51 protein-coding genes (1 of these 51 running past the window's edge) are annotated in these 57671 nt (G+C 73.4%); 9 read left to right on the forward strand and 42 right to left on the reverse strand.

Going from position 1 to position 57671, the window contains the following annotated elements; genetic code table 11:
• The 6 genes from HCJ94_RS17940 to pyrR all read right to left on the reverse strand — a co-directional run.
• A partial coding sequence (locus tag HCJ94_RS17940) for a quinone-dependent dihydroorotate dehydrogenase (protein WP_168002181.1) occupies positions 1 to 997 on the reverse strand: 997 nt, incomplete at its 3' end.
• Between the two features lie 94 nt (positions 998 to 1091).
• Positions 1092 to 4439 (reverse strand): carbamoyl-phosphate synthase large subunit, encoded by a 3348-nt coding sequence (carB, locus tag HCJ94_RS17945; protein ID WP_168002182.1) that lies wholly within the window; start codon positions 4437 to 4439, stop codon positions 1092 to 1094.
• Positions 4439 to 5575: a glutamine-hydrolyzing carbamoyl-phosphate synthase small subunit gene (gene carA, locus HCJ94_RS17950; RefSeq protein WP_168002183.1), complete on the reverse strand. Its 1137-nt coding sequence runs from the start codon at positions 5573 to 5575 to the stop codon at positions 4439 to 4441. Before carA ends, carB begins: the two co-directional genes overlap by 1 nt.
• Positions 5572 to 6849 (reverse strand): dihydroorotase, encoded by a 1278-nt coding sequence (locus HCJ94_RS17955; protein WP_168002184.1) that lies wholly within the window; start codon positions 6847 to 6849, stop codon positions 5572 to 5574. Before HCJ94_RS17955 ends, carA begins: the two co-directional genes overlap by 4 nt.
• The gene (locus tag HCJ94_RS17960) at positions 6846 to 7772 is read right to left on the reverse strand and encodes an aspartate carbamoyltransferase catalytic subunit (RefSeq protein WP_168002185.1); all 927 of its coding nucleotides are present in this window, start codon (positions 7770 to 7772) and stop codon (positions 6846 to 6848) included. Before HCJ94_RS17960 ends, HCJ94_RS17955 begins: the two co-directional genes overlap by 4 nt.
• Before the next feature lie 58 nt (positions 7773 to 7830).
• Positions 7831 to 8412 (reverse strand): bifunctional pyr operon transcriptional regulator/uracil phosphoribosyltransferase PyrR, encoded by a 582-nt coding sequence (gene pyrR, locus HCJ94_RS17965; RefSeq protein ID WP_168002186.1) that lies wholly within the window; start codon positions 8410 to 8412, stop codon positions 7831 to 7833.
• Positions 8413 to 8696: 284 nt separating this feature from the next.
• On the opposite strand from pyrR, the gene bldD reads away from it, so the two are divergent.
• Positions 8697 to 9185 carry a transcriptional regulator BldD gene (gene bldD, locus HCJ94_RS17970; RefSeq protein WP_013285505.1) on the forward strand — a complete coding sequence of 163 codons (489 nt, stop codon included), beginning with the start codon at positions 8697 to 8699 and terminating at the stop codon, positions 9183 to 9185.
• Between the two features lie 121 nt (positions 9186 to 9306).
• Here bldD and nusB read toward each other — a convergent pair whose 3' ends face one another.
• The 4 genes from nusB to aroB all read right to left on the reverse strand — a co-directional run bounded on the left by nusB (position 9307) and on the right by aroB (position 11889).
• A complete protein-coding gene (gene nusB, locus HCJ94_RS17975; protein WP_205801481.1) occupies positions 9307 to 9717 on the reverse strand; it encodes a transcription antitermination factor NusB in 411 nt (136 codons plus the stop codon).
• Positions 9718 to 9740: 23 nt separating this feature from the next.
• The gene (gene efp / locus HCJ94_RS17980; protein ID WP_168002188.1) at positions 9741 to 10298 is read right to left on the reverse strand and encodes an elongation factor P; all 558 of its coding nucleotides are present in this window, start codon (positions 10296 to 10298) and stop codon (positions 9741 to 9743) included.
• An 86-nt stretch (positions 10299 to 10384) separates the two neighbouring features.
• Positions 10385 to 10816, reverse strand: a complete 432-nt coding sequence (gene aroQ, locus HCJ94_RS17985; protein WP_168002189.1) for a type II 3-dehydroquinate dehydratase — start codon at positions 10814 to 10816, stop codon at positions 10385 to 10387.
• A complete protein-coding gene (aroB, locus tag HCJ94_RS17990) occupies positions 10813 to 11889 on the reverse strand; it encodes a 3-dehydroquinate synthase (protein ID WP_168002190.1) in 1077 nt (358 codons plus the stop codon). The genes aroQ and aroB overlap by 4 nt, the downstream gene beginning before the upstream one ends.
• 141 nt (positions 11890 to 12030) lie before the next feature.
• Between aroB and HCJ94_RS17995 the strand changes: the two genes are divergently transcribed.
• Positions 12031 to 12555, forward strand: a complete 525-nt coding sequence (locus HCJ94_RS17995) for a DUF2243 domain-containing protein (RefSeq protein WP_168002191.1) — start codon at positions 12031 to 12033, stop codon at positions 12553 to 12555.
• The gene (locus tag HCJ94_RS18000; protein WP_240944316.1) at positions 12552 to 12800 is read left to right on the forward strand and encodes a hypothetical protein; all 249 of its coding nucleotides are present in this window, start codon (positions 12552 to 12554) and stop codon (positions 12798 to 12800) included. Before HCJ94_RS17995 ends, HCJ94_RS18000 begins: the two co-directional genes overlap by 4 nt.
• On the opposite strand, the gene HCJ94_RS18005 is transcribed toward HCJ94_RS18000, so the two are convergent.
• Positions 12790 to 13293: a shikimate kinase gene (locus tag HCJ94_RS18005; protein ID WP_168002192.1), complete on the reverse strand. Its 504-nt coding sequence runs from the start codon at positions 13291 to 13293 to the stop codon at positions 12790 to 12792. The two genes, HCJ94_RS18000 and HCJ94_RS18005, sit on opposite strands and share 11 nt — an antisense overlap.
• Positions 13293 to 14471, reverse strand: coding sequence for a chorismate synthase (aroC, locus tag HCJ94_RS18010; protein ID WP_168002284.1), 1179 nt, complete (start codon positions 14469 to 14471; stop codon positions 13293 to 13295). Before aroC ends, HCJ94_RS18005 begins: the two co-directional genes overlap by 1 nt.
• Before the next feature lie 129 nt (positions 14472 to 14600).
• On the opposite strand from aroC, the gene HCJ94_RS18015 reads away from it, so the two are divergent.
• Positions 14601 to 15884: a cation:proton antiporter gene (locus HCJ94_RS18015; RefSeq protein ID WP_309227328.1), complete on the forward strand. Its 1284-nt coding sequence runs from the start codon at positions 14601 to 14603 to the stop codon at positions 15882 to 15884.
• Between the two features lie 12 nt (positions 15885 to 15896).
• On the opposite strand, the gene HCJ94_RS18020 is transcribed toward HCJ94_RS18015, so the two are convergent.
• The 20 genes from HCJ94_RS18020 to HCJ94_RS18115 form a co-directional block, all read right to left on the reverse strand.
• Positions 15897 to 16553 (reverse strand): class I SAM-dependent methyltransferase, encoded by a 657-nt coding sequence (locus HCJ94_RS18020; RefSeq protein WP_168002193.1) that lies wholly within the window; start codon positions 16551 to 16553, stop codon positions 15897 to 15899.
• Positions 16554 to 16626: 73 nt separating this feature from the next.
• Positions 16627 to 17547, reverse strand: coding sequence for a glycosyltransferase family 2 protein (locus HCJ94_RS18025; RefSeq protein WP_168002194.1), 921 nt, complete (start codon positions 17545 to 17547; stop codon positions 16627 to 16629).
• On the reverse strand, positions 17544 to 18107 hold the full coding sequence (locus HCJ94_RS18030; protein WP_240944319.1) for a glycosyltransferase: 564 nt from the start codon (positions 18105 to 18107) through the stop codon (positions 17544 to 17546). Before HCJ94_RS18030 ends, HCJ94_RS18025 begins: the two co-directional genes overlap by 4 nt.
• 157 nt (positions 18108 to 18264) lie before the next feature.
• A complete protein-coding gene (locus HCJ94_RS18035) occupies positions 18265 to 18747 on the reverse strand; it encodes a UDP-N-acetylglucosamine--LPS N-acetylglucosamine transferase (protein WP_309227329.1) in 483 nt (160 codons plus the stop codon).
• A gap of 222 nt (positions 18748 to 18969) precedes the next feature.
• Positions 18970 to 20232, reverse strand: coding sequence for a hypothetical protein (locus HCJ94_RS18040; RefSeq protein WP_168002196.1), 1263 nt, complete (start codon positions 20230 to 20232; stop codon positions 18970 to 18972).
• Positions 20229 to 21122 carry a sulfotransferase domain-containing protein gene (locus tag HCJ94_RS18045; RefSeq protein ID WP_168002287.1) on the reverse strand — a complete coding sequence of 298 codons (894 nt, stop codon included), beginning with the start codon at positions 21120 to 21122 and terminating at the stop codon, positions 20229 to 20231. Before HCJ94_RS18045 ends, HCJ94_RS18040 begins: the two co-directional genes overlap by 4 nt.
• Before the next feature lie 22 nt (positions 21123 to 21144).
• Positions 21145 to 22710: a lipopolysaccharide biosynthesis protein gene (locus HCJ94_RS18050; protein WP_168002288.1), complete on the reverse strand. Its 1566-nt coding sequence runs from the start codon at positions 22708 to 22710 to the stop codon at positions 21145 to 21147.
• A 56-nt stretch (positions 22711 to 22766) separates the two neighbouring features.
• Entirely contained in the window at positions 22767 to 24119 is a 1353-nt protein-coding gene (locus HCJ94_RS18055; protein WP_168002289.1) for an O-antigen ligase family protein, read from the reverse strand.
• A gap of 2 nt (positions 24120 to 24121) precedes the next feature.
• Positions 24122 to 25735: a lipopolysaccharide biosynthesis protein gene (locus HCJ94_RS18060; protein WP_168002197.1), complete on the reverse strand. Its 1614-nt coding sequence runs from the start codon at positions 25733 to 25735 to the stop codon at positions 24122 to 24124.
• A gap of 153 nt (positions 25736 to 25888) precedes the next feature.
• On the reverse strand, positions 25889 to 27832 hold the full coding sequence (locus HCJ94_RS18065) for a delta-60 repeat domain-containing protein (protein ID WP_168002290.1): 1944 nt from the start codon (positions 27830 to 27832) through the stop codon (positions 25889 to 25891).
• 212 nt (positions 27833 to 28044) lie between these two features.
• Positions 28045 to 29739: a glycoside hydrolase gene (locus HCJ94_RS18070; RefSeq protein ID WP_168002198.1), complete on the reverse strand. Its 1695-nt coding sequence runs from the start codon at positions 29737 to 29739 to the stop codon at positions 28045 to 28047.
• 150 nt (positions 29740 to 29889) lie between these two features.
• The gene (locus HCJ94_RS18075; RefSeq protein ID WP_168002199.1) at positions 29890 to 30714 is read right to left on the reverse strand and encodes a shikimate dehydrogenase; all 825 of its coding nucleotides are present in this window, start codon (positions 30712 to 30714) and stop codon (positions 29890 to 29892) included.
• The gene (gene mltG, locus HCJ94_RS18080) at positions 30714 to 31916 is read right to left on the reverse strand and encodes an endolytic transglycosylase MltG (protein WP_168002200.1); all 1203 of its coding nucleotides are present in this window, start codon (positions 31914 to 31916) and stop codon (positions 30714 to 30716) included. Before mltG ends, HCJ94_RS18075 begins: the two co-directional genes overlap by 1 nt.
• On the reverse strand, positions 31913 to 32374 hold the full coding sequence (gene ruvX, locus HCJ94_RS18085; protein WP_168002201.1) for a Holliday junction resolvase RuvX: 462 nt from the start codon (positions 32372 to 32374) through the stop codon (positions 31913 to 31915). Before ruvX ends, mltG begins: the two co-directional genes overlap by 4 nt.
• A 72-nt stretch (positions 32375 to 32446) precedes the next feature.
• A complete protein-coding gene (alaS, locus tag HCJ94_RS18090; RefSeq protein WP_168002202.1) occupies positions 32447 to 35125 on the reverse strand; it encodes an alanine--tRNA ligase in 2679 nt (892 codons plus the stop codon).
• The gene (locus tag HCJ94_RS18095) at positions 35122 to 35427 is read right to left on the reverse strand and encodes a hypothetical protein (protein WP_168002203.1); all 306 of its coding nucleotides are present in this window, start codon (positions 35425 to 35427) and stop codon (positions 35122 to 35124) included. The genes alaS and HCJ94_RS18095 overlap by 4 nt, the downstream gene beginning before the upstream one ends.
• Positions 35428 to 35462: 35 nt before the next feature.
• Entirely contained in the window at positions 35463 to 35924 is a 462-nt protein-coding gene (locus HCJ94_RS18100) for a DUF948 domain-containing protein (protein WP_168002204.1), read from the reverse strand.
• A 151-nt stretch (positions 35925 to 36075) separates the two neighbouring features.
• A complete protein-coding gene (locus HCJ94_RS18105; protein ID WP_168002291.1) occupies positions 36076 to 36699 on the reverse strand; it encodes a hypothetical protein in 624 nt (207 codons plus the stop codon).
• 2594 nt (positions 36700 to 39293) lie between these two features.
• On the reverse strand, positions 39294 to 40799 hold the full coding sequence (locus HCJ94_RS18110) for a replication-associated recombination protein A (RefSeq protein WP_168002205.1): 1506 nt from the start codon (positions 40797 to 40799) through the stop codon (positions 39294 to 39296).
• 76 nt (positions 40800 to 40875) lie between these two features.
• On the reverse strand, positions 40876 to 41085 hold the full coding sequence (locus HCJ94_RS18115; RefSeq protein WP_168002206.1) for a hypothetical protein: 210 nt from the start codon (positions 41083 to 41085) through the stop codon (positions 40876 to 40878).
• Positions 41086 to 41249: 164 nt separating this feature from the next.
• On the opposite strand from HCJ94_RS18115, the gene HCJ94_RS18120 reads away from it, so the two are divergent.
• On the forward strand, positions 41250 to 41990 hold the full coding sequence (locus HCJ94_RS18120; RefSeq protein WP_168002207.1) for a GNAT family N-acetyltransferase: 741 nt from the start codon (positions 41250 to 41252) through the stop codon (positions 41988 to 41990).
• Positions 41991 to 42229: 239 nt separating this feature from the next.
• On the opposite strand, the gene HCJ94_RS18125 is transcribed toward HCJ94_RS18120, so the two are convergent.
• From HCJ94_RS18125 to HCJ94_RS18145, 5 genes are all read right to left on the reverse strand, one after another.
• On the reverse strand, positions 42230 to 43603 hold the full coding sequence (locus HCJ94_RS18125; RefSeq protein WP_168002208.1) for an MFS transporter: 1374 nt from the start codon (positions 43601 to 43603) through the stop codon (positions 42230 to 42232).
• Positions 43600 to 44196: a winged helix-turn-helix domain-containing protein gene (locus tag HCJ94_RS18130; RefSeq protein WP_168002209.1), complete on the reverse strand. Its 597-nt coding sequence runs from the start codon at positions 44194 to 44196 to the stop codon at positions 43600 to 43602. The genes HCJ94_RS18125 and HCJ94_RS18130 overlap by 4 nt, the downstream gene beginning before the upstream one ends.
• Positions 44197 to 44266: 70 nt before the next feature.
• A complete protein-coding gene (locus HCJ94_RS18135) occupies positions 44267 to 45079 on the reverse strand; it encodes an SDR family oxidoreductase (RefSeq protein WP_168002210.1) in 813 nt (270 codons plus the stop codon).
• 118 nt (positions 45080 to 45197) lie between these two features.
• Positions 45198 to 47003, reverse strand: coding sequence for an aspartate--tRNA ligase (gene aspS / locus HCJ94_RS18140; protein ID WP_168002211.1), 1806 nt, complete (start codon positions 47001 to 47003; stop codon positions 45198 to 45200).
• Between the two features lie 177 nt (positions 47004 to 47180).
• Entirely contained in the window at positions 47181 to 48236 is a 1056-nt protein-coding gene (locus HCJ94_RS18145) for a S1 family peptidase (protein WP_168002212.1), read from the reverse strand.
• 248 nt (positions 48237 to 48484) lie between these two features.
• On the opposite strand from HCJ94_RS18145, the gene HCJ94_RS18150 reads away from it, so the two are divergent.
• On the forward strand, positions 48485 to 49315 hold the full coding sequence (locus HCJ94_RS18150) for an SGNH/GDSL hydrolase family protein (RefSeq protein ID WP_168002213.1): 831 nt from the start codon (positions 48485 to 48487) through the stop codon (positions 49313 to 49315).
• A 78-nt stretch (positions 49316 to 49393) separates the two neighbouring features.
• On the opposite strand, the gene HCJ94_RS18155 is transcribed toward HCJ94_RS18150, so the two are convergent.
• Positions 49394 to 49870 (reverse strand): winged helix-turn-helix transcriptional regulator, encoded by a 477-nt coding sequence (locus tag HCJ94_RS18155; RefSeq protein ID WP_168002214.1) that lies wholly within the window; start codon positions 49868 to 49870, stop codon positions 49394 to 49396.
• 56 nt (positions 49871 to 49926) lie between these two features.
• Between HCJ94_RS18155 and HCJ94_RS18160 the strand changes: the two genes are divergently transcribed.
• Entirely contained in the window at positions 49927 to 50439 is a 513-nt protein-coding gene (locus HCJ94_RS18160; RefSeq protein ID WP_168002215.1) for a PaaI family thioesterase, read from the forward strand.
• A 108-nt stretch (positions 50440 to 50547) separates the two neighbouring features.
• On the opposite strand, the gene HCJ94_RS18165 is transcribed toward HCJ94_RS18160, so the two are convergent.
• From HCJ94_RS18165 to HCJ94_RS18175, 3 genes are all read right to left on the reverse strand, one after another.
• Positions 50548 to 51483: an acyl-ACP desaturase gene (locus tag HCJ94_RS18165; protein ID WP_168002216.1), complete on the reverse strand. Its 936-nt coding sequence runs from the start codon at positions 51481 to 51483 to the stop codon at positions 50548 to 50550.
• Positions 51484 to 51573: 90 nt separating this feature from the next.
• Positions 51574 to 52896, reverse strand: coding sequence for a histidine--tRNA ligase (hisS, locus tag HCJ94_RS18170; protein ID WP_168002217.1), 1323 nt, complete (start codon positions 52894 to 52896; stop codon positions 51574 to 51576).
• A 54-nt stretch (positions 52897 to 52950) separates the two neighbouring features.
• Entirely contained in the window at positions 52951 to 53670 is a 720-nt protein-coding gene (locus HCJ94_RS18175; protein WP_168002218.1) for an MBL fold metallo-hydrolase, read from the reverse strand.
• Positions 53671 to 53928: 258 nt separating this feature from the next.
• Between HCJ94_RS18175 and HCJ94_RS18180 the strand changes: the two genes are divergently transcribed.
• Together HCJ94_RS18180 and HCJ94_RS18185 are read left to right on the forward strand one after the other, a co-directional pair.
• Positions 53929 to 54819, forward strand: coding sequence for a peptidylprolyl isomerase (locus tag HCJ94_RS18180; RefSeq protein WP_168002219.1), 891 nt, complete (start codon positions 53929 to 53931; stop codon positions 54817 to 54819).
• Positions 54820 to 54919: 100 nt separating this feature from the next.
• Positions 54920 to 55684: a peptidylprolyl isomerase gene (locus HCJ94_RS18185; protein ID WP_168002292.1), complete on the forward strand. Its 765-nt coding sequence runs from the start codon at positions 54920 to 54922 to the stop codon at positions 55682 to 55684.
• A gap of 123 nt (positions 55685 to 55807) precedes the next feature.
• On the opposite strand, the gene HCJ94_RS18190 is transcribed toward HCJ94_RS18185, so the two are convergent.
• Positions 55808 to 57671: the 3' portion of a RelA/SpoT family protein gene (locus tag HCJ94_RS18190; protein WP_309227335.1), read on the reverse strand. 590 nt of this gene lie beyond the right edge of the window; only the last 1864 of its 2454 coding nucleotides appear in the window; its start codon lies beyond the right edge, outside the window; the stop codon is at positions 55808 to 55810.

The following is a 57671-nucleotide window of genomic DNA, read 5'->3' on the forward strand; positions in this document are numbered from 1 at the left end:
GGGCGGCGGCGCGGACCAGGGCTGGCCCCCGGTAGATGAAGCCGGTGTAGAGCTGGACCAGGGACGCGCCGGCGTCGAACATCCGGGCGGCGTCGTCCGGGTCGACGATGCCGCCGACACCGACGATCGGCAGCCGGCCCCCGGTCTCCCGGTGCACGAACGCGACGACCTCGCGGGCGCGGGCGGCGAGGGGGCGGCCGGACAGCCCGCCGGTCTCGGCGCCGCGCGCCCGGTCGGCCGGAGCGAGCCCGTCGCGGGCGAGCGTGGTGTTCGTCGCGATCACGCCGGCCGCGCCCCGGGCCAGGCACACCTCCAGCAGCTCGGCGATCGCCGGCTCGGTGAGGTCCGGTGCGATCTTCACCAGGACCGGCTTCTCCCCCACCAGGGCGGCCAGCAGCGCGTCGAGGTGCGCCCGGTCCTGCAACGACCGCAGGCCCGGGGTGTTCGGGGACGAGACGTTGACCGCGAAGTAGTCACCGTGGTCGCGCAGCGCGCGGTACGACGCCCGGTAGTCCTCGACCGCCTCGTCCAGCGGGGTGACCTTGGACTTGCCGAGCGAGATGCCCAGCGGCGCCCCGATCGGGCGGGGCAGCGCCGCCAGCCGGGCCGCGAGGGCCTCGGCGCCGGCGTTGTTGAAGCCCATCCGGTTCACCACGGCCTCGCTGTCGCGCAGCCGGAACAGCCGCGGCCGGGGGTTGCCCGGCTGCGCGTGCGCGGTGACGGTGCCGACCTCGACGAACCCGAAGCCCAGCGCCGGCCACGCCGGCAGTGCCGCGCCGTCCTTGTCCATCCCGGCGGCCAGCCCGACCGGATTGGGGAACTCCACACCGAAGACGGTCCGGGGCGCCCGCACGGCGTACCGCGCCCGCAGGACCGCCAGCGCGGCCGGCGACCGCGAGAGCGCGGCGAGCCGCCGCAGGGTCCACTCGTGCGCCGCCTCCGCGTCCCCGCCCCCCACGCGGAACAGAACAGGCCGCACCACGCGCTCGAACATCACCGCCCGCCCCCCGCCGTGTTGATCATGACGGTGGCGGGTGGATCGGAGATCGACCCACCCGTCAGCCTCATGATCGACGCGGGTCGGCAGGGGGTCACCGGCGGGCTCGCAGGGACGCGTGGAGGTCCTGGAGGGGGCGGACCTGCATGTCGCCCCTGATGCGCGCCTCGATGCCCATGACCGCTGCCGCCGCGCCGGGGACCGTGGTGATGCAGGGGATGTCGGCCGTCACCGCGGCGCTGCGGATCTCGTACCCGTCGGAGCGGGCGCTGGCGCCGGAGCCCTGCGGGGTGTTGACCACGAGCGCCACGTCGCCGCCGAGGATCATCGACACCGCGTCCTCGCCCTCGCCCGACTCGTAGTGCTTGCGGATCTGCTCGCAGGCGATGCCGTGCCGGCGCAGCACCTCGGCGGTGCCGGCCGTGGCGACGATCTCGAAGCCCAGGTCGGCGAGGCGCTTGATCGGGAAGATCATGCCACGCTTGTCCCGGTTGGCGACCGAGACGAAGATCCGGCCGCCGGTCGGCAGGGAGCCGTACGCGGCGGACTGCGACTTGGCGAAGGCATGCCCGAAGGCGGTGTCGATACCCATCACCTCGCCGGTGGACTTCATCTCCGGGCCGAGCAGCGAGTCGATGCCCTTGCCGGTGGGGGTGCGGAACCGCTTGAACGGCAGCACCGCCTCCTTGACCGCGATCGGCGCGTCCGGCGGGAGGGTGCCGCCGTCCCCGTCGGCCGGGAGCAGGCCCTCGGCGCGCAGCTCGGCGATGGTGGCGCCGAGCGCGATCCGGGCCGCCGCCTTCGCGAGCGGCACCGCCGTGGCCTTGGAGACGAACGGGACGGTCCGCGAGGCGCGCGGGTTCGCCTCCAGGACCCAGAGCTGGTCGTCCTTGAGGGCGTACTGCACGTTGAGCAGGCCCCGGACGCCGATGCCCCGGGCGATCGACTCGGTGTAGCGGCGGACCTGGGCGACGTGCGACCCGGCGAGGGTGATCGGCGGCAGCGCGCAGGACGAGTCGCCGGAGTGGATGCCGGCCTCCTCGATGTGCTCCATCACGCCGCCGAGGTAGACCTCGCCGTCGGCGTCGCAGAGCGCGTCCACGTCGATCTCGATGGCGTCGTCGAGGAAGCGGTCGACCAGCACCGGGTGGTCCGGGGAGATGTCGGTGGCCCGGCCGATGTAGTCGCGCAGGGTGGTGTCGTCGTAGACGATCTCCATGCCCCGCCCGCCGAGTACGTACGACGGGCGGACCAGCACCGGGTAGCCGATCTCCTCGGCGATCGCCTTGGCGTCGTCGTACGAGGTGGCGGTGCCGTGCGCCGGGGCGCGCAGGCCGGCCCGGGCCAGCAGCGACCCGAACGCGCCCCGCTCCTCCGCGAGGTGGATCGACTCCGGGGAGGTGCCGACCACCGGCACGCCGGCGTCCTTGAGCCGCTGCGCCAGGCCCAGCGGGGTCTGCCCACCGAGCTGCACGATCACCCCGACCACGCCCGGGCCGCCGGCCGCCCTGCCGGAGGAGTCCTCGGCGTGCCACACCTCCAGGACGTCCTCGAAGGTCAGCGGCTCGAAGTAGAGCCGGTCGGCGGTGTCGTAGTCGGTGGAGACGGTCTCCGGGTTGCAGTTGACCATCACGGTCTCGAAGCCGACGTCCCGCAGCGCCATCACCGCGTGCACGCAGGAGTAGTCGAACTCGATGCCCTGCCCGATCCGGTTCGGACCCGAGCCGAGGATCAGCACCTTGGGCCGGTCCGACCCGCGTACCTCGGTCTCTGAGTCGTACGACGAGTAGTGGTACGGGGTGGTCGCCTCGAACTCGGCGGCGCAGGTGTCCACCGTCTTGTAGACCGGGCGGACGTCGAGGCGGTGCCGCAGCGTCCGGACGCCGTCCTCGGCGGCCAGCTCGGGGCGCAGCGCGGCGAGCTGCCGGTCGGACAGCCCGGCCCGCTTCGCGCGGCGCAGCAGGTCGGCGTCGAGCACCGGCGCGTCCACGATCTCGGCCCGCAGCTCGACGAGGCCGGCGATCTGGTCCAGGAACCACGGGTCCATGCCGCCGGAGGCGGCGGCGACCTCGGCGATCGACGCGCCCAGCCGCAGCGCCCGCTCGACGGTGTAGAGCCGCCCGTCGTGCGGCATGCGCAGCGCGGCGAGAGTGTTCTCCTTGGTGGCGCCGGCCGGGTCGGGCAGCGTCCAGAAACCGGCCGCCTTCGTCTCCATCGAGCGCATCGCCTTGTTGAGCGCCTCGGTGAAGTTACGGCCCAGGCTCATCGCCTCGCCGACGGACTTCATCGTGGTGGTCAGCTCGGGGTCCGCGCCGGGGAACTTCTCGAACGCGAACCGGGGGATCTTCACCACCACGTAGTCCAGGGTCGGCTCGAACGCCGCCGGGGTCTTGAGGGTGATGTCGTTGGGGATCTCGTCGAGGGTGTAGCCGATGGCGAGCTTCGCGGCGATCTTCGCGATCGGGAAGCCGGTCGCCTTCGACGCGAGCGCCGACGAGCGGGACACCCGGGGGTTCATCTCGATCACGACGATCCGGCCGTCGGCCGGGTTGACCGCGAACTGGATGTTGCAGCCGCCGGTGTCCACCCCGACCTCGCGCAGCACCGCGATGCCGAGGTCCCGCAGGCGCTGGTACTCCCGGTCGGTCAGCGTCATGGCCGGGGCCACGGTCACGCTGTCGCCGGTGTGCACGCCCATCGGGTCGACGTTCTCGATCGAGCAGACGACCACCACGTTGTCGTGGCGGTCGCGCATCAGTTCGAGCTCGTACTCCTTCCAGCCGAGCACGCTCTCCTCGATGAGCACCTCGTGCACCGGGCTGGCGGTCAGGCCGGCGCCGGCGATGCGCTCCAGGTCCTCGTCGGTGTGCGCCATGCCGGAGCCGAGGCCACCCATCGTGAACGACGGCCGGATCACCACCGGCAGGCCCAGCTCGCCGACGGTCTCGCGGACCTCGTCCATCGAGTGGCAGACCCGGGAGCGGGGCACCAGGGCGGACGGGTCCTCGACGCCGATCCGCACGCCTGCCTTCGCGACGATGTCCTTGAACAGCTGCCGGTCCTCACCGCGCCGGATGGCGTCGATGTTCGCGCCGATCAGCTCCACGTCGTACTTCTCCAGCACGCCGGCCTCGTGCAGGGCGACGGCCGTGTTGAGCGCGGTCTGGCCACCCAGGGTGGGCAGCACCGCGTCCGGGCGCTCCTTCGCGATGACCAGCTCGACGAACTCGGGGGTGATCGGCTCGACGTACGTGGCGTCGGCGAACTCCGGGTCCGTCATGATCGTCGCCGGGTTCGAGTTGACCAGGCTGACCCGGATCCCCTCGCTGCGCAGCACCCGGCACGCCTGGGTGCCCGAGTAGTCGAACTCGCAGGCCTGCCCGATGACGATCGGCCCGGAGCCGATCACCAGGATGTGCTTCAGATCGGTCCGCTTGGGCATTACTTCCCGCCTTCGATGAGTTCGACGAAACGGTCGAAGAGGTAGTCCGCGTCGTGGGGGCCGGCCGCCGCCTCCGGGTGGTACTGGACGGTGAAGGCGGGCACGTCCTTGGCCCGCAGCCCCTCGACCACGTTGTCATTCAGGCAGACGTGGCTGACCTCCACACCGCCGAACTCGGTGTCGATCACCTGGTTGGGCACCACGGCACCGGGCTCGGCGCCGGGGAACTGCACCGCGAAGCCGTGGTTGTGGCTGGTCACCTCGACCTTGCCGGTCGCCCGGTCCAGCACCGGCTGGTTGATCCCGCGGTGGCCGTAGCCGAGCTTGTACGTGCCGAAGCCGAGCGCCCGGCCGAGGATCTGGCTGCCGAAGCAGATGCCGAACAGCGGCACCTTGCGGGTCAGCACCTCGCGGGCCAGCGCGACCGGCCCGTCCGCGGTGGCCGGGTCACCCGGGCCGGGCGAGAAGAACACCGCGTCGGCGCCGGTGGCGAGCAGGTCGTCGATCGTCGAGTGGGCCGGCAGCACGTGGGTGGTGACGCCGCGGGCGGCGAGCCGCCGCGGCACGTTGCGCTTGATGCCCAGGTCGAGGGCGGCGACGGTGAACCGGTGCTCCCCCACCGCCTCGACCACGTACGGCTTCGGGGTGGTCACCTCGGCGGAGAGGTCCGCGCCGACCATCTGCGGCGACTGGCGGACCCGGGCCAGCAGCGCCCTCGGGTCGGTCTCGACGCTGGACACACCCACCCGCATGGCGCCGCGCTCGCGCAGGTGGCGGGTCAACGCCCGGGTGTCGACCCCGCTGATGCCGACCACGCCCTCAGCGGCGAGCCGGTCCTCCAGGCCGCCGGTGGCGCGCCAGTTCGAGCCGATCCGGGCGGGGTCGCGGACGACGTACCCGGCGACCCAGATCCGGCCGGACTCGTCGTCCTCGCCGTTGACCCCGGTGTTGCCGATGTGCGGCGCGGTCTGCACCACCACCTGCCGGTGGTAGGACGGGTCGGTCAGGGTCTCCTGGTAGCCGGTCATGCCGGTGTTGAAGACCGCCTCGCCGAAGGTCTCCCCGACGCTGCCGTACGCCTCGCCGTGAAAGGTCCGCCCGTCCTCCAGGACGAGAATCGCGGAACGCCTCTTCACTTCACTGCCTTTCCGTCCAGGACCGTCGGCTCGCCGCGCAGAAAGGTCGCCACGATGCGACCCGGCAGCGTCATGCGGGCGTACGGGGTGTTTCGGCTGCGGCTGGCCAGTTCCGCGGGCTCGATCGTGCGGCGGACGGCCGGGTCCACCAGGGTCAGGTTGGCCGGTACGCCCGGCGCGGGGTCGTGGCCGTGGTCGGCCAGGCCGGCGATGCGCGCCGGGGCGCGGGACATCCGCTCGGCGATGAGGTCCCACTGCGGGCCGAGCACGTCCAGCGCGATCGACAGCGCCGTCTCCAGCCCGAGCATGCCCGGCCGGGCGTACGCCCACTCGCACTCCTTGTCCTCCACCGCGTGCGGGGCGTGGTCGGTGGCGATGACGTCGATCACGCCCTCGGCCAGCGCGGCACGCAGCGCGGCGATGTCGGAGTCGGTGCGCAGCGGCGGGTTGACCTTGTAGACCGGGTCGTAGGTGGCCGCCTTCTCGTCGGTGAGCAGCAGATGGTGCGGGGTCACCTCGGCGGTGACCCGGACACCCCGGGCCTTGGCCTGGCGCAGCACCTCGACACTGCCGGCGGTGGAGACGTGGCAGATGTGCAGGCGGCTGCCGACGTGCTCGGCGAGCAGCACGTCCCGGGCGATGATCGCCTCCTCGGCGACCGCCGGCCAGCCGGTCAGGCCGAGGCGGGTGGACACCTCCCCCTCGTGCATCTGGGCGCCCTCGGTCAGGCGGGGCTCCTCGGCGTGCTGGGCGATGATCCCGTCGAACGCCTTGACGTACTCCAGCGCCCGGCGCATGAGCCGGGGGTCGGCGACGCAGTGCCCGTCGTCGGAGAAGATCCGCACCCGGGCGGCGGAGTCGGCCATCGCGCCCAGTTCGGCGAGGTGCTCGCCGGCCAGGCCGACGGTGACCGCGCCGATCGGCTGCACGTCGACCAGCCCGGCCTCCCGGCCCAGCCGCCAGACCTGCTCGACGACGCCGGCGGTGTCGGCGACCGGCGACGTGTTCGCCATCGCGCACACCGCCGTGTAGCCGCCGAGCGCCGCGGCCCGGGAGCCCGACTCGACGGTCTCGGCGTCCTCCCGGCCCGGCTCGCGCAGGTGGGTGTGCAGGTCGACCAGGCCGGGCAGGGCGACCAGGCCGGTGCCGTCGACCGCGGTGGCGTCCGGCGCCGCGAGGCCCGTGCCGGTCCCGGCCACGACGCCGTCGCGGATCAGCAGGTCGGTCGGCGCGCCGCCGACGACGCTCACGTTGGTGATCAGGTACGCGCTCACCGGTTGTTCCCTCCGAGCAGCAGGTAGAGGACGGCCATCCGGACGGAGACGCCGTTGGCGACCTGTTCGACGATGGTGGAGCGGGGCGAGTCGGCGACCTCGGGCGTGATCTCCATGCCCCGGTTCATCGGGCCGGGGTGCATGACGATCGCGTGCTCGGGCAGCCGGCGCATGCGCGGGCCGTCGAGGCCGTAGCGGCGCGCGTACTCGCGGGCGGACGGGAAGTAGGAGTCGTTCATGCGCTCGCGCTGCACCCGCAGCATCATCACCACGTCCGACTGGGGCAGCACCGCGTCCAGGTCGTACGAGACGTCGGTGCCGGGCGCGAGCGCCTGCGCGATGTCCACCGGGATGAGCGTCGGCGGGCCGACCAGGGTGACCTTCGCGCCGAGCGTGGACAGCAGCAGGACGTTGGAGCGGGCCACCCGGCTGTGCAGCACGTCCCCGACCACCGCGACCGAGAGGCCGGCGATCCGGCCCAGCCGGGAGCGCATCGTGTACGCGTCGAGCAGCGCCTGGGTCGGGTGTTCGTGGGTGCCGTCGCCGGCGTTGACCACCGAGCCGTCCACCCAGTCGGCGAGCCGGTGCGGGGCGCCCGAGGCGGGGTGCCGGACCACCACGGCGTCGGCGCCCATCGCCTGGAGGGTGAGCGCGGTGTCCTTGAGGCTCTCCCCCTTGGCGACGCTGGAGCCCTTGGCCGAGAAGTTGATCACGTCGGCGCTGAGTCGCTTGGCGGCGGCCTCGAAGGAGATCCGGGTACGGGTGGAGTCCTCGTAGAAGAGGTTCACCACCGTCCGGCCACGCAGCGCCGGCAGCTTCTTGACCTCGCGGCCGGCCACCGTCGCCATCTCGGCGGCGGTGTCCAGGATCCGGGTGGCGGTGGCGGCGTCCAGGTCGGCGCCGGAGAGCAGGTGGCGGATCATGCGCTGAGCCCCCTTTCGTTCGCGACTGCGGGGCTCCGCGTCGCTGCGCTCCTCGCGCTCACCGGTCACCTCCGTACAACTTGACCTCGTCGGCGCCGTCGGTCTCCGCGAGGGTGACCTTCACGCTCTCGGCCAGCGAGGTCGGGATGTTCTTGCCGACGTAGTCGGCGCGGATCGGCAGTTCGCGGTGACCGCGGTCGACCAGGACGGCGAGCTGGACCGACGCCGGGCGGCCGACGTCGTTCAGCGCGTCCAGCGCCGCGCGCACGGTGCGGCCGGAGAAGAGGACGTCGTCGACGAGGACGACCCGCTTGCCGTCGATGCCGCCGGCCGGCAGCTCGGTCGGCCCGATCGCGCGGGTGGCGTGCCGGCGCAGGTCGTCGCGGTAGAGGGTGATGTCGAGCACGCCGACCGGGACGTCGACGCCCTCGAAGGCGCTGATCCGGGCGGCGAGCCGCCGGGCGAGGGGTGCGCCCCGGGTGGGGATGCCGAGCAGGACGGTCTGCTGGGCGCCCTGGGTCTTCTCCAGGATCTGATGGGCGATGCGGTCGACCACGCGCTGCACGTCGGCGCTGGTGAGGATCACCTTCACCGAGGGTTGCGGCGCGGTCGACGACCGGGCAGCCGGTGGGTAGGCCACGGCGGACCTCCTTCCCCGCCTCACGGGACGGGTCGTTAAAGGACGTCGGATGACCGGCGCGGACCGCGGGCGGACCGGCCGGGGGCTTCGGGCCACGTTACCAGTGGTCACCGCACGGACCGTCGCCACCCGCTGACCTCGCGGTCAGGGCGGCGAAATGGGGACAACTCCCCCAGCGCCCCAACGGGAAGGTCACGGGCACTTGACCGGCTGTCGCAATCCCCGTACCGTCACGCTCCGTAGCGATCGACGGGAGAACCCCGAGCAGCACTGGGAGTGTCCGAATGCCCTCTGAGTACGCCAAGTCGCTGGGCGCCCGCCTGCGCTCCATCCGCCAGCAGCAGGGCCTGTCCCTGCAGGGCGTGGAGGAGAAGTCGAACGGGCGGTGGAAGGCCGTGGTGGTCGGCTCCTACGAGCGCGGCGACCGGGCCGTCACCGTGTCCCGTCTCGCCGAACTGGCCGACTTCTACCGCGTTCCCGTCTCCGAGCTGCTGCCCGACGGCAGCGGCGTCCGTCACGAGCCCACCAGCAAGATCGTGCTGGACCTCGAGCGGCTCTACGACGAGGCCAGCGAGGACCTCGCCTACGTCGCCCGGTACGCCCGCGCGATCCAGCAGCAGCGGGGTGACTACAACGGCCGCGTCCTGTCGATCCGCGCCGACGACCTGCGCGCCCTGGCGATCGTCTACGACGCCTCGCCGTCCGGCCTGATCGAGCGGCTGACCGAGCACGGCGTGCTCGTCGCCGACCCGCGGGCGTTCTTCGCCTCCTGAGCACCGACGACAGGAAAGGCCCGTGCCGTCCGGCACGGGCCTTTCGTCGTTCCTGTCGCTTTACGCGGTTCCGGTGTCCCGGTTCAGCGGCGGCCGGACCGCCCACGCCGTGGCGGCGCGCTCAACGGGTGGCGTACTCGGCGATGCGCCCGAGGATGCCGTTGAGGAAACGCGGCGAGTCGTCGGTCGACATCTGCCGGGCCAGTTCCACCGCCTCGCTGATCGCCACCGCGTCGTCGACCTCGTCGACGTAGAGCAGCTCGTACACCGCGACCCGGGCGAGGTTGCGGTCCACCGCCGGCATCCGCTCCAGCGTCCAGCCCTCGGCGTAGCTGGCGATCAGCTCGTCGATCCGGTCGAGGTGGCCGGCGACCCCCTCGACCAGGCTGACCGTGTACCCCAGATGCTCGGGACGCGGCTTCTCGATCCGCTCGACGTAGCCGGCGAGCACCTCGACCGGTGGGCGGTCCCGCAGATCGGCCTCGAAGAGCACGTCCAGCGCCCGCTTGCGCGCCTTGCGGCGCGCGGGCATCTGCTGCTTGGGACCCTCGGCCATCAGGCCCGGCCGAGGTAACGGCCGTCGCGGGTGTCGACCTTGATCTTCTCGCCGGTGGTGATGAAGAGCGGCACCTGCACGGTCGCGCCGGTCTCGACGGTGGCCGGCTTGTTGCCGCCGGTCGAGCGGTCGCCCTGGAGGCCGGGCTCGGTGTAGGTGACCTCGAGCACGACGCTGGTCGGCAGCTCGATGTACAGCGGGACCCCCTCGTGGGTGGCGACGATCACCTCGGCCTCGGGCAGCAGGTAGTTGGCCGCCTCGCCGACCGTGCCGCCGGGCACGGTGATCTGGTCGAACGTCTCCAGGTCCATGAAGACGTAGTCCTCGCCGTCGGCGTACAGGTACTGCATCGTGCGCTTGTCGACGGTCGCGGTCTCGACCTTGGTGCCCGCGTTGAAGGTCTTGTCGACCACCTTGCCGGACAGCACGTTCTTGAGCGTGGTACGCACGAACGCACCACCCTTTCCGGGCTTGACGTGCTGGAACTCGACGACGGCCCACAGCTCACCGTCGAGGTTGAGTACCAGGCCGTTCTTCAGGTCGTTGGTGGTGGCCATTTCCTGCCTTGATCATCAATTGGCGGACAGACCTGGCAAGTCTACTAGGCGGCTGCGCGCCGTAGCCCGGCGGCGACGGGAGGCGGTCAGGGACGCCGCGTGGCCAGGTGGTGCAGTGCCAGGCGGTAACCGTCCACCCCCAGGCCGCAGATCACCCCGGTCGCCACGGCGGAGACCACCGAGTGGTGCCGGAACGGCTCCCGCGCGTGGATGTTGGAGATGTGCACCTCGACCAGCGGGCCGCGCAGCATCGCGCAGGCGTCCCGGACCGCGATCGAGTAGTGCGACCAGGCGGCCGGGTTGAGGACCACGGCGGCGCCCTCGTCGGCCGCCTCGTGCAGCCAGCCGAGCAACTCGTGCTCGGCGTCGGTCTGCCGCACCACCACCTCCAGCCCGAGGTCCCGACCGGTCCGCTCGCACAGCTCCACCAGGTCGGCGTACGTGGTGGCGCCGTAGACCTCCGGCTGCCGGGTGCCCAGGCGGCCCAGGTTGGGGCCGTTCAGCACGTAGACCCTCACGCGGCCACCTCGCGGTAGGCGGCGGCCAGCAGCTCGTCGTCGGGCCCCTCCAGGATCGCCGGGCGGGCCAGCCCGTCCAGCACCACGAAACGCAGCCGGTTCCCGCGGGCCTTCTTGTCCACCCGCATGGTGGCCAGCAGCCGGGGCCACGCGTCGGCGGCGTAGCCGGTGGGCAGGCCGAGCGCGGCCACGGTGGTGCGGTGCCGCCGCGCGGTGGCGTCGTCGAGGCGGCCGGCGAGCCGGGCCAGCGCCGCGGCGTACACCAGGCCGACGGCGACCGCGTGGCCGTGCCGCCAGCGGTAGCCCTCGACCTTCTCGATCGCGTGGGCCAGCGTGTGGCCGTAGTTGAGCACCTCGCGGACACCGGACTCGCGGAGGTCCCCGGAGACCACGTCGGCCTTGACCCGGATCGCCCGTTCGATCAGCTCCCGCACCACCGGGCCGGCGGGGTCGGTGGCCGCCGCCGGATCCCGCTCGACCAGGTCGAGGATCACCGGGTCGGCGATGAAGCCGCACTTGACCACCTCGGCCATCCCGGCCGCCAGGTCGACCGCCGGTAGACCGTCCAGCGTCGTGAGGTCGGCCAGCACGCCGACCGGCGGGTGGAACGCGCCGACCAGGTTCTTGCCCGCGGCCGTGTTGACGCCGGTCTTGCCACCGACCGCCGCGTCCACCATGCCGAGCAGGGACGTCGCCACCGGCACCCACCGCACGCCGCGCAGCCAGCAGGCCGCCACGAAGCCGGCCAGGTCGGTGACCGCGCCGCCGCCGACGCCGACCACGGCGTCGTTCCGGGTGAAGCCCGCCTCGCCCAACTGGTCCCAGCAGGCCGCCGCGACGTCGATGTCCTTGCCGGCCTCGGCGTCGGGCACCTCCACCGGCAGCGGGATCACGCCCGCGGCGCGGAGCCGGTCGTCGACCGCCTTGGCCAGGTAGGTCAGCGGCGGGGCGTACAGCACCGCCACGCGGGTCGCTCCGGGCAGCAGGGCGGGCAGCTCGCCGAGCAGGTCACGGCCCACCAGCACGTCGTACGGCCGCTCGCCGCCCACCGGGATCCGGGTCACGTCGTCCATCGCGCGCAGCCTAGCCGAGGCGGGGGTCCGGACGCGGCCAGTGTCCACTCCGTGACCAGGCCCCGGGACGGACGTTTCACCGGTGTCACCCGGGGGACGGGGTGCGGGAGGAACGACCACCGGGCGCGGAGGGTGCGACACATGGCCAGATCGACCGTCGACGGGGCGGACATCCGGGTACCGGCGACGATCCTCGGCGTGGGCCTGGGCGGATTCGTCGACGGCATCCTGCTGCACCAGATCCTCCAGTGGCACCACATGCTCAGCAGCACCGACACCGACAACGCGGGGATCCCGGCGTACCCGGTCGACACCGTGCCCGGCCTGCGCATGAACACCCTCTGGGACGGCTTCTTCCACGCGGTCACCTGGGTGGCCGTGCTGACCGGCCTGGCGTTGCTCTACACACGGGTCACCCGGTCCCGGGGCCGGCCGTGGCGCTCCCCCGCGCTCTGGGGCTGGGCGCTGGTCGGCTGGGGCCTGTTCAACCTGGTCGAGGGGATCGTCGACCATCACCTGCTCGGCATCCACCACGTCCACGGCGGGCCGCACCAGCTCTGGTGGGACCTCGGCTTCCTGGCGCTCGGCGCGGCCCTGGTGGTCGCCGGCTGGGCCGTCCAGCGGCGGGCCGCGCCGGTCGACCTCCGCGACACCGGGCAGCGGTGAATCTCCACCACGCCGGGCACCCGGCCGACGGCTTCCCGTCGGCATGCCACGCCGTCCTCGCCCAACTCCTCCACGCCGGCGTCCTGGTCGACGTGCCGGCAACGGCGGGCGAGCTGCGGGCCGGCGCGACGGTCATGTACTACGGCGCGGACCTGGCCGAGATCCTGCTCGCCCTCGCCCTGCTCGTCACCTGGCGGCCCGAGCGGGCCGCCGGCAGGCCGGAACCGGCCGGCGTCAGCCCTTGAGCAGCGCGGCGATCTCCCCCGCGATCTCCTCCGGGTCCCGCCCGTCGGTGACCACGGTCGCGGTGGCGACCTCCGCGTACAGGGGCCGGCGCTGCTCCATAAGGTGTTTGAGGGTGGCCCGCGGGTTGATCGCGAGCAGCGGACGGCCGGTGCCGAGGCCCACCCGCTTGACCGCGTCGGGCAGCTCGACGGAGAGGTGCACGACCGGGTGCCCGACCAGCGCGGCCCGGGTCTCCTCGGCGAGGACCGCGCCGCCGCCGAGGGCGAGCACGCCGGAGCAGGAGGCCAGCGCCGCCGCCACCGCCGCCCGTTCGAGCGTACGGAAGTGCGCCTCCCCCTCGTCCACGAAGATGTCCGGGATCGGCTTGCCCGCCATCGTCTCGATGTCGAGGTCGGTGTCGCGGAACTCCACCCCGAGGAGGGCGGCGAGGGTCTGCCCCACGGTCGTCTTGCCGCAGCCCGGCGCGCCGACGAGGACGCAGACGGGCGCCATCAGCGGATCACCAGCGCGTCGAGGTAGCCGGCGAGGTTGCGACGCATCTCGGTGACCGAGTCGCCGCCGAACTTCTCCACCGCCGCCTCGGCGAGCACCAGCGCCACCATCGCCTCGGCGACGACCGCCGCGGCGGGTACGGCGCACACGTCCGAGCGCTGGTTGATCGCGGTGGCCGGCTCGCCGGTGGTGACGTCGACCGTCGACAGGGCCCGGTTCAGCGAGGAGATCGGCTTCATCGCGGCCTTCACCCGCAACGGCTCGCCGGTGGTGATGCCGCCCTCCAGGCCGCCGGCCCGGTCGGTGACCCGCCGGACACCGGTGGCGGTCGGGATGATCTCGTCGTGCGCCTCGGAACCCCGGGAGCGCGCCTGCTGCCAGCCGTCGCCGATCTCCACGCCCTTGATCGCCTGGATGGACATCAGCGCCGTGGCGAGCCGGGCGTCGAGCTTGCGGTCCCACTGCACGTGGCTGCCCAGGCCGGGTGGCACCCCGTACGCCAGGACCTCGACGACGCCCCCGAGGGTGTCGGCGGCCTTCTTGGCGGCGTCGACCTCGGCGACCATCCGGCCGCTCGCCTCCGGGTCGAGGCAGCGCAGCGGGTCCGCGTCGATCCGCGCGGCGTCGGCCGGGGTGGGCCGCAGGCCGGGCTTCGCGGCCACCGGCCCCAGCTCCACCACGTGCGAGACGATCTCGACGCCGAGCGCCTGCCGGACCAGCGCCTTCGCCACGGTGCCGACGGCGACCCGCGCGGCGGTCTCCCGGGCGCTGGCCCGCTCCAGGATCGGGCGGGCGTCGGTGTGCCCGTACTTCTGCATGCCGGCGAGGTCGGCGTGGCCCGGACGCGGGCGGGTGAGCGGGGCGTTGCGGGCCTGCCGGGCAAGCTCCTCCGGGTCGACCGGGTCGGCGGCCATGACGGTGCGCCACTTCGGCCACTCCGAGTTGCCCACCCGGATCGCGACCGGGCTGCCCAGCGTGACGCCGTGCCGCAGGCCGCCGATGATCTCGACCTCGTCCTGCTCGAAGGACATCCGGGCGCCCCGGCCGTAGCCGAGGCGGCGCCGGGCCAGCTCACCGGCGATGTCCCCGGTGGTCACCTCGACACCGGCCGGTACGCCCTCCAGGAGCGCGACGAGGGCGGGACCGTGCGATTCACCTGCAGTCAACCAGCGCAACACAGCGGCCAGTGTGTCACGGCCGGTGGCCACTCCCGTACGGTGGCCGGCCCGTCCCGCCCTGCGGACGCGGCCGTCCGCCGGGTGGCCGGGACGACGCCGGTGGCCCGAAACTCGTACGATCATGGCGGCGTGCCGGCAAGTCTGGTCGGCGGAGGATTCGTCGACCCGGAGGCACCGGTGCTGCTGTTCACGTTCGCGGCGGTTCTGCTGCTCGCCGTGCTGCTGTCCAGCCTGGCTCACCGGAGCATCCTCTCCACGGCGGTGCTCTTCCTGGCCGCCGGTTTCGTGCTCGGCCCGGACACCACGGGCGTGCTGGAGATCACGGCTGACAGCGAGATCGTCGCCACGCTCGCCGAGCTGGCGCTGTTCACCGTGCTGTTCACCGACGGGATGCGGGTCGGCTTCGCCGACCTGCGGTCCGCGTGGCGGCTGCCCGGGCGGGCACTCGGCTGGGGCCTGCCGCTGACCCTGCTGATCACCGCGCTACTGGCGCACTACGTGGCCGGGCTGGACTGGCCGGAGGCACTGCTGATCGGGGCGGTCCTCGCTCCCACCGACCCGGTCTTCGCCGCCGCGCTGGTCGGCAACGAGCGGGTGCCCGGCCGGCTGCGGCACCTGCTCAACGTCGAGTCCGGCATCAACGACGGCCTCGCGCTGCCCTTCGTCATCCTCTTCCTCGCCGTCGCGTCCGGCTCCGGGGACCTGCACCTCGACGAGCTGGGCCTGGAGCTGCTGCTCGGCCTGGTGATCGGGGTGGCGATCCCGTGGCTGGCGCTGCGGCTGGAGAAGTTGCGGTTCTTCTCCGCCTCCACCCAGTACGAGCCGCTCAACGGCGTGGCGATCGGCCTGCTGGTGCTCGCCCTGGGCCAGGTCACCCACGCCAACCTGTTCCTGGCCGCGTTCGCCGCCGGCATCACCGTGGCCACCTTCGGCGAGCGGCAGCGGGAGAGCTTCGAGCACTTCGGCGAGCTGATCGCCGAGCTGTTCAAGCTCGCCGCCCTGCTGGTCTTCGGCGCGCTGATCTCGGTGGAGTTCCTCGGCGAGATCCACTGGACCGGCTGGATCTTCGCGGTCCTCGCCATCGTGGTGGCCCGCCCGGTCGCGCTGGGAGTGTCGTTCCTCGGCTCGCACCTGACCCGCACCGAGCAGTTCGCCGCCATGTGGTTCGGCCCGAAGGGCTTCGCGTCGGTCGTCTACGGCCTGCTCGTGCTCCAGGCCGGCATCGCCGCCGGCGACGAGGTGTTCCACCTGGTGGCGCTGACCGTGGTGCTGTCGATCCTGGCGCACTCCTCCACCGACGTGGTGATCGCCCGGGTCTTCGACCCGGCGACGACACCGCACTGGTACGAGAGGCTGCGGGCGGCCTCCGCGGAGCGGCGGAACGGCCGCCGGGACGGGAACGGGCAGTCCTGACGACGGCGGCGGTCAGGCCGTACGGACCGCGATCAGCGACTTGGTGAGGCCCAGCAGGCGCTCGTTGCGGATGGTGGCGTCCGGGAACAGGTACCGCATCTCGGCCCGGCCCACCAGTTCCGTGGTCAGGACCTGCCGCATCGCCGCCTCGTAGGACTTGCCCGGCGTGTACGCCAGCGGCCATTTGCGCGCGACCACCACGCGGGCCGACACCGGCAGGAACTGCATGCCGGGCGCGACCCAGTGGGGCTCGATCGGGAAGTACCGGTACGGCGTCTGCACCCAGTACGCGGGCGCCAGCTCGCGGATCGCCTCGGCCATCCGCCGGCGGCGCTCGTGCCCGCCCACGTGCTCCAGCACGCTGTTGCTGAAGACGAGGTCGTACCGGCGGCTCAGAATGCTCTTCGGCAGCTCGCACGCGTCGGCGTGGTCCGCCTCGGCCCAGTCCGGCAGCTCCGTGGGCAACGGCTCCAGGTTGACGACGTGCACGTGGGCCGGACGGACCGGCACCCGGGCCCAACTCTCCACCCGCCCGCCGAGGTCGAGCACGCTCATCTCGGCGAGGTTCGGGAAGGTGTCCGACAGCCAGGCCGCACGCCGCGCCCGCCGCTTCGCGCCGAGCGAGGTCGGCGAGTCGACCAGACGGAACCTGAGCGAGTGAAGTGCCATTGACCGGAATCCTTGTCTGCTGTGTCGGGGGTGGCCGCTCCCGCGGCCCGGAGGAGAGGACGGGCGTGGGGGCTCAGATGCCCCGGCCCCGCTTGTGCAGGGTGCGCAGCACGGCGTCGGCCCGGACCACCCGGCCGGCCACCGCCAGCGCGAGGTACGCGCGCGGCTCGCGTGGGTTGCGCCGGATGGTCCGCCGCGCCCAGCGCAGCGCCCCCTGACGGTCACCGGAAGCCGCCCGGGCGAAGGCGATCTGCCCGGCGACCCGTGCCTCGCCGGCCGGCTGGGTGCCGAACTCCGGGTAGCGCTCCAGCAGCCACTGCAACGCCTCGGAGATGGTGTCCCAGCGCTGCGCGAAGTACGAGCGCTTGTGCCAGCGCACCAGCACGTACGGGGTGTGCAGGTTGACCAGCGGCGCGCTGCGGGCCGCACGCAGCAGGAACTCGTAATCCTCCGCGTAGCTGCCCGGGATCTCCTCGTCGACCAGCCCGAAGCCGTCCCGCAGCGCGGCGGCGCGGATCACGAACGTCGACGGGTGCAGCTCGGTCATCCGGTCCCGCAGCAGGTCGGCGAGGGTGACCCGGTCGCGCGGCAGCGACCGGTCGACGGTGTGCCCGTCGTAGCTCACCCGGATGCCGCAGGAGACGAACTCGGCGCCCGGCACGGCGGCGAGTGCATCGACCTGGGAGCGCAGCTTGCCGGGCAGCCACTCGTCGTCGTCGTCGCAGAACGCGATCAGCTCACCGGTGGCGGCGAGGGTGCCGGTGTTGCGGGCGCCGGCCAGGCCGGGGGTCCGCTCGTTGCGGACCACCCGCACCGGGCGGCCGGGCCGGGACAGCTCGGTCAGCGTCGGGTCCGGCTCGGAGCGGTCGTACACGACGACCACCTCGACCTCGCCCGGGTAGTCCTGGTCGAGGATGGCGCGGACCGCGGATCGCAGCAGCTCCGGCCGGTCCCGGGTGGGCACCACCGCACTGACGCTCGGGTGTCCGGTCATCGTCGCGCTCCGTTCCGGTGCGGCCGTACCCACGGCCGCCACCACGTCCGCCGGCCACTGGACGCGGCCACCAACGTCTCCACGATCTCCCCGACCCGCGCCACCGCGGTCTCCTGGGCCCGGGCCGAGTCGGGGTCGGCGCGGACGGTGAACCGGCCCGGGTCGGCGAGCCCGGCGGCGAGCGCCTCGACCAGCGCCTCGCGGGTCTCGCACAGCACCACCATGTTGGCCGCGCCGAGCCGGCGCGCGAAGAGCAGCTGGTGGTCGTCGACGTGCTCGCCGTGGGCCGGGTCCCGCGGGACCACGATCGGCAGGCGCCCGTGCCGGCGGGCCTCCAGGATGGTGGCCGGCCCGCCGTGGCAGACCACGAGGTCGGCGCCGGACATCGCCGTCTGGAGCTCGTGGTGCCCGAGGAAGGGCACCGCGCCGGGGAGGCCGGGGGCAGGGGTGTGTCCGTGCTGGACGGTGAGGGCCACCCGGTCGGCGACCGCCGGCGCCCAGCCCTCCAGCCACCCGACCAGCCGGTCGAACGGGTGCTTGTCGGTGCCGACGGCGACCAGGACGGTGGTCTGGGCCGAGCCGGCGCGATCCCGCTGGCGGGGGACGCGCGTCGCGGCCTCCGGCCGCACCGGCGGCGCGGCCGCCTCGCAGTCCCCGCTCACCGGGCCCGCCTTTCGTTCGCGACTGCGGGGCTCCGCTCCGCCGCACTCCTCGCGCTCACAGGAGCGTCCCCACGACAGTCGCCTCCGGGTACTGCCGGCGCTGCTCCTCCCACTGCACGAGCATCGCGGACAGGAACGGCCGGCAGAGGCGGGCGGTCAGCGTCGGGGTGTCGATCCGGTCGTACACCTCGATGTAGACGGTCGGGATCCGCCGCAGCCACGCGAGCACCACGAACGGCACCGCGACGCCGGCGCCGGTGGTCACCACGGCGGCGACCTTTCGCCGGCGCAGCACCCGCGCCGCGAGCACCGCGTTGCGGAGCAGGTTGGGCACGTTACGGGTGGTCGGGTGGTGGGCCGGGACCACGTCCTCGCCAGTGAGCAGCGAGACCGCCTCCGGTGTGTCGAAGGTGACCCAGACGCGGCGCCAGCGCTCGTACCAGGAACGCAGGGCGAGCAGTTGGGCGAGGTGCCCGCCACTCGATCCCACCAGCAGCAGGACAGGAGGACCGTCGCGATCCTCGATGTTCCTCTCCACGCGACTCCCCACGTCCGCTTGGAATTCCGACCGACGCCACGCGAAAGCAGATCATGTTTCGCGGACGGGTTGTATAGGGCGACCGGATACTCAGTGAGTCTCCGCCGGCCACGGGCGCTGCCCGTTGAGCCATCCCGCGCCATCAACGATCGTCACTACTTGCACCCCTATCATCACACTCCGGAGTGGACCCGGCGTCAATACCCCGGCGAGACCTGCGGTTCACCCGTTATGTCGCATGTCGGCCACGTCCAACAGCGCGGGATGCAAGGCGGAATTCCATCCCGCACCGGCGTCGGCGAGGCGCCACGTCCGCAGCCACATCTCCAGCAGGTACGAGTCGGCCACCAGCCGGCGCCCGGCCGGTTCCAGGCCCAGCGCGTCGCCGTACCGGTCGAGCTGCACGTCCACCGCGCCGGCCGCGACGGCGGCCGGCTCGCCGCGCAGCACCAGGGCGCGCTGGAACGCGTCGTGCGCCAGGTCGAAGCCGAGCGGCACGTCCGGGCCGCTGTGCTCCCAGTCCCAGGCGACCAGCCGGCCGGCGTGCCGGCCCAGGTTCCACGGCACCCAGTCGCCGTGCCAGTGGCCGAACTCGACGGCCGTCCCACCATGCCGGCGGGCGAGCGCGGCCACCGCGGCGACCGCCCGCGCGCCCTCCGGCGTCGCGGCGGCCGCCCGCTCCGCCGTCGCGGTGAGCCGGTCCAGGAACGTCGACCCGGCCAGCGGACGCGGCGGAGCCGGCGGGCGGCCCCGACGGGCCACCGCGAGCACCGCGGCCACCTCCGGCGGGTCGGTGACCGGCACTCCGCGCACGTCGGACGGCAGCGGCTCGACCAGCGCCACGACCTGCCCGGCCCAGGCGGTCTCGGCGAGCAACCGGGGGGCCACCGGGTGGCCCGGCACCCCGGCCAGCACCGGCAGCTCACGCAGGGCCGCCGCCTCGGCCGTCACCAGCGCGCGAGTGGCGCCGTTCCAGCCGATCTTGGCGTAACCGAGCGGCCGGCCGTCCGCGCCGAACAGCTGCAGGGTCGGCTTGTGGTTCGGATCCGGCGGGCGTACGCCGCACGCCGCGTACGCCGGCGCGCCGCCGAGGAGGGCGGCGAGCCGGTGCGCGAGCAGCGCCTCGTCGGCGGCCACCCCGTCGGGCAGCGACACGGTCAGCGTCGGGAACCGGGCCACCTCGATCCCGCGCAGGCGGGCGATCCCGCCGAGGACCGCCCGGACCGCCCGCACCTTCGGCGGTCGCAGCGCGTTGTACGCCAGCAGCGACGCGGCCGTGGCCCGGGGCGCGCCCAGCGGGAGCAGGAAGCGGGCCCGCTCCAGCGACGGGACGACCGCGTACCGCGTCACCACCCGGTGACCGGCCGGCGGACGGCCGCCCACGGTGAGCGCGACCCGTTCGTCGCCGAAGACCGCACGGGTCACCCAGCCCAACCCGTCGGTGCGCGTACGCGGGTCGTCCGGCGTGGTCGCCGACGCGGTCACGCGGCCCGGTCCGGCCAGTCGAGGTCCATCCCGAGCCGCTGCCGCAGCGCGTCGTTGTACGGGCGGTAGTACGCGGTCAGTTCCGCCCGCAGCGCGGGTTCCAGCGGCGACGAGCGGCGGTCGTTGTAGACCTTGAAGTTCGGCAGGTCGTGCGCGGGCAGCCCGAGGAAGTCCAGCGTCCGGCGGTACGTCGTCCGGGCGTCCCGGTAGAGGTCCTCACTGGGCAGGAAGAGGAACTGCTCCCGGTCGAAGCGCTCCAGCCACGGCTCCAGGTGCTCCAGGTAGCGGCCCCGGGCCCGGTACGAGTACCAGTCGTACGCCTCGCTGACGGACTCCGGCTCGGCGATCAGTCGCTCCCGCTCCCCCGCGGTGCGCTCGTCCTCGGCGGCGAGGGCGTCGGCGAAGTCCAGCGGCTCGACGCCGTGCGTGCGCCGCTCCTTCCAGTGCGAGTACGCCCGTTCCACGGGGTCTCGGAGCAGCACGATCAGCTTCACCGACGGCATCAGCGCGGCGACCCGCTGCGCGGCGAGCGGATGGAACATGTACAGCGGCGCGGCCTCGCCCACCCGCGCCGGGTGCCCGTGCCGCCGCCGCAGTGCCTCCCGCTGGCGGCGGGTGGGGAAGTGCGACCGGTACCAGGCCTCGCCGCGCCGCCAGTTCTCCTCGAAGTAGTGGGCGGACTTCATGTTCCAGGCGGGGAAGAGACGGGGCACCAGCGGATGCTGGATCAGGTAGTTCCACAGCGACGTGGTGCCGCCCCGCTTGGTGCCGATGATGAGGAAATCCGGTAACGGCCGCTGGTCGGCGGTCCGGATCCCGTAGTCCTTGAGGGTCTCCCTGACCCGGTTCGACACCTGGGTCGGTACGAGCTGTTTCACGCGGTCACGGATGTACGGGGGCACGACGCGCACCTCACCTGCCCTTCGCTTCCCGGGCCGGATCGGGGATGTTCGGGGTCCCCCGCTCCCGCCCTCGCACCTGCACCATGATCGCCCGGATGCCGTGCCGCACCCGGGGCAACGTCAGCAAGCCGACGCAACCGACGGCCAGCACTCCGACCGCCACCGTCAGGCCGGCGATGCCCCGGCCACCGACCAGCACCCCGGCGCCGGCGGCCGTCCCCACGCCGGTCACGGTCGCCGCGGCGGCCCGGAGGATTCCCCTGTCGACCAGTGGCTGCCCCACCACCGCCCGTGCGAAGCCCACGGCGGTCAGGTTCTCGGTGACGATGCCGGCGGCCCAGCCGAGGGCGGCGCCGGTCGCTCCGTAGGTGGGGATCAGCATCGTGCTCAGGGTGACGGTCACGGTCAGCCCGGCCACGGTGGCCGCCAGGTGCAGCCCGCTCCGCCCGCCCATCAGCAGCAGGCTCTGCACGTTCCCCACTCCGGTGTTGACCAGCATGGCCAGCGCGAGCACCGTCATCGCGGTGGCACCGGCGGTGAACCCCGAACCGAAGAGTTCGAGGAACGCCAACCCGAAGACGGCGAGCAGCAGGTAGACCGGCCAGGAGAGCACCAGCCCCCAGGCGGTCAGCTGTCGGTGCACGGCGGCGGCGGCACCCTGCTCACCCCGGCTGAGCAGGCGCGACAGCTGAGGCGAGACGGCGACCCGCAGGCCGTGGAGCGCGAGCTGCCCGGCGAGGATGTAGCGGCCCACGGCACCGAACACCCCGGCGTCGGACGGGCCGGCCAGCACCGACGTGAGCAGGACACCGACCCACATGCTGCCCGCGTCGATCGCGGCGGACGCCGCCCTGGGCAGCGCGAACCGCCAGAACGTCGACCAGTCCCCCCGGTCCGGCCGCAGAACGGCGCCCTGCCGGACCCCCAGCGGACCGGCGACCAGGGCCAGACAGACCAGCACGACGATGCCCGCCGGGACGAGCCAGGCCGCCATGCCGGCCAGCAGCCCCCCGCCGACCAGGACCGCCGCGCCGACCAGCAGCGGCCGGGCCACCGGCAGGAGGATGGACTGCACGAGGACGTACGCCCGGATCGACCGGGCACAGCGCAGCGCCGCGAGCAGCAGCGTCATCAGGACGACCACGGGCACCGCCGCGAAGGTCATCGCCAGCAGCGCTCCACCGTCGGTCCGGGAGTCGTCCAGCAACCGGGGCGCCAGCGCGTCGGAGGCCACCATCCCGACAGCGCCCACCACGAGCCCGGCCGCCAGCGGCGGGAGCAGTGCCACCGGCAGCACCCGGGCGGCGTCACCGCGGGGGCCCATGCGCCGCCGTGGCAACGTCCAGATCAGTCCGGTCTCGGCGCCCAGGGTGCACAGGGCGGCGGCGACCGTCACCACGCCGATCGCGGCGAAGAGCAGACCCGAGCCGGCGGTGCCGAAGCCCCGGGTGATGACGACCGCCAGGACGAACCCGAACAGGCCGTTGGCGGCCGCGCCGGCCAGCCCGGCGACCCCGCTGCGAGCACTGCGTTGGATCTCCGCCCGGCCGTCGGCCCCGGTGGCGGAGCCCGGCAGGCCGGGGCCGGACGGGGTTTCCGGACGGGGGCCGGTGGTCCCGTGGGCCGTGGTGCTCACGCCGGTGCCACCTCCCGCTCGCCCCGGCGGGGTCGCCAGCGCGCCGCCGCCTCCCGCTCGGTCAGTGCCAACGCCACGCCGATGCCGAAGAAGGCGACTGCGAGGTTCGGGCTCGCCATGCCGTAGAACGGGATCTGCACCAGGCACACCACCGGGACCGCCGCCAGCCACTGCCCGGCGGCGGACCGCGCTCGGGCGCAGATGACGGCGACGACGACGAACCAGGCGACGAAGCAGAGCAGCGCGGGCACACCGTGGCTGAACAGCACCATCCACAGCTGACCCTGCGTGCCCACCGGCACGTCGGCGGATACGGTGTCCGCGCTGACCGGAGCGCCGTAGCCGAGCCACGGCGACTCCTTGATCCGCCGGAGCACCTCCGCGTACAGGGAGAAGCGGTCGGCGTTCGTGTCGCTGGACTCGACCCGGTTGGCGATCAGCTCGGCGACCGGGATGAAGAGGGTGGCGAGCCCGCCGACCACTATGACGCCGACGACGGAGAGACCCACCCGCACGTTGCCGCGCAGTGCGGCCCGGACGCCGAGTACGGCGAGGCCGGCGCCGAGGCTGGCGAACATCACCCGGTTGAGAGTGAGGAAGGCCGGCGCCAGCGACAGCGGCAGCGACACCAGCAACGCCCAGCGGAGCAGTCCCCGGCGACGCAGCATCGTGAACGCGACCACGCAGGGCAACGTCATCGCGAAGGCGCTGCCGTAGTTGTTGGTGTAGGGGTAGGGCGCCGCCGGCCGATAGATCGGGTTGAGCGACCGGGCGCTGTATTCCGCGGTGGTGATGTGGACCAGGTCCTGGATGTACGAGTTGCTGGCGAGCCCGCCCGGGAGCAGCACCTCCACCGGCGTGGTCAGGGCCAACCGCGGCGCCAGCACGCCCAGCCAGCCCAGCGCCACCAGGCCGAACCAGAACGCGCAGAGCGGCACGAGCACGGCCGCCTGGTCGGCGCGTTCGCGCGCGACAAGGTAGGCGTAGACGGCGACGACCAGAGCCGTGACGTAGAAGCCCAACCGCAGGCCGAACGCCGGTAGCGAGCCGAACGACGGCAACTGGGTGGCACTGAGCACCACGAGCGCGAGGAACAGCAGCCAGATGCCGGTGGCCGGCGGCAGCGGCACCCGGCCCCGGACGAGCAGCAACGCGAGGAGCACCGCGCCGAGGAGCGACCAGCCGAGGTAGTAGGCACCCGCCAGCCACCAGACGGGCACCAGGCCGAACATCATCCCCAGCGGCCAGACCGGCAGCCGGGGTGGCGGCGGGGGCGGAGGTGGCGGCGGCCCGATAGCCGCCGGGCCCTCGCCGGCCGGCTCGTGAACGGACGGGGCCCGGGTGGGCACCGTCACCCTCGCCCGCCACGGGTCAGGACGAAACCCAGTGGGGCGACACCCGCGGCGCGCAGCCGCTCCGCGAGCCGGCGGAGATCGGCCTGCCGGGTGCGGTCCTGCTCGATCACCACGACCGCGGTGCCCTGCCGGGCCGCCGCGACACCACGCTCGTCCGCCTCGGCCGGCGGCGCGTTGAACAGCACCAGCCCCTGGGCGGCGCGCTGCCGCCAGGTACCGAACCGTACGCCGCCGGCTCCCACGGGCACCTCGTCGGCGGTCTCCCTGACCTTGCTCTTTCCGCTGGCCGGCACGCCGGAGGTCACCCGGGGCAGGGTCATCGTGGCGTCCGGGTCGGTCACGGGACGGCCGCCCGTCGGGTGCGGGGAGGGCCGCCGGACGGCGATCTGCTCCGTGATGTCGTCGACCGTGACCGCCCCGCCCTCGCGGGGCTTGGGAACGGCGGGCCGGGCCGGGTTGGCCACCGCCGGGAGTCGTCCCAGTCCGGCCAGCACCTCCGCACGCAGGCGCTCCAGGCGGCCACTGTCGTCGGCGACGTACACGTCCCGTCCGGTCGCGGCGAGCGCCACCGCCAACCCGGCGGTCATCACGGTCTGGTCCTCCCGGGTGGTCAGCAGCGCCACCCGGGCCGGTTCGCGTACCCGCTCGGCGATCGCCATCGCCACGTACCGGATGTCGGCGTCCACCGCGTGCCGGGAGCCGCGCAGCCCACGGCTACGGACCGTGCCGAGCAGGGGTAGGCCGGTGGCGTCCCGGCCGTCGTCCACCGAGCGGATCCGCCGGTCCATCGACTCCCAGGCGTACGCCAGCACCACACCGAGCAGGACACCGCCGAACAGGCCGGCCAGGATGTAGAGCGGGCCCCGACCACCCGAGGAGACCAGGGCACGCTCGGCCGTCTGGGTGACCCAACCCGGGTTGACGTCCACCGCCGCGATCTCGGTGCGCGCCGAGCTCAACTGCGTCAGCTGGCTGTTGACGCCGGACAGTTCGGCCACCGCGGCGTCGCGGGCGCCGTCCCTGGCGGCGGCCACTCGCCGTTGCAGCGCCGCCTGCTGCTCGGTGACCTTGTCGATGCTCTCGTCGTACGAGCGCAGCATCTCCTCGCGTTGCTTCTCGTACATGGAACGGCGCACGTCGAGGTAGGCCTGGGCGGCGAGGTTGACGCTGCGGACCGCCTCCTCCGCCGACCGGCCCGTGTAGGAGAACCGCAGGACCTGTCCACCGGCGGGCACCTCCACGTCGAGGGAGTCCCGGATGTCGCGCTGGTCCTCGCCGTTCGCCTCGGCGAGCCGCTGCACCACGTCCGTGCCGGTGGCGATGCCGCTCTCCACGTTCATGTTCACCGCGCGGTCGGCGGCGGCGCCGCTGGGCGTGAAGGCGTCGGTGACGACGGGGCGGACCGCCACCACGGCGTTCGCGGTGACCGCACCGGGGACGAGGAAGACGTACCCGAGGGCGGCGGCCAGGCCGACCGCGGCGACCGCAGCCACCAACCGGATCCGGTGTAACGGGACGCGCAGCAGGTCGGTCAGGGTGACCGTACGGGCCGGCGCGCCTCCGCCGCCGGGCATGTCGGCGGACCAGGAACCGGGAGGTGCATCAGTCATGGAGCTTCACCGTCTGTGTGGTCTCTTCACCGGGGAACGTCGCGGGCGCCGGCGACGCGGACGGTCCCTCCCGACGTTGCGGGTCGGCGACGGGTATCCGCTGCCGACCCGACGTGAACAATCTACTAACCACCCGTCACGACCGGGTGACGGTCACTGGACCGAGAAGAACGTCCGCGGGGTGGACCAGCTCAGCTCGGCGCTCGCCGGGGCGACCACCACGCTCCCCGAACCGTTGACCGCCGGGCTGGCGGTCGGGTCAAAGGGCACGCTGCGCAGCGTACCGTCGGTGCCGCCGTACACGATCTTGCCCGCGACCCAGGCCATGCCACGGACCGAGGACCACGTGACGCCGGTGGTGGGCAGGGTGAACTCGGTGGCGCCGAGGTAGTTCCCGTCGGTCTCGAAGTACCGGTAGTAGAGGGCGTTCGCACCGCTGCGGGTGTAGTAGAGCCGGCCGTTGAGGAAGAACGCGCCGGTCATGCTCGCCGCGTTGAACCAGTCGTTGTATCCGGACGACTCCCACGGGACGCCGATGGTGCCGCCGTTGAAAATCGAGATGTCGATCCGGCTGCCGGTGGGGGTACCGGCGACCGTGTGCGCCCAGTAGATCCGGTCGCCCACCCGCCAGGTCGCCCCCGCGCCCGTGTAGTTCGGCTGGCTGGCGGTGGTCGGGGTGCCGACGCTGGCACCGTTGAACGGCACCTTCGCCACCGTGCCGTCGCCGGTGCCGAGGTACAGGTTGCCGGTGGTCGCGGTCGGCGGGTTCTTCGGCACGATGTAGCGCCCGCCGGAGAGCGGGAACATGCCGAGCCGGCCGTGGTACTCGCCGCCCATGCCGTCGGAGTTGTGTCCGAAGTAGAGCCCGTCGCTGCCCCGCCAGAGCACCGGGACCTGCGAGCCCCACGAGCTGGTGCCGGCCGGCATGGACGAGCTGCCCCGGCGGCCGGGGTTCCAGTGGACCGGCATTCCGGTCGCGGGGGTGACGGCGGCGATGCCGAGCCGGTCGACGGCACCGGGACCGGCGGCGTCGTGCGCGTGCGGGTTGTTCAGCCAGCGGAAGTGCCCGCCGAGGTAGATGACGTTGTCCGCCACCTCGACGGAGGTGATCGTGTCGTTGCCGGTGTAGTCGACCCAGGTGCCGAGCTGGCCGGAGCCGCGGGCGGCCGTCTCGAACCGGACCAGCGCGTCGCAGTACGCTTCCGGCCAGCCCGCCCCGCCGTTGGTGCCGACGACGAACCAGGTGCCGTTGCCGCCGAACTTCACGTCCTGCACGTAGTGCACGAAGATGTCGGGTCTCGCGCACGGCGGCACGAACTTCTCGGTGCTCCAGTTGATCACGGAGGGGGTGCCGGAGAGGTCGACCAGCGCCATCTGGTTGCGCGACAGGCCGTTGACGGACGTGAAGTTGCCGCCGACGACGAGCGTGTTCCCGTCCGGGGTGACGTCGATCGTCCAGGCGTACGAGCTGGTGCCGTGCCGCCCGACCGTGGCGTTGATGTTGAAGCCGGAGTCGATCGCGCCGGTCGTGAAGTTGAGCCGCGCCAGCCCGTTGTGCGCGGTGCCGTTGATCCAGTTGAACGCGCCGGCCACGTACAGCCAGTTGTCGTGCCGCACCATGTCGCGGATCATGCCGCCGTCCGAGCGGCCCACCCAGCTGTCGACGATCGCCCCGGTCGTCGCGTTCAGCGCGACCAGATTCTTACGGGACACGCCGTTGACGGTCTTGAAGCCGCCACCGACGATCAGCGTGCCGTTCGGGCCGGCGATCAGCGAGTTGACCGGCCCGTCGAGCACCGGCAGAAAGGTGGTGGAGATCGTGCCGGTGGTCCGGTCGTACGCGAACAGGTAGCTGCGGGTCGTCCAGGCCGCGCTCGCGTTCTGTCGGATCTGGGTGAAGCTGCCACCGACGTACACCATCGAGCCGACCTGCGCGAACGCGCGGGTCTCGCCGTCACGGGCGTGCGGGGTGGCGTCGGCGGGGTTCGCCGACACCAGGGTCTGCGTCTCGGGCGCCGGCACCACGGCGGCGGACGCCGCCGACGGGACGGCCAACACGGCGGCGACGGTCACCAGACCGACCGCGGCCGCGCGGATGCGGAATCCGGCGGATCGCCGAGAGAGCGAGACTTCGGGCACGCTACGCCTCCAAGGTGGATGAGAACCCGCGTAGCGTGCCCCGCCGACCCTGGTCGGCGATATCCGCCGATTGGGCGGTCACGGACCCCACGCGACGACGGCGAGCGTACCGGGTCGGATGTCCGACTCGCCGTCCGCCATCCCTCCCCCGTCGCGCGGTCGATACGCGGTCAGCTACCCGGCGTCGGTTGGCGCAGGTAGGCGTCGCGGCCGGCCCGGGCGAACCCGGCCAGGGCGGACGCGTCGTGGTTCATCGTCATGTCGCAGGTGTTCGTCCGGGTGGTCATGCCGGCGGAGTTGAAGTAGATTGCCGCCTTGATCTTCGGGTGCGCCTTGAGCGCGGCGGGGAACTCCTCGAACCAGCGCCGCTTGGCGTCCGGATCGGCGGAGTTGAAGTTGGTGCCGAACTCCGCGAGCATGCGCGGCTTGCCGGCGCCGATGCCGGTCCGGTCGAGCCAGCGGTAGAAGCTGCCCACGGTGGTCGCCGGGCTCTTCCAGACCGTGCTCCCGTTGCAGACGTGGAAGTTGTACGGGTCCCAGGCAACCCAGTCCACGTAGCGGTCGCCCGGGTACAGCCCCGCGTACCGGCTGTAGTGGCCCGACCAGCCCATCATCGTCCACACCCAGACCGCGTTGTGGGCGCCGGCGGCGGCGAACCGGTCGTGGACGTGCCGCCACGCGCGGACGAAGTCGGCGTCGCTGCCCTTGGCCGGCTCGTCCTCCGGTTCGTGGTCGAAGCCCATGAACACCGGCACCCCGGTGGCCCGGATCCGGCCGGCGACCGCGTCGATCGTCGCGTCGTGCCGTCCGCTGTAGACGTCCTTCCAGGTGAGAACAGTGCCGGAGGAGAAGATCCGGGACTCCCAGGCGAAGAACATCAGCCGGCCCTCACGCATCTGCTGCTGCTCGTACGCGTCCGGGAAGGCGCCGTTGCTGCCGTCGTTGGAGAAGTCGTGGTAGCGGTGCACGATGTCGAACCTGCGCCCGACCTGTGACTCGATGTCGGTGACGGCGCGGCCGTGGTCCCAGGTCGCGGGGTTGGTCGGCGAGTACATCCCCCACCAGGCGCCACAGGAGGGCACCAGCTTCGACGAGACCTGCCCGCAGCCCGCCGGGCGCGGCGACGGCGTCCGGGTCGGGCTCGGCTCCGGACGGCTCGGGCTGGCGCTCGGCGACGGCGGGGGCGGGGTGGTGGGCGCTGTCGTGCGGCTCGGCGAGGGCGCGGCGCTGCTCGGCGCCGGGATCGGCCGGCTGCCGATGTCGTAGCGGAGTTCCAGCCGGGGACGCACGTCGGGGTTGCGGTTCTCCGACGACGCCCAGTAGACGCGGGTCTCCAGCCCGGCCTGGGCCAGCGACACCGTGATCGTGCCGTTGCCGGTCACCAGTTCGGAGACGTCCCACTCGTTGAAGCCGGGCTCGACCCCGTCGACCGTGTCGAGGGCGGCGCCCGCCGGCGCCGGTACGGGCCGCGCCAGGCGAGCGTCCACCGTGGAAGCGTGGGCCGTCACCGTCGCGTCGAACGTCTGCCAGGCGTGCACCCGCAGCGTGGCCCGGATGTTGACGGCGTTCGCCGGCAGGGTGGTCACCGCGAACCGGATGACTGCCTCGCGGGTGCCGCGGGGGTTGGCGTCGCACCGCGCCGGGCAGGTGGCGAGGGTGGTCCTGGCGCCGTTGTCGCCGTCCTGCGAGACCGGGGTGGCCGTCGTGTCGGCCACCGCGGGCACGGACAGGTCGTCGGCCGCCAGCAGCGGCATCACGCCGGCCACCAGCCCGCCCACCACGGTCGCGGCGACCGCGCCGAGCAGCACCGCCTTGCGCCGCGGGCGGTAGTGCCGGGTGAGTCGGTGCACTCCGCGCCTACCCAACGAAACTCCCTGTGTCTGCTGCGTTTACTCTCGGCAGCGTATCGATGGACGCGACACGTCGTGGGGACGTCAGCCGGACCTAAGCGGGTCTTAACCGTCGCCTAAGGATCCCGCGCACGCCACAGGGGACGGCGCCCTCCCGCCGTGCGGTCAGTCGCCGCGCGCCTCGGCGAGGGCGGCGGCCATCGCCGCGCGGGGTGCGGGCACGCCGGTGAACTGCTCGAACTGCCCGATCGCCTGGGCGAGCAGCAGGTCGAGGCCGGAGACGATCCGGCAGCCGGCGGTGCGCGCGGCTGCCGCCAGGGGCGTCGGCCAGGGATCGTAGAGGGCATCGAACAGCACGGTGCCCGGTCGCCAGGTCACCGACGCGGCGAGCGGGTCGGCGACGCCCTTCGGCACGGTCGAGATCACCACGTCGGCGCCGGCCTGCCCGGTGGCGTCGTCCCACGGCGCGCCGACGAGCGGCACGCCGACCGCCCCGGCCACCGGCCGCAGGTCGTCGATCGCCTCCGCGCGCCGGGCCACCACGGTGACCGCCCGCGCACGCAACCGCGCCGCCGCGGCGACCGCCGCCCGCGCGGTGCCGCCGGCGCCGAGCACCGTCACCGTGGCATCCGGCCGTACGCCGGCGTCGGCCAGCACCTCGACCATGCCGGCGACGTCCGTGTTGTCCGCGTACCAGGTGCCGTCCGGACGCCGTACCAGCGTGTTGGCCGCACCGACGGCGGTCGCGACGGGCGACGCGGCGGCGGCCACCGCGAGCGCCGCCTCCTTGCCCGGCATGGTCACCGAGAGCCCGGCCCACTCCGGGCCGAGACCGGCGACCAGGCCGGGCAGTTCCGACTCCGCGCACTCGAACCGGGTGTACGACCAGCCGGCCAGGCCGGCCGCCGCGTAGCCGGCGTTGTGGATCACCGGGGAGAGCGAGTGCGCGATCGGCTTGCCGACCACCGCCGCCCGTCGCGCGACCGCCATCAGATGATCCCGGCCTCCCGGGCCTTGGCCTCGTTGCGCACGTGCTGCTCGTAGGTCTCGGCGAACTCGGAGTGCCCCTCCTTGTCGATCGCCACGAAGAACAGCCAGTTGCCCTTCGGCGGCGCCATCGCTCCGGCCAGCGCGTCCTTGCCCGGGTTGTTGATCGGGCCGGGGATCATGCCCCGCAGCTTGCGGTTGTACGGGTTCTTCGGGTTGTCCAGCTCGGCCGCGGTCATGTCCTTGGACGCCTTGGTCCGCTGGCCGGTCAGCTCCAGGTAGTAGTTGACCGTGACGTCCATCTCCAGGCAGCCGCACGGGAAGTTGCCCTTGTACACCCGGTTGTAGGCGACCCGGGAGACCTTGCCGAGGTCGTCCTTGTTGCCGGCCTCCGCCTGCGCGAGCGACGCCACGATCAGCGCCTCGTACGGGCTGACCCCGCCCAGGCCCTTCTGCACCTTGTCGGCGAACTGGAGCTCACCGGTGACGGCGACGAAGTTCTCCACCATCAGCTTGAGGATCGACTCGGCGGTCGCGTTCGGCGGGATCTCGTACGTGTCCGGGTAGAGGAAACCCTCGATCGACTTCGTGGCCTTCTTGCCGTCGCCCCGGTTGAACCACCAGTTCGGGACGCCGAGCCCGATCGGGTCCTTCGCCGCCTCCTCGAACTCCTTGACCGGGATCTTGGTCTTGTCGGAGAGCAGCTTGAAGACGTTCTTGGCGGTGAGGCCCTCCCGGATGGTGAGCCCGTTCACGACGCGGTTCTTCAGGTCGAGCATCGCCGCGACGGCGCTCTCGCCGCTCATCTGCTTGCGCAGCTTGTACAGGCCCGGCTGGATGTTGGTGCTGCGGGAGTTGGCCTCCGCCGCCTCGATGAACGCCTTGGTGCTCTTGACGACCCCCGCGTCGTAGAGCGCCACCGCCATGTCGGCGATGAGGGCACCCTGCTTGATCTCGACGGTCACCTCACCGCTGCCGCTGCCGTCGTAGTCCGGGGTGACGAAGTAACTCTGGATCCGGTCGAAGCCGTAGAAGGCGCCGCCGCCGATGCCACCGAGCAGGACCAGGGCCAACAGCAGGGCCAGGACGCTCTTGCCGCGCCCGCCGCCGGAGCCGTTCTTGCGCTTGCGTACGTAGCCGCGCCGATGTCGGCCCTTCTCCCCCCGTTCCTGCTCATCGAACCCGAGGTCCAGATCGTCGATCATCCTGTCCGCCTCCGCTGCGCGTCCAGCCAGCTCTGCAGAATCTCCACCGCGGCGGCCTGGTCGACCACCGCGCGTTGTCGTCGTCCCCGGACGCCACGCTCGGCAAGCCTACGACTAGCCACGACGGTGGACATCCTCTCGTCGGTGAGCGCTACCGGCACGGGCGCTATTACATCGGCCAGACGGTCAGCGTACGCCTTGACGTGGACAGCGGCCGGGCCCTGCTTTCCGGCCAGGGTCACCGGAAGGCCGACGACGACCTCCACCGCCTCGTGCTCCGCGACCAGCGCCGCCAGCTCGGCGATGTCGCTCGGGACCGCGTCGGGAGCCGCCGTCAGGTCGCGGGCCAGCGTGACGAGCGGGGTGGCCAGCACACCGTGCGGGTCCGACCGGGCCACCCCCACCCGGACCTGCCCGACGTCCACGCCGAGCCGGACTCCGCGGGAAAGTTCAGTCACGGAAGGTCACCCCTCGACCGAAACGGGCCAGGGCGGACCGATCGGTCCGCCCTGGCCACGTACGACAGCGTGTCACGCCTCGGCGACCGCCTTCTCGACGGTGAGGAGCAGGTTGGGGGCCTCCGCCGCCGGCAGGCCACCGCCCTGGGCCAGGTCGGGGCTGCCCCCGCCGCGGCCGGAGAAGGCCGCCTTGACCAGGTCGGCCGCCGAGAGGCCACGGCTGCGGGCGGCGGGGTTGACCGCCACCACCAGCGACGCCTTGCCGCCGGCCCGGGCGGCCACCGCGACCACCGCCGGCCGCGCCGGATCTATCTTGCCGCGGATCTCCTGGGCGAGCGTCCGCACGTCGTTGCCGGCCGCGCCCTCCGGGGCCTCGGTGCCGACGTACGCGACACCGCGCACGTCCTTCGCCTGCGCCGCGAGCGCCGCCGCACCGCCCAGCACCAGCTGCGCCCGCAGCTTCTCCAGCTCCTTCTCCGCGTCGCGCAGCTGGGTGACCGTCTGCTCGACCCGGTCGGCGACCTGCTCGCTGGGCACCCGGTACAGCTCGGCGAGCCGGGAGACCAGCAGGTGCTCACGGGCGAGGAAGTTGAAGGCGTCCATCCCGACCAGCGCCTCGACCCGGCGGACACCGGACCCGATGGACGACTCGGACAGGATCTTCACCAGGCCGAGCTGGCCGGAGCGGGCGACGTGGGTGCCGCCGCACAGCTCGCGGGCGTAGTCGCCGACCTCGACGACCCGGACCTGCTCGCCGTACTTCTCGCCGAACAGCGCCATCGCGCCGATGCGCCGCGCCTCCTCCAGCGAGGTGATGAACGCGTGCACCTCCAGGTCCGCCAGGAGCACCTCGTTGACCTGCTGCTCGACGTCGCGCAGCACGCTCGGCGCCACCCCGGTCGGCGTGTTGAAGTCGAACCGCAGCCGGCCCGGCGCGTTCAGCGAACCGGCCTGGGTGGCCGACTCACCGAGGAAGTTGCGCATGGTCTGGTGCACCAGGTGGGTCGCGGTGTGCGACCGGGAGATCGCCCGGCGGCGACTCGTGTCGATCTCGGCGAAGCCGGTCTCGCCCGCGCGCACCTCGCCCCGGAGCACCCGGGCCCGGTGCACGATCAGACCGGGCACCGGCTGCTGCACGTCGAGGACCTCGACCTGCCCGCCGCCCACCGTGATCCTGCCGAGGTCGGGCTGCTGCCCGCCGCCCTCGGCGTAGAACGGGGTGGCGTCGAGCACCAGCTCGATCGTGTCGCCCTCGACCGCCGCCCGGCGGGGACCCTCGGCGCCGAGCACCGCCCGCACCGTCGACTCCCGCGAGACCTCGTGGTAGCCGGTGAACGTGACCGGCCCACCCTCGTCGAGCACCGCCCGGTACGACGACAGGTCGGTGTGCCCCGTCTTGCGCGCCTGCGCGTCGGCCTTCGCCCGGGCCCGCTGGTCGGCCATCAGCCGGCGGAAGCCCTCGGCGTCGACCTGCAGGCCCTGCTCCGCCGCGATCTCCAGCGTGAGGTCGATCGGGAAGCCGTACGTGTCGTGCAGCTGGAACGCCTTCTCACCGGTGATCGCCGTACGGCCCGCGGTGCGGGTCTCGGTGATGGCGGTGTCCAGGATCGTGGTGCCGGCGCGCAGCGTCGAGAGGAACGCGTCCTCCTCCGCGTACGCGTAGTCCGCGATCCGGTCGAAGTCGGTGGCCAGCTCGGGGTACGACGGCGCCATGCAGTCCCGGGCGACCGGCAGCAGCTCGGGCAGCGCCCGCTCCTGCCAGCCGAGCAGACGGATCGCGCGGATCGCGCGGCGCATGATGCGGCGCAGCACGTAGCCGCGCCCCTCGTTGCTCGGCGTCACGCCGTCACCGATCAGCATCAGCGCGGTGCGGACGTGGTCGGCGACGACCCGCAGCCGCACGTCGTCCGGGTGCGACTCGCTGGCGACGTGCCCGGACTGCGCGCCGTACCGCTTGCCGGTCAGGTCGGCGGCCTTGTCCAGGATCGGCCGGACCTCGTCGATCTCGTACAGGTTGTCGACGCCCTGGAGGATCGACGCCATCCGCTCCAGGCCCATCCCGGTGTCGATGTTCTTCGCCGGCAGGTCACCGAGGATCGGGTAGTCCTGCTTGCCGGTGCCCGGGCCCCGCTCGTACTGCATGAAGACGAGGTTCCAGAACTCCATGTAGCGGTCCTCGTCGACCGCCGGGCCGCCCTCTTGGCCGTACTCCGGCCCACGGTCGTAGAACAGCTCGGAGCACGGGCCGCAGGGGCCGGGGATGCCCATCGACCAGAAGTTGTCCGCCTTGCCGCGGCGCACGATCCGCTCGGCCGGCACGCCGACCGACCGCCAGATGCCGAACGCCTCGTCGTCGTCCAGGTAGACCGTCGGCCAGATCCGCTCCGGGTCCAGCCCGAAGCCGCCGTCGTCGACCGACTTGGTGACCAGGTCCCAGGCGAAGGGGATCGCCCCGTCCTTGAAGTAGTCCCCGAAGGAGAAGTTGCCGTTCATCTGGAAGAACGTGCCGTGCCGGCTGGTCTTGCCGACCTCGTCGATGTCCGGCGTACGGATGCACTTCTGCACGCTGACCGCCCGCCGGTACGCCGGGGTCTGCTGCCCGAGGAAGTAGGGGACGAACTGCACCATGCCGGCGTTGACGAACAGCAGGTTCGGGTCGCTGATGGCGGGCAGCGGAGCGGACGGCACCACGGTGTGACCGTTCGCCTCGAAGTGGGCGAGGTACCGCCGCTTGATCTCCGCCGTCTTCATCGCTCGTGTTCCTCCGGGAAAATCTCTCGGTCGCCGATGCGCGGGTCCTCCCGCAGGTCGGCGAACTGGTCGTCGAACGCCTCGCCGCGGGCGAAGGCCTCGTGGATCTCCTGCTCCCGCTCGGCCATCCCGACCCGGACGTCCTCCACGAAGCTACGCAGCGACTCGACCAGGCTGCCAGCGGATTCCGACAGCCCGCTGGCGATCCCGGCCGGAGTGTAGGCCTGCGCGGTCCGGGTGGCCTTGCGGACCACCACCACGCCGACGGCCAGGCCGATACCGAGCCAGAACAACCGCCTCATGATGCTCTCATCCTCCTGCTCGCCACCGGCCCGGGTCAGCGGTTGCCGCGTCGGGCGGCGCGCCGCTGCTGCTTGATGGTGTCGCGGACCTCACGCTCGGTCTCGGCGTGCCGGCGCGCCGAGGCGGCCCGGCGGACGCCGTAGCCGAAGGCGGCGACCTTGACCAGCGGGTTGGCGGCGGCGGCGGAGACGACGGTGGCGAGATTGGCGATGTTGGCCGTGACGTTCTGCGCGTGGCTGGTCATGGTGTCGACCTTCGCGAGCTGGAGGTTCACGCCGTCCAGCGAGGTCTGCACCTGCTCCAGGGCGGTGTTGACGTTCTTCACCGTGGTGTTGACGTCGCCGAGCAGCGGGGCGGTGCGGTCGTTGAGGTCGTTGATCATCCGGGTGGTGGCGTCCACGGTGTGCCGCAGCCGCAGGATGGGCAGCATCAGGATCAACACCAGCATCGCGAACGCGATCGCCGCGATCAGCGCCGCGACCTCTCCAAAGTCCACGCCTGTCCTCCTCAAGCCGAATCCGCGGCGCCGGGCGTCCCGGAACGCGCGACCGTCGTACCCACAACCACGCCGCGCACCCCCGAGACGGACCAACGGGAGCAGGCGGGCCTGCCAGCCCCAGACCCTACCGTCCGTGATGGAAACCGGCTCAGGACGGTGAGGGTGTCAGTTCGCCGAGCGGGTCCTCGGACAGCGTCGGGAAGGGATCCTCTCCGGTGAGCGACGGGTCGGTGCTCGGCTGCGGCCGCGTACGGTCGTCGTCGATCGCGTTGCGAACCTTCATCGACACCAACGAGCCGGCGCACTCCTCCGCTGCGGCCGACGGGTCGGGCGACGGGACGACCGCCGGTTCCCCGTCCACCGGCGGCGGCACGCAGGTCGGCTCCCGCACCCACAGGTCCAGTGTCAACTCGTCCCGGCGCCAGCAGGTGTAGCTGCCCTTCGCCGGCTGCTCCGGGCAGGGAGTCACCTTCCACGGCCGCCAGCCGTCCCTCGCCAGGGCCGCCTCGTACGCCTGCGCGGTCTCCTCCGGTGACTTCTCGGACTCCACGGTGCGCTCCCGCAGCCGGCAGTCGAGCAGGCACCAGCGGCTGCCGCTCACGTCGTCGACCGTCTTCACCGCCGCCCAGCTCGGCACGTCCAGCTCGTCGAGGGTGTCGAACGCCGGGTCGCGGCTCAGGGTCCGGAGCCCGAAGAAGAGCGGCACGGCACCGAGCAGCACGATGCTGACCAACGCGAGGACGCCCATCCGCAGGCGCCGCCGCTCGCGCATCTGCCGGCGAAGCTCCGACCGGGCGCCCCGCAGCCCGCTCGGGTTCGGCGTGTCGTCGGCGGCGGGCTCGATGGGCCGCTGCGGTGGGCCGTCCGGCGGTGGCGGGGCGGCGACCGCACCCACCGGCGGTGCGACGGCCGCGCGGGCGAGCGCCGGCTCGGCCGGCCGCACGGGCGACACACCCGACGGCTCCGGTCGGCCCGGCTCCCGTTGGGGCGGCAGGGAGCGACCGTAGGACCGGTCCTCCGCGCTGGGCCGGGGCCCGGTCGGTCGGGCCACACCCGCCGCGGGGCGCGGTCCCCCGGACGTCGGCTCCGGCCGACCCTCGTCGAGCGGCGGCCGGCCCGGGACGGGAGCGCCGCCCCGTGCGTCGGCCGGGGCGCCGGGACGGGCCACCCCGGGCGGCGTCGGGCCGGCCGGTGCGGCGTCGGGGCGGACGGCACCGGGCGGGACCGCGGCCCCCCGCGGGCCACCCGGCGCGGGACGGGCGACGCCGGGCGGCGTCGGGCCGGCGTTGCGTGGCGTCGGCGCGCCGGGCCGGGGTGGGGTCGCGGCACCTCGGCCCGGCCTGCCGTCCGGGCGTGCGCCGGCGAGCGGCGGGCCGTCCGGTCGGCGCGGACGGGTCTCCCCGCCCGGACCGGCGGCGCGGCGGTCGTCCGCGGGACCGGAGGCGGCGGCGGACGGACGCGGCCGCTCGGCGGCGGGACCGGCGGGTGGGTGCGGCCGGTCGGGCGTGCCCGGTCCGGGGGTCGGACCGCCCGGCCGGGCGGCGCCACGCGCGGCGACCGGGCCGGCGGCGGCGCCGTCGGCCGGACGGGCGCGACCGGGCCGTGCGCGGCCGGCGTCGGTGCCGTCACGGGGCGGCTCGAACCCCGAGCGCGGCCCGTCGGCAGGCGCGCGGCCGGCGTCGGTGTTCGCGGCGCGGCGCCCGGCCGGCGGGCCGCTCTGCGGGGCCACCGGCGAGCCGGGCGGGGTCGCCGGACGGTTGATGGTCCGCAGCAAGGGATCGGTGTGGTGCGGGGTACGGCCCGCCTGCCGGAGCCAGTCGGCCGGGCGTTCCGGCCGGCCCCGCCGGCCCTCCGCGCCCGACCGGTCCTCGCCCTCGGCGGCGGCGCGACGCCCCGGCGTGTCCGTACCCGCGGGCCGGGGAGCGCCGGGCGCGGCATCGTCCGGTGCCGCCCGCCGGCGACGAGGCGCGGCGTCGACTTCCTCCGGGGCGGCTCGTCGCCCACGCGGCGCCGCATCGGCGTCCTCCGGAGCGGCTCGTCGCCCACGCGGCGCGGCGTCGACGCCCTCCGGGACGGTCCGCCGGCCACCGGACGGCACGTCGCCGTCCGGCGCGCTGCGGCGTCCCGGGCTGGGTCGGGGCTCGCCGGTCACGCCCGGCGCGTCGCGCAGCGGACCGTGGGCCGGTCCGGTCGGCTCCTCGGCGGCGGCCCGCCGGCCGGCGCGGCGCGGTGCGAGGCCCGGCACCGGCGGCGCGTTGCCGCTGCGTGGCACGACGGGTTCGTCGGCGCCGACGGCCGGGCGCCGGCCGGGACCGGCGGCCGGCGGGCGGTTCGGTCCGCCGCGAGCGGTCGCGTCCGGCAGATCGCCGGATGTCCCGCCCGGTCGGCGGCCGAAGCCGGGGGCGGCGTCCGAGGGGCCGCCGGGGTTCGCCGCGCCACGACCGGGTCGGGACTCGGCGCCGGCCGGGGGCGGGGCGGCGGGGCCGGGCCGGGGCACGCGGGCCCGGGCCGCGGAACCGCTCAGGTCACCCGACCGGTACGGGTCGGCCCCGGCGCGACGGGCGGCCGGCGGACCCGCGGGCGCGGGGACGTGCGCGTCGGCCGGACCGGCGTGGGGGCCCGGCGGCACGCCCCGGGCACCGGCCGGACCCGCCGCGGGAGGGCCGGGCGGTGCGGCGCGACCACCGGACCGGGCCGGACGCGGACCGGGCTGGGCGGGCGGGCCGGGCTGGGCGGGCGGGCCGGGCGCGCCAGCGGCGGGTACGTCGGCGGGCGCCTGGCGGCGCGGACCGGGCTGGGCGGACGGGGTCTGGGCGCCGGTGGGTGCGCCGCGACGCGGGCCGGCCGCCGGGGGGGGTCCGGCGGGGCCGGCCGGCGGGGCCGGCTGTGACCGTGGCGGGGCGGTCGGGGCCCCCGGCCCGGCCGGTCCGTCCGGGCCTCCCTGCGGCCATCCGCCGGCCCGGCGTGCCGCTGTGTCGGGGCCGGCGGGCGGGGCGGGACGCGCACCCGGCGCGGGGACGTCGCCTCGCCGCGCCGGGCCGGCCTGCTCGGCCGGGCCGGGCCTCGGACCGGCACCGGGTCGCGGTGGCCCCGCCTCGCCGCGGCGCGGCGGGGGCGTCGCGGCCGGACCGCGCGGGGTCGGGTCGGGACCGGACGCGTCCGGCGGTGTCACGGGGGCGGCCGGCCCGCCTCCCGGGCCGAGGTCCGACCGCTGCGCCTTGGCCGTGCGCAGGTCGTCGATCCAGCCGAACTCCTCGCCGCTGATCGGCTGCTCGGGCTCGGCCTCGGCCTTGCCCCGCCCCCAGCGCCGGCCCTTGGCACGCCGCTCGTCGGCGCCGTCCTCGGGTCGTTCCGCCCCACGCGACTTCACTGCTGACCCTCCTCGGCGGCGTCCGTGCCGCCCTCGTGCGCCCCGCCGTCGCCCGGCCCCCCGGGGCGACGGCCGTTGCCCGCCGTGCCGCCGGCGGCCGCCACGGGCGGGCGCGCGGCCGGGGCCGGAAGCCCGCGGACTATCCGGCGCAGCAGCGGCAGCCGGTCGGCCACGGCGCGCTCGGCCCCGTGCTGGCTGGGCCGGTAGTAGTCGGTGCCGACGAGGTCGTCGGGCACGTACTGCTGGGTGACCACGCCGCGCTGGTCGTCGTGCGGGTAGTGGTAGCCGGTGCCGTGGCCGAGGCCCTTGGCGCCGGCGTAGTGCGCGTCGCGCAGCCCGCGCGGCACCGGCCCGCCGCGGCCGCTGCGGACGTCGGCGAGGGCCGCCCCGAGAGCGGTGGTCGCCGAGTTGGACTTGGGCGCGGTGGCCAGGTGGATCACCGCCTGGGCCAGGTTGAGCTGGGCCTCGGGCAGGCCGACGTACTCCACCGCGTGCGCGGCGGCGGTGGCCACGCCGAGCGCGGCCGGGTCGGCCATGCCGACGTCCTCGCTGGCGAAGATCACCAGACGCCGGGCGATGAACCGGGCATCCTCACCGGCGACCAGCATCCGGGCCAGCCAGTGCAGCGCCGCGTCCACGTCGGAGCCGCGCATGCTCTTGATGAACGCGCTGGTCACGTCGTGGTGGGCGTCGCCGGCCCGGTCGTAGCGCACGGCTGCGGTGTCCACCGCCTGCTCGGCGGTGGCGAGGTCGATGCGGTCGGCGCCGACGGCGGCGGCGGAGGCGGCGGCCGCCTCCAGCGCGGTCAGCGCCTTGCGGACGTCCCCGGCGGCGAGCCGGACGAGGTGGTCCTCGGCGTCGGGGTCGAGGGTCGGCGCGCCGCGCAGGCCGCGCTCGTCGGCGACCGCCCGGCGGAGAAGGCCGCGTACCGCCGCGTCGTCGAGCGGCTGGAGGGTGAGCAGCACGCACCGCGACAGCAGCGGCGAGATGACCGAGAAGTACGGATTTTCGGTGGTCGCGGCCAGCAGCGTGACGGTCCGGTCCTCGACGGCGGCGAGGAGCGAGTCCTGCTGGGTCTTGCTGAAGCGGTGCACCTCGTCGATGAAGAGCACGGTCTGCGGGCCACCGGCGCGACGCTGCCGGCGGGCGGTGTCGATGACGGCGCGGACGTCCTTGACCCCGGCGTTCAGGGCCGACATGGCGACGAAGCGGCGGTCGGTGGCGCGGGCGACGAGGTGCGCGATGGTGGTCTTGCCGCTGCCCGGCGGCCCCCAGAGGATGACCGACATCGGGGCGACGCCGGAGACGAGCTGCCGCAGCGGGGCACCGGGCGCGAGGAGGTGGTCCTGACCGACCAGCTCGTCCAGGCTGGTCGGGCGCATCCGGACGGCCAGGGGCGAATCCTCCCCGACCGGAGTGAAGCCGTCCACGCCGGCCGGGCCCCCGGGCGCGGCGTGCGCGGCGGTGGGGCCTCCGAGGGAGAAGAGGGCGTCGGACTCCATCACGGGAACAGTACCGGGCCCGGCCGGTGACGCCGGAATCAGCGCCGCCGACCGGGCCTCCGGTGATCGGTTGCGGTCAGCCCCGACCAGGGCGCCGCCCGCGGTACCAGCGACCGCCACCGCCGCCCGGGCCCCGGCCGACGCCGGCCAGGTACAGCGAGAGCAGCAGCAGCCCGATGAGTACGAGGGTGTTCCAGTTGAACAGGTCCGGCGCGCCGAAGTTGGTGTTCAACAGGTCGATGAGCAGGGCGAACCCGAAAACGATCGCCGCGAGAATGGCGAGCATGGCATTCCTCCGGTGAGGGGGGTCCCAGTAGGTCGGCCGGGATGTACCCAATCGGTCCATCCGTCAATCTCCACCCTGGACCGGGCGCCGCTCCGCCCGTGTCGACCCCGCCGTACCGGCGGCGCGACGCCGCCGAGCCACGCGGCCCGGGCTAGGCTGAAGTCATGATCATCGCGGACGAGGCCCTGGTCGGACGGGACGCCATCCTGGCGGCGGCCGAGCATCACCCGTACGTCCGGCACGCCCTGTGGCGGGGCGGGACGCCACGCGGCTGGCGACGCGACGGCGCGGTCGGCTGGCTGCTGCCCGCCGAGCAGGGGCCGGCGGGCGGGGCGGTCGGCGCCCCCGGGCCGGCGGTCGAGGTCTTCGCGGGCCTCGTCGCGGACGGGCCGCTCGCCCCCGGCCAGTGGCTGCACCTGCCGCGCCTCGATCCCGACCTGCTCGCCGGCCGGCTGGCCGTGGCGCGGCACGACGAGTGGGACTTCCTCTGGACGACCGCGCCCCCGTCGCCGCAGCCCGACGAGGAGCGGGTGGTCCGCCTCGACGAGGCCGACCAGCCGGCCCTGGCCGCGCTCATCGACCAGTCGTTCCCGACCACCACGTCGCGCCCGGGCGACCCGAGGATCGTCGCCTGGTACGGCATCCGCGACGGCGACCGGATCGTCGCCTGCGGGGCGGACCGGAGCCGGGGCGACATCGGCTTCCTCGCCGGCCTGACCGTCGCGCCGGACCGGCGCGGCCGGGGGCTCGGCGCCGGACTCACCGCCGGCATGACGCGGGCCCTGTTCACCCGGCACGACACCGTGGCGCTCGGGGTCTACACCGACAACGTGGGGGCGATCCGGCTGTACCGCCGGCTCGGCTACACCGGCACCCTCGCACGCAGCTCGGTCCACCTCGCGTGACCGGACGGGCGGTCCGGGCCACCGTCGCACCCACGGACCACGCGTCAGGGCCCGGCTCACCGCCGCCGGACCACGCGTCCGAGCCTGCGCGCCGGCACCGGCCGCGGACGGCCCCTGGTCAGCGCGGGTGGCACCGGAACCCCAGGGCTCCCGGCCGCCACCGCGTCACGAATTCCGGCTACCAGCGCATCGCGGCCCCCGGGCCGCCACCGCGTCAACGATCCCCGGTGGCCACCGCGTCACGGCCCCCCGGCCGCCGCGGCGTCGCGCGGCACCGGCACGGCGGTGGCCGACCGGGCGTCGGCCGGCGCAGCGGTGGCCGGCGCGCCCTCGGCCGGCGCCCCGTCGAGCGGGCCGGCGGCTCGCGGCTCGCCTCCGCTCCGGCGGGCCACCCGCCAGGCGGGCAGGTAGAGCGGTGCGGCCACGGCCAGCACCACCGCGCCGGTGAGCATGGCGGCGCTCACCCCGGCCCGGTCGGCGACCAGGCCGAGCACGACCCCGCCGAGGGCGGCGGCGGGCATGGCGACCATCGAGTTCAGCGAGACCACGCTGGTCCGGTACGGCCCGTCGACCTGCCGGTGCACCAGTCCCATGTGCAGGGGGTTCGACGCGCCGTGCACCGCGTAGCAGACGACGTACGCGACCAGCACGCCCACCGGACCGGCGAGCAGGCCCATCGCGGCGACGGTCGCGCCCTGCACGATCCGCAGGAGGGCCGCGCCCGGCGCGGCGCCGAGCCGGCGGGTGAGCAGCGGGGTCAGGGCCGCGCCACCGGCCGAGGCGAGCCAGGCGACGGTGCTGCCCGGGCCGAGGATCGCCGCCGCGCGGTCGGCGTCGCCCAGCACCTCGGCGAGGCGCACCGGCAGGAGGCTCTCGAAGGTGATCATGCCGAAGCCCCAGAACAGCTCCACCGCCACCAGGGCGAGCAGCACCCGGGAGCGGCGCAGCAGCCCGACCGCCTCGCCGATCATCCGGGGGGCCCGGGCCACCGACGCGCGCAGCGCTCCCCCGCCGGCGGCGGGGCGGGACTCCCGCAGCAGGGCCAGCAGGGCGACCAGCGCGACGACCTGCAACGCCACCGCCACCAGGACCGGCGCGGTGAGGGCGCTGACCGGCCCGACCGGGCCCAGCGCGACCAGGCCGCCGCTGAGCAACGCCCCGGCGGCGATGGCCACACCGAGCACCGTGCCGCCCTGGCCCAGCCCCTTCTCGTACGCGGCGTCGGGGTCGGCGGCCAGGGTGGAGTCGACGTACCAGGACTCCAGTGGACCGCTGTCCAGGGCGCGGAACACCCCCTGCATCGCCCACACGGCGATCAGCAGGGCGAACGTGTCCGCCACGACGAGCAGCAGGCCGGACGCCAGGTTGACCACGGAGGCGACCACCAGCACCGGCCGGCGGCCCAGCGCGTCGGCCAGTCCCGCCGTCGGCAGTTCCAGGGCCAGCACGATGATCCCCTGCGCGGCGGCGGCCAGGCCGATCTGGGTGAGTGTGAGGCCGCGCTCCTGCATGAGCAGGATGATCACCGGGATCGTCAGGCCAACCGGCAGCCAGCGGAGCCCGTGCAGCACCAGGAAGCGGAAGCGGACCTGGTGGGCGGTGAGCGGCCTCATCGCTTCCCCTCCAGCAGCGGGTACGCGGCGAGGAAGACCTGCACCTGCTCGGCGCCCGGCTCGGCCGGGTCGGCGTCCTCGCGGTAGCGCTCGAGGACCTGCCAGAGTTCCGCCTGAAGAGCCTGGAGGCGGGCGACCGGAAGGGTCAGGAGGGCGTCACCCATTCCGAAGGCGTCCCGCCACGCCGGCGACCACTCGTCCTGCACGGCGAACCACCGCTCGGCCTGCTCCCCCAGCAGGCGCACCTGGTTGCCCTGGATCCAGTCGATGGCTGCCCGGGCGTCCGGGTCGTCGTCGAAGTCGGTGGGCTCGAAGTTGGTGACGTCGTGCGCGGCGCGCCACCAGCGTTGCCGCCCGCTGCCCCGGTGCGGATCCTCCACGACGAGCCCCACCTCGGCGAGCTGCCGCAGGTGGTAGCTGGTGGCGCCGGTGTTGGTGCCGAGCAGCTCGGCCAGCTTGGTGGCGGTGGCCGAGCCCTGCACCCGCAACGCCCCGAGCAGCCGGATCCGCAGTGGATGCGCCAGCACCCGGACCTGGCGGTGGTCGACTCGCACCACGCGCGGAGCGGGCCGCACGTCCTTGCCCTCAGCCATGCATGCACAATAACTGTGCACAGTTTCTGTGCACAAGAGTTGTGCACAGAAACTGTGCAGAGGTCCGGGCTCAGCCGGCCAGGAGTTCGGTGACGCCGCGCAGGCGGGTCCGGAGCAGGCCGGCCGCGCGGGAGGAGTCGAGGCGTACCTCGGCGGGGCGGCGCAGCCCCGACTCGGCGCTCGTGGTGGTCTTCAGGCCGGCCGGGTCCAGACCGGACGCCGCGGCGACCAGCAGCCCCAGCTCGGCGCGGCTGACCGCGTCCGGGCCGGCCACGTTCAACGGGCCGGCGACAGCGGAGTCGACCAGTTCCAGGACGGCGGCGGCCAGGTCGGTCACGTCGACCGGGCAGCGGAGCTCGTCGGTGAACAGGGTTGCCCGTCCGGCGAGGGCGTCCCGGCAGAGCTGGATCTGCTTGCTCCCCTCCCCCACGATCAGCGAGGTCCGGACCAGCACGGCACCGGGGTCGGTCGCGCGGACGGCGGTCTCGGCCGCCGCCTTCGCCGCGCCGTACGGGAAGACCGGGGTGGGCGGCTCGTCGTCGAGGTACGGCGTCGGCCGTCCGGCGTGCACGGCGTCGCTGGACACGTGCACCAGTCGTGCCCCGACCTCGGCGGCGGCGTACGCGACGTGGGCCGCCCCGTCGGCGGTGACCGCCCAGTCGTCGTACCGGTAGGGGGTGGCGACGACCGCGTCGGGGCGTACCTCGGCGAGGAGCGCCCGCACGGCGGACCGGTCGGTGACGTCCAACCGGCGCGCCCGGACGCCCGGCACCGCGACCGCGCCGCGGTGGTACGTCCCGACAACGCGCCCACCGGCGGCCACCGCCTGCCGGCACACCTCACCACCGAGGAACCCGCTGGCCCCCACCACAAGCAGCGTCATCCCGCCCCCGCCTCCCGACTCTGTCGATCATGAGGTTAGCGGGGGCGACACGCCGTGTCGCCACCCGCCGACGTCATGATCGACGCGCCCGGGCCCGGAGGGGCGGGGTGGGCGGTGGTCAGGTCGGGTCGGCTACCGGGGCGGCGGGGCCGGCGGTGCCGGTGTGCGGGGCGGCCTGCGGCTTCGGCTTGGCGTCGATGCCGGCCTCGGTACGCTGCTGGGCGGTGATCGGGGTGGGCGCGCCGGTCAGCGGGTCGAAGCCGCCGCGCGTCTTCGGGAAGGCGATGACCTCCCGGATCGAGTCGGCGCGGAGGAGCAGCATGCAGGCCCGGTCCCAGCCGAACGCGATGCCGCCGTGCGGGGGCGGGCCGTACTTGAACGCCTCCAGCAGGAAGCCGAACTTGTCCTGCGCCTCCTCCGGCGTGATGCCGAGCAGGTCGAAGACCCGCCGCTGCACGTCGCCGCGGTGGATACGGATCGAGCCGCCGCCGATCTCGTTGCCGTTGCAGACGATGTCGTACGCGTACGCCAGGGCCCGGTCCGGCGCCTCCTCGAAACGGTCCACCCACTCCGCGTTCGGCGAGGTGAAGGGGTGGTGCACGGCCGTCCAGCCACCCTCGTCGGTGCGCTCGAACATCGGTGCGTCGACCACCCAGCAGAACGCCCAGGCGCTCTCGTCGACGAGGTTGGCCCGCTTGGCGATCTCGATCCGGGCGGCGCCGAGCAGCTCCTGCGCCTCCCGGGTGTTGGCGCTGGCGGCGAAGAAGATCGCGTCGCCGGGCTTGGCGCCGACCGCGTCGGCCAGGCCGGCCAGGTGCTCCTCGGAGAGGTTCTTCGCCACCGGGCCGCGGGCCTCGCCCGTCTCGGCGTCGAGCACCACGTACGCGAGGCCCTTCGCGCCACGCGCCTTGGCCCAGTCCTGCCAGCCGTCCAGCTCCTTGCGGGACTGGCTCGCGCCGCCCGGCATGACCACCGCGCCGACGTAGCCGCCCGCGTCGATCGCGCCGGCGAAGACCCGGAACTGGGTGCCCCGCAGGTAGTCGGTCAGCTCGGTCAGCTCGACGCCGTAGCGCAGGTCCGGCTTGTCGGAGCCGTACCGGGCCATCGCGTCGTGCCAGGTGATCCGCGGGATCGGCCGGGTGATCTCGTGGCCGGCCAGCTCCTTCCACAGCGCGGAGACGATCGCCTCGCCGAGGTCGATCACGTCGTCCTCGGTGACGAACGACATCTCGATGTCGAGCTGGGTGAACTCGGGCTGCCGGTCGGCGCGGAAGTCCTCGTCCCGGTAGCAGCGGGCGATCTGGTAGTACCGCTCCATGCCGCCGACCATGAGCAGCTGCTTGAACAGCTGCGGCGACTGGGGCAGCGCGTACCAGGTGCCCGGCTGGAGCCGCACCGGCACCAGGAAGTCGCGGGCCCCCTCCGGCGTCGAGCGGGTGAGCGTCGGGGTCTCGATCTCCAGGAAGTCCCGCTCGTGCAGCACGGTCCGGGCGATCTGGTTCGCCCGCGAGCGCAGCCGCATGGCCTTCGCCGGGCCGCTGCGGCGCAGGTCCAGGTAGCGGTAGCGGAGGCGGACATCGTCCCCGGCCTCGATCTGGTCGTCCACCGGCAGCGGCAGCGGAGCCGCCTCGGACAGCACCTCCAGCTCGACGGCCGTCACCTCGACCTCGCCGGTCGCGAGGTCCGGATTCTCGTTGCCCCCGGGGCGGCGGGTCACCTCGCCGGTGACCTTGACGCAGAACTCGTTGCGCAGCGCGTGCGCGTCCTCCTCGCGGAAGACGACCTGCACCACGCCGGAGCCGTCGCGCAGGTCGACGAAGATGACACCGCCGTGGTCGCGCCGGCGGGCCACCCACCCGGCGAGCGTCACCGTGGTGCCGGCGTCCGTCGCGCGCAGGCTGCCGGCGTCATGGGTACGGATCACGACGTGCGTCTCCCTCGTCTGCGGAATGTCTCTGCCCGGCATTCTGTCAGGGCTGCCGGTCCGACGTTCCACGGGTGTGAGGAAGGGCCCCTCCTCGACGCGCGGGTGTCAAGAAGGGGCCCCTCGCACGCGGCGGGCCGCCGGAGGAGGAATCCGGCGGCCCGCTCGGTGCCTCGATCAGTAGACGCTCACGCCGTAGACGCTCAGCGCCTCGGTGACCGGCTGGAAGTAGGTGGTGCCGCCGGTGGTGCAGTTGCCGCTGCCGCCGGAGGTGAGGCCGAGGGCGGTGGAGCCGCTGAACAGCGAGCCGCCGCTGTCACCGGGCTGGGCGCAGATGTTGGTGCGGATCAGGCCGGAGACCGAGCCCTCGGCGTAGTTCACCGTCGCGTTCAGCGCGGTGACCGAGCCGCTGTGCAGGCCGGTGGTGCTGCCGGAGCGCTGCGCCGACTGGCCGACGAACGCGTTGCCGGCGCCGGTGATGTCCCGGTAGCTGCCGTTCCAGAGGTAGACGTTGCCCGGCTGCGTGGTGGTCTGGTTGCTGTACCGGACGATACCGTAGTCGTTGCCCGGGAAGCTGGAGCCGGCCCGGGTGCCCAGCAGCGTGGTCTGGGACGAGTTCGAGTACCAGCTCGACGAGATGTTCGTGCAGTGGCCGGCGGTGAGGAAGTACTTCACGCCGCTGCTGTTGCGCACGTTGAAGCCGAGCGAGCAGCGCCCGCCGCCGCCGGCGTAGATGGCCTGTCCGCCGGAGATCCGGGTGCTCAGCACGCCGGCCTCGGCCTCGATGCGCACCGCGCCGTTGGTCCGCGCCGCGGCGGCCCTCACCCGCTCCAGCTTGGCGCCGGTCACGGTGCTGTCGACGGAGACGACGACCTGGTTGGTGGCCGGGTCGACCCACCAGGCGGTGCCCGGGATCTTGGCGGTGCGCTCCAGCTCGGCGGTGGCGCGGTTCAGCTCCGCGGCGCCGCGCTTGACGATCTTCGGGGTGGCGCCGGCCGCGGCGACCTGGCGGGCGGCGACGGCGTCGGTCACGGCGACGACCATCTTGCCGTTGGCGCCGGCGTACGTGCCGGCGGCGCGGTCACCGAGCCGCTCGGCGAGGGTGGCCGCGGCGTCCGGTGAGGCGGCGGCGGGGGCGGCCTGGGCCGGGGCTCCCATCAGGGATCCGGCGACCAGGGTTCCGGCCGCGACGAGGGTGGCGGCGCGGCGGAACGTGGACCTCGTGGGTCGCATGTAACAACCTCCGTGAGAGAGGGAACGGCCCGCGCCGGGGCGGCGGGACCGCGGGGATCAACCCGGCGAGCTGGGGAAACCGGCCGAGCTGAGGGAAGTATTCATATATTTAAGATCGTAGGCAAGACCCCGGTTTGCCCGAATTCATCCAACGGCCACATGTTACGGCTGCGCAACATTGTGGACACAGACGGTTGTCTATACGCTCCGGTCACCGTGTATCCCGGGACCCGTGACCGGAGGCCACCATGACCCTCGTCCGTCGCGCGCTGGCCACCCTCGCCAGCCTCGTCACCCTCGTCCTGATCGCCGCCACCCCCGCCGTCGCCGACTCCGGCCCGCCGCCGAACTCGATGGCGAGCCTCGGCGACTCCATCACCCGCGGCTTCAACGCCTGCGGCTGGTACACCGACTGCACGTCGCGCTCGTTCAGCACCGGGGACTACTCCACGGTGAACAGCCACTACCTGCGCATTCGCGCGGTGAACCCGACCATCAACGGCCGCAACCACAACGACGCCCGGTCGGGGGCGAAGTCCGCCGACATGTACGGCCAGGCCGGCACCGCGGTCAGCCAGGGCGTCGGGTACGTCACCATGCTGATCGGCGCGAACGACGCCTGCACCAGCTCGGAGTCCTCGATGACCTCGGTGGCCACCTTCCGGGCGAACATCGACTCCGCGCTCAACCGGCTCAAGGCCGGCCTGCCCACCGCCAAGGTCTTCCTCATCAGCGTCCCGGACATCCACCGGCTCTGGTTCGTCGGCAAGGACAACGGCAGCGCCCGCAGTGCCTGGTCGCTCTTCGGCATCTGCCAGTCCATGCTGGCCAACCCGACCTCCACCGCCCAGGCCGACGTCGACCGGCGCAACCGGGTCCGGCAGCGGGTGATCGACTTCAACACCCAGCTCGCGGCGGCCTGCGCGGCGTACGGCGCGAACTGCCTCTTCGACAACAACGCCGTCTTCGGCTACCCGTTCACCCTGAGCCAGCTCTCCGGCTGGGACTACTTCCACCCGAACACCAGCGGGCAGCAGGTGCTGGCGAGCGTGTCGTACGCCGCCGGCTTCCGCTGGTAGGCGACCGGTGACCGGCGCGCGGCGCCCCGGCGGACGCGCGCCACGCCACCCCGGAGCCGTACCGGCGACACCCGATCGTCAGCCGACCCGGCGGCGCGCCCCCGGGCCCGGCCGCGGCACCACCTCGCGGGGCTCGTCGATCTCGTGGCCGCGCTCGCACCGCAGCACGACGCTCACGTCGCCGCCGCAGTCGCGGTGCGCGACCCGCAGCGGCGAGCCCTCCGGGTCGGCGAGGTAGCGATCACCCCACGCGAGCACGGCGACCAGCACCGGCCACAGGTCGAGACCCTTGGGGGTCAGCCGGTACTCGTGGCGCAGCCGGCTGCCCGGCTCCCGGTACGGCTCCCGCCGCAGCACGCCCTCCTCGACGAGCGTGGCGAGCCGGTTGGTGAGCACCTGGCGGGGGATGCCGGTGCGGACCCGCATGTCGTCGAAGCGGCGGACACCGTTGAAGACCTCACGCAGCACCACGAGGGCCCACTTCTCGCCGAGGACCTCCATCGCGCGGGCGAGGGTGCAGTTCTCGATCGACCAGTCCAGTGCCGCGGGTCTCATACCCGCCAGGCTAGGTCTGATTGACAGACTCAGCAAACGGCTGCGAGGCTGAGTCCATGACACAGACGCAGGACCGCAGCCGCACGTTCTCCTGGTCCGACCCGGGCATCAACGCCGCTCAGCTCGGCCGGCGCAGCGGCCTCGACCTGCTGCGGGCGATGATCGCGGGCGAGCTCGCCGCCCCGCCGATCATGCACCTGGTCGACATGGCGCGGATGGAGGCCGAGGAGGGCTGGGTCGCGGTCGAGCTGGTGCCGCAGGAGTTCCACTACAACCCGCTCGGCACCGTCCACGGTGGCGTCATCTCCACGCTGCTGGACACGGCCGCGGCCTGCGCCGTGCACACCACCCTGCCGGCCGGCGTGGGCTACACCTCGCTCGACCTGAACGTGAAGTTCCTCCGCCCGGTCACCGTCGACTCCGGCACGCTGCGCTGCGAGGGCACCGTCCTCCAGCGCGGTCGCCGTACGGCCCTGGCCGAGGCCCGTCTGACGGACACCAAGGGCCGCCTGATCGCCCACGCGACGTCCTCCTGCCTCCTGTTCCCGGTGGACTCCCCCACCCCCTGACCCCACCCCCCGCCGATCATGGAGTTTCGGCCCTCGATACGGGCGGAATGCGCCCTTCGCCCGGCCAGAAAGTGCAAGATCGGCGGGCGGGTGAGGGCACGTGGAGCCTCAGCCTCGGGCGGACTGGCGGGCGCGGCGGGCGTCGCGCTTCTCCTCGAAGCGGGACGCGGCGCGCTCCAGGTCGTCGAGGTGGGCGGCGATCTGCTCGCGGGCGGCCTCGCCGTCGCCGTCCAGACCGGTGACCTTGAAGATGTCCCACTGGCGCAGCACCGGGACCACCACATCGTCGCGGTGCTGTCGCAGGTCGTAGATGCCGGCCAGGGCGATCGCCACCGACTTGCGGGCGAAGCCCTCGATGCCGTTGCCCGGCATCTGGAAGTCGGCCAGGACGTCGGCCACCGCCCGCATCGCCTGGCTCGGGGCCAGCTCGAAGGCCGCGTTGAGCAGGTTGCGGTAGAACACCATGTGCAGGTTCTCGTCGGCGGCGATCCGGGCGAGCAGCGCCTCGCACCGCGGATCGCCGGTGACCTTGCCCGTGTTGCGGTGGGAGATCCGGGTGGCGAGTTCCTGGAACGACACGTACGCGAGCGAGTGCAGCATCTCCTCGTCGTGGGCGTTGTGGAAGCCGTTCGACATGTGGACCATCCGGGCCCGCTCCAGGGCCACCGGGTCGACGGCACGGGTCACGGTCAGGTAGTCCCGGATCGCCGTGCCGTGCCGCCCCTCCTCGGCGGTCCACCGGTGCACCCACGTCCCCCACGCGCCGTCCCGGCCGAAGAGCGTGGCGATCTGGTGGTGGTACGAGGGCAGGTTGTCCTCGGTGAGCAGGTTGACGATGAGGGCGGTACGAGCCACCTCGGGGATGGTGGAGTCCTCCGGGGACCACGCCTCCCCACCGAGCGGCCCGTCGAAGGTACGCCCCTCGCTCCACGGCACGTACTCGTGGGGGAACCACTCCTTGGCGATCGACAGGTGCCGGTCGAGGTTCTTCTCGACGACGGCCTCGAGTTCGTGCAGGAGGGCGGTCTGGCTGAGCACGGTCACGGCGATCTCCCTACGGTGGCGTAACTTACGCTACCGTAGGTCCGATCGGCCGTCCGCGCCAGTGGCGTCCCAGCCGGACGCCCCGGCAGTTCAGCTCACCAGGGGCTTCAGGTCCACCGCCGGAGGCGTCCACACGCCGGCCTCCGCGCGTACCTGCTCACCGGAGCGGATGTCCTTGACCTCGTCCCCCTCCGGGCCCGGGAACCACACGTACGGGATGCCGCGCCGCTCGGCGTACCGGATCTGCTTGCCGAACTTCGCCGCGCTCGGCGACACCTCGGTCGGCACGCCCCGTGCCCGCAACGCCTCGGCGACGCGGTTGCTCACGCCCCGCGACTCCTCGTCGGTCACCGCCACCAGCACGCAGGTCGGCACGTCCCGCGACACGGTCAGCGCGCCCGCGCCGAACAGCAGGCCGAGCAGGCGGGTCACCCCGATGGAGATGCCCACGCCGGGGAAGCGGGCCGTTCCGGCGGTGGCGAGGTTGTCATACCGGCCGCCGGAGCAGACCGAGCCGAACCGCTCGTACCCGATCATCTGCGTCTCGTAGACGGTGCCGGTGTAGTAGTCCAGGCCCCGCGCGATGCGCAGGTCGGCCACGCACAGGCCGGGGGCGTGCTCGACGGCGGTGTCCATCACCCGGACCAGTTCCTCAATGCCCTCGTCGAGCAGCGGGTGGTTCACCCCGAGCGCCCGCACCGCGTCGGCGAACGACGCGTCCGGCGCGGAGATCTCGGCGAGGGCCAGAACGGCCTTGGCCTGCGCCTCGCTCGCGCCGGCCGTCTCGGCCAGCAGCTCGGCGACCCTCGCCGGACCGATCTTGTCGAGCTTGTCGACGGCGCGCAGCGCCGCCTCCGGGTCCTCGATCCCGATGCCCCGGTAGAAGCCCTCGCAGATCTTGCGGTTGTTGACCTGGATGCGTACCGGTGGGATCGGCAGCGAACGCAGGGCGTCCCCGATCACCAGCGGCATCTCCGCCTCGTGGTGCGGGGCGAGGGTGTCCCGGTCGACGATGTCGATGTCGGCCTGGAGGAACTCCCGGTACCGACCCTCCTGCGGCCGCTCGCCCCGCCACACCTTTTGGATCTGGTAGCGACGGAACGGGAACTGCAGCTTGCCGGCGTTCTCCAGCACGTAGCGGGCGAACGGCACGGTCAGGTCGAAGTGCAGGCCGAGGGCGTCGTCACCGGCCGGGCCGTCGGTGTCGGCCTGCAGCCGCCGGATCAGGTAGACCTCCTTGGAGGTCTCCCCCTTGCGCAGCAACTGGTCGAGGGGCTCGACCGCGCGGGTCTCCAGCGGCGCGAACCCGTACAGCTCGAAGGTGCCGCGGATCCGGTCCAGCACGTACTGCTCGATCATCCGCTGGGCGGGCGTCCACTCCGGGAAGCCGGAGATGGGCGTGGGCTTGCTCATGATGCTCCGTTCACAGGTACCGCGCGGTCCGCGCGGGAAGAATCGGTGCGGCCGCTACAGGCCGCGGGCGGGGTCCGCCGGTCGCGCGGCGTCGTTCCCGGCCACCTCGATGAGGTACGGGTTGGTCGCGCGCTCACGGCCGATGGTCGTCGCAGGGCCGTGGCCGGGCAGCACGACGGTGTCGTCCGCCAGCGGGAGGATCTTGCTCCGCAGGCTGGTGAGCATCGCCGGCATGTTGCCGCCCGGCAGGTCGGTGCGGCCGATCGAGCCGGCGAAGAGCACGTCGCCGGAGAGGCAGATCTCGTCCGCCTCCCAGCGCGAGCCGGCACCGGGCAACCGGAACAGCACCGACCCGCCGGTATGGCCGGGCGCGTGGTCGACGGTGATCTCCAGCCCGGCGAGGCTCAGCGTGGCGCCGTCGGTCAGCTCGGCGACGTCCTCCGGCTCGGTGTACGGCAGGCGCCCGCCGAAGAGCGCGGTGAGGTCGGCCGACAGCCCCTTCGCCGGGTCGGCGACCAGTTCCCGGTCGCCCGGGTGCACGTACGCGGTGATCCCGCGAGCACCGCAGACCGGCGCGACCGAGAAGGTGTGGTCGAGGTGGCCGTGGGTGAGCAGGACCGCGGCCGGGTGCAGCCGGTGCTCGGCCAGCAGCGCGTCGAGCCGGTCGAGCACGCCGATACCGGGGTCGACCACCACGCACTGCTCCCCGGGCGCGGTGGCGACCACGTAGCAGTTGGTGCCGAAGGCGTCCGCGGGAAAGCCGGCAACGAGCACGTCCGCTCCCCTTCCGTCGAGCTGTCGGGTCCCCGCCCGTGAGCCTAGTCGCCGACGCGAGCCGTTTCGTCGACGCACCGGCTCGGCAACCCGGCCGGGAACAGTGACGATGCCCGATGACCGCAGCCCCGACCTCGTACACCACATTCCCAGCCGCTGGCCGTACACTCTGGCGGGCGTGTGGCGTGGCGCACCTGCCCAGCCGACAGGCGAGCGGCCCGTCCGCCACGGAACCAGGGTAGAGGAAGGGGAGCACGGGTGGCTTCCAGCAGGGACCGGCAGCGCAAACTCGCACGGGCCAAGCTCGACCGGCAGATGGCCCGGCGTGCCGCCCGGGTCCGCCGTCGCCGGCAGATCCAGGCCGGGGTCGGCGTCGCCGTCGTCCTCGCGCTGATCGTGGTCGGCTCGGCCTGGGGCCTGGGCGCCTTCGACCGCGACCCGGCCGAGAACTCCGCCGCCGAGGACGTCTGCCTCTGGACGCCGCAGGACGCCGCCGCGAACACCAACCTCAAGGACGTCGGCACCCCCGCCACCACCGGGCTGCCGACCGAGGGCGTCCGGACGATGACCGTCGTCACGAACCAGGGCGCCCCGGTCACCGCCGAGCTCGACGTCGCCAGCGCCCCGTGCGCGGTGGCGAGCATCTCGCATCTGGCCAGCCGCTCCTTCTACGACAACACCAAGTGCCACGAGATCACGACCGAGGGCGCGGTGCGCTGCGGCGACCCGAGCGGCACCGGGCTGGGCGGCCCGGCGTACTCGTTCTACGACGAGAACGTCCCCACCGCCGCGCCGTCCCCGTCGGCGAGCCCCGCGCCCGGCCAGCCCGCGACGTACCCGAAGGGCACGGTCGCGATGATCGGCAGCGCGCCGGGGGCGAACGGCAGCCAGTTCCTGGTCTTCTTCAAGGACTTCACCACCGCCGACCCGAAGTACTCGATCATCGGGCGGGTCACGTCCGGTCTGGAGACGATCGAGAAGATCGGCAAGCTGCCGACCGTGGACAATGGGAGCGGGGCGAAGGTCAAGCCCAAGGACGACGACGTGGTCGTCCAGAGCCTGACGGTCACCGAGCCGGCGCCGAGCCCGGCGGCGACGCCGACCACCACGGCGTCGGCCACCCCGGCGGCCAGCCCCAGCGCCGGCTGACGCGGCCGACCCACCAACCCGACACAGCGCAGGAGGATCAGGCGTGACGTCCACCAGAGAGCGGCAGCGCGCGGCGGCCCGCGCCCGGCTCGAGAAGGAGATGGCCGAACGGTCGGCCCGGGCCCGCCGGCGTCGGCAGACCCAGGCGATCGTCGGGGCGGGTGCCGCCCTGCTGCTGGTGGTCGCCGGCACCGTCTGGCTGGTGTCCACCGTCGGCGACGACCCGTCGACCGACACGGCCGCGCCGTCGGGCGCCGCCCAGTGCGCGTTCACCCCGATCGAGGCCGACCAGCGGACCCCGCAGATCAAGGACGTCGGCCTGCCGAGCAACCAGCAGTCGAACACCGGCACCCAGACGCTCACGATCGACACCAACCTGGGGCAGATCGCCGCCAAGGTCGACCGGTCGCGGACGCCGTGCACCGCCGGGAGCTTCACCCACCTGGCGGAAAAGAACTTCTTCGACAACACCAAGTGCCACCGACTGGTGACCGAGGGCATCAAGGTGCTCCAGTGCGGTGACCCGAGCGCGACCGGCAAGGGCTGGCGGGAGACCGACGGCACCGGCGGGCCGAGCTACCGGCTCGCCGAGGAGAACCTGCCCACGGACAAGCGGCCCCCGTACCCGGAGGGCGTCATCGCGATGGCGAACTCCGGCCAGCCGGGCAGCACCGGCAGCCAGTTCTTCATCGTGTACGGCGACTCGCCGCTGGACCCGAACTACACGGTGCTCGGCACGATCACCAGCGGCATGGACATCGTGAAGCAGGTGGCGGCGGCGGGCGACGACAAGGCCTTCGCCCAGCAGGCCGGCGGCGGTCACCCGAAGAAGGAGATCGTCATCAACAAGCTCACCATGAGCTGACCTTCGCACCCCCGCGATCTTGCACTTTGTGCCCCGGCAAAGGGGACACTCCACGCATCTCAGGGGCCACAAGTGCAAGATCGGCGAGGGAGCGGGGCGGCGGGACGGAGCCCGCCGCCCAAGTCAGGCGCCGGAGGTGACCCGGTACGCGTCGAAGACGCCGTCGACCTTGCGGACGGCGGCCAGCAGGTGGCCCAGGTGCTTCGGGTCGGCCATCTCGAAGCTGAACCGGCTCACCGCCACCCGGTCCCGGGTGGTGGTGACCGTCGCCGACAGGATGTTGACCCGCTCGTCGGAGAGCACCCGTGTCACGTCGGCCAGCAGCTTGTGCCGGTCGAGCGCCTCGACCTGGATGGCCACCAGGAACGTCGAGGCGCTGGTGAGCTTCCAGCTCACCTCGACGACCCGCTCGCTCTGCGCCCGCAGGTCCTCGGCGTTGGCGCAGTCGTCCCGGTGCACGCTCACCCCGCCGGAACGGGTGACGAAACCGAAGACCGCGTCCGGCGGCACCGGGGTGCAGCAACGGGCCAGCTTGATCCAGACGTCGCTGACGCCCCGGACCACGACGCCCGGGTCGCTGCTGCTCTGCCGGCTGCGCGGCGGCCGGGTGGCGACGGCGGTCTCGGCGATGTCCTCCGCCGCGCCCTCCTCGCCGCCGTACGTGGCCATCAGCCTCTGCACCACCGACTGGGCGGAGACCTGGCTGTCGCCGACCGCGGCGTACAGGGAGGCCACGTCGGCCAGGTGCAGGTCCCGGGCGATCGCCATCAGCGCGTCCGAGGTGAGCATCCGCTGCAGGGGCATGCCCTGCTTGCGCATCGCCTTGACGATCGCGTCCTTGCCGGCCTCGATCGCCTCCTCGCGCCGCTCCTTGTTGAAGTACTGGCGGATCTTCGTCCGCGCCCGCGGGCTCTTGACGAAGCCCAGCCAGTCCTGCGTCGGGCCGGCGGTGTCGGACTTCGACGTGAAGATCTCGATTACGTCGCCGTTGGAGAGCGTCGACTCCAGCGGCACCAGCTTGCCGTTGACCCGGGCGCCGATGCACTTGTGCCCGACCTCGGTGTGCACCGCGTACGCGAAGTCCACCGGCGTCGACCCGGTCGGCAGCGGGATGACGTCACCCTTCGGGGTGAAGACGTACACCTCCTGGCTGGACAGGTCGAAGCGCAGCGCGTCGAGGAACTCGCTCGGGTCGGCCGCCTCCCGCTGCCAGTCGAGCAGTTGGCGCAGCCACGTCATCTCATCGATGTGCGCCGGCGGCCCGACGATCTGCGTACCCTTGTGCTCCTTGTACTTCCAGTGCGCGGCGATGCCGAACTCGGCGGTGCGGTGCATGGCGTACGTGCGGATCTGCATCTCGACCGGCTTGCCGGTCGGCCCGATGACCGTCGTGTGCAACGACTGGTACATGTTGAACTTGGGCATGGCGATGTAGTCCTTGAACCGCCCCGGCACCGGCTGCCAGTTGGCGTGGATCACGCCCAGCGCCGCGTAGCAGTCCCGCACCGTGTCGACCAGGATCCGCACGCCGACCAGGTCGTAGATGTCGTTGAAGTCCCGACCCCGCACGATCATCTTCTGGTAGATCGAGTAGAGGTGCTTCGGCCGGCCCGTGGTCTCCGCCTTGATCTTGGCGGCCTTCAGGTCGGTCGACACCTTCTGGGTGACCTGGCGCAGCAGCGCCTCCCGCTGCGGCTGGTGCTCCCCGATCAGGCGGTTGATCTCCTCGTACCGCTTCGGGAACAGGGTGCCGAAGGCCAGGTCCTCCAGCTCCCACTTGATCGTGTTCATACCGAGGCGGTGGGCCAGCGGGGCGAGGATCTCCAGCGTCTCCTTGGCCTTCTGCTCCTGCTTGGGACGGGGCAGGAAGGTCAGGGTCCGCATGTTGTGCAGCCGGTCGGCGAGCTTGATCACCAGGACGCGCGGGTCCTTCGCCATGGCGACGACCATCTTGCGGATCGTCTCGGCCTTGGCCGCGTCGCCCAGC

It is taken from the genome of Micromonospora thermarum, from assembly GCF_012034245.1.
GTDB lineage: Bacteria > Actinomycetota > Actinomycetes > Mycobacteriales > Micromonosporaceae > Micromonospora > Micromonospora thermarum.

What these genes read in the sequence shown, in the direction of transcription:
- HCJ94_RS18105 (WP_168002291.1), bottom strand. Translation starts at nt 36,699, where the DNA reads ATGCGCGAGCGGCGGCGCCTGCGGATGGGCGTCCTCGCGTTGGTCAGC.
- HCJ94_RS18145 (WP_168002212.1), bottom strand. Translation starts at nt 48,236, where the DNA reads ATGCGACCCACGAGGTCCACGTTCCGCCGCGCCGCCACCCTCGTCGCG.
- HCJ94_RS18130 (WP_168002209.1), bottom strand. Translation starts at nt 44,196, where the DNA reads ATGGCTGAGGGCAAGGACGTGCGGCCCGCTCCGCGCGTGGTGCGAGTC.
- HCJ94_RS17995 (WP_168002191.1), top strand. Translation starts at nt 12,031, where the DNA reads ATGGCCAGATCGACCGTCGACGGGGCGGACATCCGGGTACCGGCGACG.
- aroB (WP_168002190.1), bottom strand. Translation starts at nt 11,889, where the DNA reads ATGGACGACGTGACCCGGATCCCGGTGGGCGGCGAGCGGCCGTACGAC.
- HCJ94_RS18110 (WP_168002205.1), bottom strand. Translation starts at nt 40,799, where the DNA reads ATGGAGTCCGACGCCCTCTTCTCCCTCGGAGGCCCCACCGCCGCGCAC.
- nusB (WP_205801481.1), bottom strand. Translation starts at nt 9,717, where the DNA reads ATGCCCGCGCGCCGCAAGGCGCGCAAGCGGGCGCTGGACGTGCTCTTC.
- HCJ94_RS18135 (WP_168002210.1), bottom strand. Translation starts at nt 45,079, where the DNA reads ATGACGCTGCTTGTGGTGGGGGCCAGCGGGTTCCTCGGTGGTGAGGTG.
- HCJ94_RS18095 (WP_168002203.1), bottom strand. Translation starts at nt 35,427, where the DNA reads ATGAGGCGGTTGTTCTGGCTCGGTATCGGCCTGGCCGTCGGCGTGGTG.
- HCJ94_RS18120 (WP_168002207.1), top strand. Translation starts at nt 41,250, where the DNA reads ATGATCATCGCGGACGAGGCCCTGGTCGGACGGGACGCCATCCTGGCG.
- HCJ94_RS18125 (WP_168002208.1), bottom strand. Translation starts at nt 43,603, where the DNA reads ATGAGGCCGCTCACCGCCCACCAGGTCCGCTTCCGCTTCCTGGTGCTG.
- HCJ94_RS18185 (WP_168002292.1), top strand. Translation starts at nt 54,920, where the DNA reads ATGGCCGAACGGTCGGCCCGGGCCCGCCGGCGTCGGCAGACCCAGGCG.
- carB (WP_168002182.1), bottom strand. Translation starts at nt 4,439, where the DNA reads ATGCCCAAGCGGACCGATCTGAAGCACATCCTGGTGATCGGCTCCGGG.
- mltG (WP_168002200.1), bottom strand. Translation starts at nt 31,916, where the DNA reads ATGATCGACGATCTGGACCTCGGGTTCGATGAGCAGGAACGGGGGGAG.
- bldD (WP_013285505.1), top strand. Translation starts at nt 8,697, where the DNA reads ATGCCCTCTGAGTACGCCAAGTCGCTGGGCGCCCGCCTGCGCTCCATC.
- HCJ94_RS18060 (WP_168002197.1), bottom strand. Translation starts at nt 25,735, where the DNA reads ATGACTGATGCACCTCCCGGTTCCTGGTCCGCCGACATGCCCGGCGGC.
- HCJ94_RS18160 (WP_168002215.1), top strand. Translation starts at nt 49,927, where the DNA reads ATGACACAGACGCAGGACCGCAGCCGCACGTTCTCCTGGTCCGACCCG.
- HCJ94_RS18005 (WP_168002192.1), bottom strand. Translation starts at nt 13,293, where the DNA reads ATGGCGCCCGTCTGCGTCCTCGTCGGCGCGCCGGGCTGCGGCAAGACG.
- efp (WP_168002188.1), bottom strand. Translation starts at nt 10,298, where the DNA reads ATGGCCACCACCAACGACCTGAAGAACGGCCTGGTACTCAACCTCGAC.
- alaS (WP_168002202.1), bottom strand. Translation starts at nt 35,125, where the DNA reads ATGAAGACGGCGGAGATCAAGCGGCGGTACCTCGCCCACTTCGAGGCG.
- HCJ94_RS18155 (WP_168002214.1), bottom strand. Translation starts at nt 49,870, where the DNA reads ATGAGACCCGCGGCACTGGACTGGTCGATCGAGAACTGCACCCTCGCC.
- HCJ94_RS18150 (WP_168002213.1), top strand. Translation starts at nt 48,485, where the DNA reads ATGACCCTCGTCCGTCGCGCGCTGGCCACCCTCGCCAGCCTCGTCACC.
- HCJ94_RS18025 (WP_168002194.1), bottom strand. Translation starts at nt 17,547, where the DNA reads ATGACCGGACACCCGAGCGTCAGTGCGGTGGTGCCCACCCGGGACCGG.
- HCJ94_RS18075 (WP_168002199.1), bottom strand. Translation starts at nt 30,714, where the DNA reads ATGGCGGTCGCGCGACGGGCGGCGGTGGTCGGCAAGCCGATCGCGCAC.
- hisS (WP_168002217.1), bottom strand. Translation starts at nt 52,896, where the DNA reads ATGAGCAAGCCCACGCCCATCTCCGGCTTCCCGGAGTGGACGCCCGCC.
- HCJ94_RS18115 (WP_168002206.1), bottom strand. Translation starts at nt 41,085, where the DNA reads ATGCTCGCCATTCTCGCGGCGATCGTTTTCGGGTTCGCCCTGCTCATC.
- HCJ94_RS18020 (WP_168002193.1), bottom strand. Translation starts at nt 16,553, where the DNA reads ATGGCACTTCACTCGCTCAGGTTCCGTCTGGTCGACTCGCCGACCTCG.
- HCJ94_RS17960 (WP_168002185.1), bottom strand. Translation starts at nt 7,772, where the DNA reads ATGATCCGCCACCTGCTCTCCGGCGCCGACCTGGACGCCGCCACCGCC.